Here is a 57,671-nt window from a genome sequence, read left to right as displayed (position 1 = left end):
AGATGAAGAAGCTTTCAAACTGTGGAACGAAAAAGTAGGACTGCCTGCTGAGCGTATCATTAAATTGGATGAAAACTTCTGGGATATCGGCGAAGGCCCATGTGGACCTTGTACCGAGATCTTCTATGACCGCGGCGAAGCTTACGGAAACGACATGAGTGATCCTGAAATGTATCCAGGTGGGGAAAACGAACGTTACCTGGAAGTATGGAACCTGGTATTCTCCCAGTTCAACCATAACAAAGATGGTAGCTACACACCGCTTCCTAACAAAAACATTGATACAGGTGCAGGTTTGGAGCGTTTTGCTTCCATTCTGCAAAATGTGGATTCCAACTTCGACACAGACCTGTTCCAACCGATGATTCAAAGAACAGCCGCTCTTGCGGGTGTGAAATATAACGACAGCGTAGAGATTGATGTTGCACTGAAAGTCATTGCCGATCATATCCGTACGGTTGCTTTTGCAGTAGGTGATGGTGTTCTGCCAAGTAATGAAGGACGTGGATATGTCATCCGTCGCTTGCTTCGCCGTGCAGTTCGTTATGGAAAAGTGCTTGGACTTGACCGTCCATTCCTGTATGAATTGACAACAACCGTTGGTGAAGTGATGGGCATGTACTACCCTGAGGTAGTAGACAAACAGGAGTTCATCGCCAAAGTAATCAAAACCGAGGAAGAGCGTTTCCACGAAACACTAACAGATGGTCTGGCTATTCTGGCTGATATCAGCGGCACAGCCAAATCCGAAGGACGCACCGTTATTAGCGGACCTGAAGCTTTCAAGCTGTATGATACGTACGGTTTCCCGTTTGACCTGACAGAAGATTATGCTGCAGAGCATGGACTGACTGTGGATCGTGAAGGTTTTGATGCTTCCATGCAGAAACAACGTGAGCTTGGACGTGCTGGACGTCAAGAGAACGAGAGCATGAAAGTCCAAGGCGGACCACTTGCTGACCTGGAGGTTAAAAGCGAGTTTGTTGGTTATACTGACCTGTTGACGGAAGCAAAAGTGGTAGCCATCGTAGCTGGTGATGCCCTTGTTGAATCTGTAGGCGAAGGACAAACGTGTCAGGTTGTTCTGGACAAAACTCCGTTCTACGCGGAAAGTGGCGGTCAAGTGAGTGATCAGGGCTTGCTGCGAGGTGCTGGTGTATCAGCGAAAGTACAAGGTTTGTTCAAAGCTCCACTTGGACAACATGTACATCTGGTAACTGTGGAGTCTGGTGAACTGCGTGTAGGCGATGTGATCAATGCCGAAGTAGACTCAGCTAAACGTGGCGACATTATCAAAAACCATACAGCTACCCACTTGCTGCACAAAGCGCTCAAAGATGTGCTCGGCACACACGTAAATCAGGCAGGATCGCTCGTAGAGCCACAGCGTCTGCGTTTTGACTTCTCTCACTTCGGCAGCATTACGCCGGAAGAGTTGACAGAGATTGAGCGTCAAGTGAACGAACAGATCTGGAATCGTCTGAACGTGAACATCGAGCTCAAAGCTATTGATGAAGCCAAAGAAATGGGCGCGATGGCCCTGTTTGGCGAAAAATATGGAGATATTGTACGTGTTGTTCAAGTCGGAGACTACAGTTTGGAACTTTGTGGCGGCTGTCACGTAAATAATACTTCAGAGATTGGAATCTTCAAACTGGTGAGCGAGAGTGGAATTGGCTCCGGCGTACGCCGGATCGAAGCTGTAACTGGCCGCGGCGCATATCTGTATGTGGAAAGCCAGTTGGAATTGCTTAAACAATCAGCAGCACTGCTCAAAGCAAATGTGGCTGATGTACCTAAACGGATTGAAGGTCTGAACCAACAACTGAAAGAAGCAGCCAGAGAGACTGAATCCCTGCAAAGCAAGCTGAGTGCCATGGAAGCGGGTCAATTGACCGATCAAGTGGTACAAGCAGGAAATACACAATTGCTGGCAGCACGCGTAGATGCTCCGAACATGGATGCGCTGCGTACAGTGGCAGATGAGTTGAAAGTAAAATTGCCTAACGCAGTACTCGTATTGGGTGCTCCAGCGGACGGCAAAGTGAATTTTGTTGTAGCAGTACCTGCTGAACAAGTAAAACAAGGATTACACGCAGGCAAAATCGTCAAAGAAGTCGCAGCAGTATGCGGCGGTGGCGGTGGTGGACGTCCAGATATGGCGCAAGCCGGAGGTAAGGATGCGACCAAGCTGGATGAAGCGCTGAAACTGGCGGTTTCGCTGGTTAGCGGGCATAATGCATAAATCCATTGAGCGGCTTTCAATCGTCAAAAAATAAATCGAAATGGTTCTGTTCGTTTATTTTTTGTACCCGGGAGCGTGTGGAATCGAATGATGCATTATGCTGAAGCCAGTAAAGGACAAGCAAAAAACACAATTGCCTTATCCTTTGTTTACTTGTGGCAGTCAGAATATGTTATTATATAAACAGAAATCAATTCGGCAGGACATGGTCCCCATGTTCATGCAGGAGCGAGGTGTCATCAATGGACTCCATGGATAAAACGGTTAAATTTAATGTGAAAGGTGACGAACAGGAAGCATCATCCAAAGAGATTCTTCTCACGGTATATGATGCATTGGTCGATAAGGAGTATAATCCGATCAACCAGATTGTTGGGTATCTGATTTCTGGAGACCCGGCATACATTCCTCGTCACAACAACGCACGTAGTCTGGTCCGTAAAAAGGAGCGCGATGAGCTGATTGAAGAGCTTGTACGTTCCTATCTGGCCAATCACCGGTAATGTACGCCGCTTCCGCTGTGTTGCAGCCTTGCAGGCAGCGGGAAATGAACCGACAGAAGACAGCCTGAAGCTTGAGAAGGCGATTATTTGTAATCGACCTGAGCAGGCCCCAGGATGGGAGAGCATGGATGAAAATATTAGGTTTGGACTATGGGGACCGAAGAATCGGAGTTGCCGCGAGTGACGCCTTCGGTTGGACTGCCCAGGGATTGGAAGTGCTAGAACGCCGCCGTGATGAAGGCGAGTTCGCTCGGATTGCCGAACTTGTGCGTGAGCATGAGATTAGTGAGATCGTAGTCGGACTTCCCAAAAACATGAACGGCACCGTAGGACCGCGCGGTGAGATATGCATTGCTTTTGCCGATCGCCTGCGGGATGAACTGAATTTACCTGTTCACCTTTGGGATGAACGGCTGACAACCATGGCAGCAGAACGTACGCTGATTGAAGCGGATGTCAGTCGGAAAAAACGCAAACAGGTTGTGGACAAAATGGCCGCAAGCTTGATTTTGCAAAATTATTTGGATGCCAATAGTAGAAGGTGAGGGGGATCAACAATGGCTGAAGATCAACTGGGTATGGAAGAAGAAGCGGAAATTATTTACATTGCGGATGACGAGGGTAATGAAGAGGAATTTGAAGTCATCATGAAGTTTGAAGTGGATGGTTCGGAGGCCAAGTACATGATGGTTGCTCCGGTTGAACCTGAAGATGGCGAAACGGATGTATATGCATTCCGTTATGAAGAAGAGGGCGACGATATTAAACTTTTCGTCATCCAAGATGATGCCGAATGGGATATCGTCGAGGAGACGTTTAATACATTTCTTGCTGAAGATGAAGAGGAAGCGAACTAAATGACGGAATATAGCCGCAAAGACCTGAAATGGACAGATTCACTGCGTCTGGCATTCGGTGCTCATGTTGAGCTCGAGGAAGAGAACGGTAAATCACAACCGTATGACTTGTTGGCTGAGTTCGAAGTGAACGGTCAGCAGTACGCGGTGCTCCGCAGTTCGTTGCGACCTTATGACGAGGTTGAACTTTTGCGGGTATCACCTGGAAGTGAAGACCAGATCATGCCAGAGTTAGTTACGATCGACGATGATGATGAGTGGGAGAATATCTCGGAACTGTATGATGAGTGTACACTCCCCATTGACGAAGATTAAATCAGCTTCAAATTGAAGAAACCGGGAGGGCGGAGAAGTCCGCTCTTTTTGGTTGTGTAAAGGAGTTGTTTCTTTTTTGAAAGGGAAAGCAATTGTAGTCATACTGCTTATCATTGTAGTTCTTGCCGGAGGCGCAGGCGGTTACGTATGGAGTATGATGCGTCCTGTGGAAGCTTCTACAGAACCGGTCATATTCGAGATTAAGAGCGGATCGGGAACTTCGAAAATCGCGGATCAGCTTCAAGAAGAAGGCCTCATTCGAAGCGGGTTAACCTTTAAAGGGTATTTAAAGTGGAAGAAACTAGGTTCTAATTTCATGGCGGGTACATATTCAATGAATCCTGGCGTGACATATGATGAGATTGTTAGCAAGCTGAGTAGGGGTGAAGTTGTACCGGAAGAAATGGTGAAATTTACGATTCCGGAGGGTTATAACGTTCTGCAAATGGCGGGTAAGCTTTCTTATGAGCATGTTGTAGATCGGGATGAATTCATCAAGCTGGCCAATGATCCTTCGGCCTTTGATGTAGATATCATCAAAGATATTCCAGTGGATGAAGAACTTCGCTACGTATTGGAAGGGTATCTATTCCCGGAGACGTATGAGCTGAAAAAGGGAAGTTCCACGCATGATGTGATGCAACGGATGCTGGAAGAATTCCAGACCAAGATTAATTCCATTCCTGATTTGGAAGCCAAGCTCCAAGAAAAGAACCTTTCCCTTCATGAGCTGCTGACGATTGCGTCACTCGTGGAGAAAGAAGTTGTAGTGGACGAGGAACGTGCTCTGGTTGCAGGTGTAATCTACAATCGGATCAATCAGGATATGAAGCTGGAGATTGATGCTACCGTGCAATATCTGCTCGACAGACCGAAGGAACGATTGTTTTTCAAGGATCTAAAGGTGAAAAGTCCCTATAATACGTACCTGAACAAAGGCTTGCCACCAGGTCCAATTGCCAGTCCGAGTCTTCCGTCCATTGAGGCAGCGCTAAATCCGGAAGCTTCGGAGTATCTGTTCTATGTGACAAAAAAGGATGGCTCGTCTGGACATCTATTTGCCAAAACGTATAAGGAACACCAGCAAAATATAGCCAAAAGTAAGGCTGCGCAATAAGCGGAGGGGATTATATGAGTAAGAAACATGAACTGCTCGTTACAGCAGCGAATGTGAAAGAGGCAGAAGTGCTGCTCCAGGCCGGAGCAGATGCTCTGGTCATTGGAGATGATCGATTCGGCATGCGTCTTCCAGGTAGCTTTAGCGTGGAAGAGACAGCAGAGGTGGTTGCCATTGCAGCCAAACATCAGGCGCGTGTGTATGTATCCATGACTAATCTGATGTCCAACGAACTGTTGAAAGAATTGCCTGAATATGTTCAAGCACTTGGCAGAATCGGTATTGATGGTGTGGAGTTTAATGATCCATCCGTGCTGGCTACCATGAAGGAATACGCTCCACATGTGAAGCTGCACTGGAATGCGGAGATGACTTCAACGAACTATGCGACGGCCAACTATTGGGGAACCAAAGGAGCGAGTCGTGTTGTACTTGCCCGAGAGCTGAATATGGACGAGTTGACGGAAATGGTTCCTTTTCTGAAGGTGGAGGCTCAGGTTCAGGTGCATGGTATGACGAATATTTATCATTCCAAGCGCAGTCTGGTGCAAAGTTATATGGCTCATCAAGGGCGGCCGGTTGAGGGACATCTGGGCAAAGAACGTGGATTGTTCCTGATCGAGGCTGAACGCCGGGATGAGAAATTCCCGATCTACGAGGATATTAACGGTACACACATTATGAGCTCTGAGGATATATGTATCCTCGAAGACCTTCATCTGTTGATGGAGGCGGGTGTGCACAGTTTCAAAATTGAAGGTATGTTAAAATCACTTACCTACAATGAAGCTGTTGTACGTGCATATCGGACAGCGATTGACAGTTATATAGCAGATTCTGATGCATATGAGTTCTCTGAAGAGTGGCTCGCTGAGGTACGGAAGTTACAGGACCCTGAACGTGAATTGTCGTTTGGATTTTTCTATAAAGAACAAGTGTATTAATAGACGAGGTGAACAGAATGGAAACAGTGGCGGTACAGCGGAAGTTCTCGGGTAAACGTAACCGTCTGGACAAACCGGAGCTGCTAGCTCCGGCGGGTAATCTGGAAAAACTGAAATTTGCGATCCATTACGGTGCAGATGCCGTATATATCGGTGGACAGGCCTATGGACTGCGTTCCAACGCGGATAACTTCAGCTTTGAAGAGATGCGTGAAGGTGTGGAGTTTGCCAAAAAGTATGGAGCCAAGGTGTTCGTAGCGACAAACATCTATGCACATAATGAGGATATTGAGGGTATCGAAACGTACCTGCAAAACCTCTATAATGCGGGGATCTCTGCGATCATCGTAGCTGATCCAGCTATTATTGAAGTAGCCCTTCGTGCTGTGCCGGGCCTTGAGGTACATCTGAGTACCCAACAATCCACACTCAACTGGCAAGCTGTGAAGTTCTGGAAAGATGAAGGACTCCCGCGAGTTGTTCTCGGACGTGAGACCAGCTTTGAAGAGATTGAAGAGATCAAGGCCAATGTGGATATTGAAATTGAAGCCTTTATTCACGGGGCGATGTGTTCCTCGTATTCCGGACGTTGCGTGCTCTCCAATCACTTTACGGATCGGGACTCCAACCGGGGCGGCTGTTGCCAATCTTGTCGCTGGAAGTATGATCTGTTCGAGGATGCGAGAGAAGATACGGTGTGGGTCAGCGAAGAGGACATGCAGATGAAGGCACCTGCACCATTCAAACTGGGTGAGAACCAGCTTCCCCTGTTCGAGGAACAGGATAATTCATTCTCCATGGGATCTAAGGATCTGTGCATGATTGGCCATATTCCCGAGTTGATTGATGTGGGCGTGGACAGTTTCAAGATTGAAGGACGTATGAAATCGATCCACTACGTGGCAACTGTGGTTAACGTATACCGTCAAGCTATTGACGCCTATATGGCAGACCCGGAAAACTATGTTCTGAAACCTGAATGGGTTGAAGAAATGAACAAAGCGGCGAATCGTCCGCTCAATACCGGATTTTTCTATGATACACCAGACCATGAAGATCATATCTATGAACCGGAAGAAAAGGCCGTACCTTTTGACTTTGCTGGATTGGTCATGGGGTATGATGCCGAAACAGGAATGGCAACCATTCAACAGCGCAATCACTTCAAACCAGGACAGGAAATCGAATTTTTCGGTCCGGGAGGTCACTTTTTCAAACAGGTCGTCGGTGAAATACAGGATGAAGAAGGCAATGTTCTAGATGCTGCTCGTCACCCGTTGCAACTGATTAAGATGAAGGTAGACCAACCGGTTGCGTACTTCGATATGATGAGAAAAAAGAAGTAGGCTCAAATACCTACATTGTGTCAATATTGTATTATGATTTAACAAAATAGTGTTATGAAATTTACATGGGGACCTCCGTTTATCGGCAGATGGGGGTCTTTTTTTTATAGAAAAATAGGAATAAAGTTGTAAAATATTTCTGGGAAGTGAAAGGGGAACGAAGAAAGCTGTCGAATACTACATATTTATAGGGGAGAGAAAGAAAAATCCAACAAGTAAATTACTGGCAGGTGAATGGGATTGGTTCAAAAGAAGCAGAAAGACAGTGGGGAGCAAGTGACAAAAGCCGAGCAGGTTAATCCTGAGAAGGTTCAGAAAGTGAAGAAAGAAAAAGTAGTCAAAAGTAAAACAACAGGTAATGGTAAAAGATTGTTTAAGATTGACCGCAGCAAGCTCAAACTGGGCTGGATCAAGACCGATTGGTTGAAGAAACAATTTAAAAACCGAGATTGGAAAAACCTTGGAGGCTCTTCTTTCCAACAGATTAAGAAGGCAAATCCGGTTAAATCCGTAGGGGTTAAACTGTTCTTGATCTTTTTTGCGGGAATTATGATTTTTGTAGTGAGTTTAGGTCTATTATCCTATTCAAAAGCCAAGGGTACGATAGAGAAAAATGCCTCACGTGCCAATCAGGAGACCATTGATCAGACCAAACAAAAAATGGACATTATTTTGGAGAGATTTGTGGATACATCCACACAGATTTTCTTTGATCCTGAAATGCAGTCCTTGCTACAAAAAATGTCAGATCAAAATCTGACTGCGTATGATACATTCATAAACTCAAGTTCCATCAACAAGCAACTGTCTAATGTTGCATTTACAAATAAATCTATGGAAGCGATTTATTTGGTGCCTACGGACGATACAAAGTCCATTATGGGTACAGGTAGCAACAGTTCATCCATGGGCAACATTCGCCAGGAAGCATGGTATGGTGAGTTGATTGAGGCGGGTGGTTATCGCTGGCTTCCAACAGAGGTCAAGGAAGATGGCTCAACGCCAACGTTTAAAATTGCACGTTCCATGAAAAACTTGCAGGGGACTACTCAGTCGTATGTTCTGGTTATTGAACTAAAACTGGAAGTTTTGGAGGAACAATTAAAATCGCTTGATCTGGGGCCAGGAGCTGTTCTTCAACTGATTGCTCCGGATAATAAAGTGGTTGCATCCTCCATCTCGGATCGTACGGGACAAGATACAGAGCTTGCATTTGTCAAAGAGTTGACCGAACCAGCAGGTAGTACGAATACGGAGTATGTGGTAGATGGAAAATCTACGGAAATGTTGGCTGTATACAGTACGATGGATACATCCAATTGGAAACTGGTTGGTATGATACCTACCTCTGTTTTGGTCCAGGATGCAAAGGGCATTCTAACCCTGACCTTGTGGATGGCGCTGATTGATGCGGGGATTGCAGTATTGATCGGGATCTGGATGGTGCGTATGATCGCTCGTCCACTCGGCAAATTGAAAGACCTGATGCAGGAAGGTGCGAAAGGTAATCTTAAAGTTCGTACCCCATATAGCTCCAAGGATGAAATTGGTCAGCTCTCGACCGCCTTCAATCTGATGATGGAGCAGATTACTAAGCTGGTTGAACAAACCAATCGTTCTGCGCAGGAAGTATTGGATACAGCCTCTGAGCTGAGCAGTGCATCCAAGAAAACGGCTGTATCTGCTTCGGAGATCGCCGTAGCTACAGAGGAGATCGCAGGCGGTGCAGGCAGTTTGGCAACCGAAACGGAACGTGGTAATGAATTAACTGACAATATCTCTCGTCAGATGCAGAGTGTAATCGCTGCTAATGAACAGATGGGTGATTCTGCTCGTCATGTAGAGAAGTCCAGTCAGACAGGAACACAACATCTGAATCAGTTGATGACCAAAACCCAGAAGACAGAAGAAATGATTGGTGCACTGGTGTATAAGGTTGATTCGCTGAAAGAGAGCACGTCCTCTGTTCTGAAAGTGCTTGAAGTACTGCAAAACATAACGAAGCAGACCAATATCCTTTCCCTGAATGCAACCATTGAAGCAGCACGTGCCGGTGCAGCCGGACGCGGATTTATGGTGGTGGCTGATGAGGTTCGTCAGCTCGCGGCTCAATCCAGACAATCCATTGAGATGGTTGGAGAGATCACAGACAAAATCATGACTGAAATGAATGAGACCGTGGATGCTTTGTCGGCAGCCTATCCGTTATTCAAGGAACAGATGGATGCGGTTAAAGACACCAACGTCATCTTTGCTTCCGTACAGGAACAGATGGGTGCATTTGTGGAACGTCTGGGCATGGTGACAGGTTCTATTGGAGATTTAAACAAATCTCAAGGTACCTTGTCTGAAGCCATGAGTAATGTCAGCGCTGTAGCTGAAGAATCTTCTGCAACGTCCCAAGAAGTAGCTTCCTTGAGCAGTGAACAGCAAAATATCAGTAACCAGCTGGTCAATCTGTCTGGCAAACTGGAGAATGTGTCTACTGAACTGAAAGAAACCTTGTCACGCTTTACGGTGTAACAAGCCAAGGTTGAAATGTGGAGAACCTGTCCCGCACATGGGACAGGTTTTCTTTTTGTTTACCGGATAATTCCAAGTTATATCAGCAATAATATGGTCAAAACGACAAAAGGTGAGATTGGGATGCATCTTCTTGCGAAACGGCGAATCTATATAACTTGTATTCTTCTAACTCTTGTCTTTGGATTGCTTATACTACGATTGGGGTGGGTCCAGATTGTTCAGGTGAATCAGACGATGCCTGGATTTCACCGAACGGTACGTGAAATGTCTGTATTGCAGCGTGAACGGGGGGTGATGCTTGACCCAGGGCGGGGACAATTTACGGATTACAAGGGTGAAGCGTTAACCGGTAAGCTGCAATGGGGATTGGTTCTTTTTCCACAGGCAGGACCATTAGAGACATTACGCAAGCATGGGGCATTAGAAGGCTCCGAGATGATACAGTTGGCAGCTATATTACATACCGATCTGGATCAATTGAAGAAGGAATGGAATCAGGAAAATATACCTCATTTCTGGACAGCAGGTACACATCAGCCTGTTCATTTGACGTCTGCTCAGGTGGAGCGCCTACGTAGTTTGCAGCTGCAAGGAGCTGGCATCTATCCGATGATGACAAGGTATCTTCAGGGGCATACAGGAATGCAGTGGATGGGTTATCTGGCTGAACAGCCTGAGTCCTCCAAGGTTATAACTGGGCATCAGGATGAAGTAAAACAGCCATTTGCTATGAAATCAGGGGCAGCTGGACTCGAGAGGACACTTGAACCCCTGTTAAGGGGAATTGGCCCTACGCTTGTATCACGCATGGTCTCGGGTGGTGGAGAGATTATCCCTGATATTCAGCCGCACGTCATTGCACCGACCAATAGCCATTATCCTTTACGTGTAGAAACTACAGTGGATGCTGAGTTACAGCGTGGGTTGGAAGAGTTGACGCAAGAATCTGGATTACAAGAAGGGGCCATTGTTGTGTTAGATGCTGCTAACGCAGATGTTCGTGCCATGATCTCCCGCCCTTTCTATCAGCCACAACATGTGAACCCCAAGCAATCGGCCTGGGGAAATCGTGCAGTACAGGGAGCCGTACCGGGTTCCATTTTCAAAATTGTCACTGCCGCTGCTGCTATGGAGTATCATGCGGTTTCTACGGGAGAAGAATTCCATTGCGGTGGTGAGTACGGAAAATATGGGCTGTCTTGCTGGAAGGAGCATGGGCATGGAGACCTGAATCTGGAGCAAGGATTCGCTGAGTCTTGCAACATCGTATTCGCGGAAACGGCGCGCAGGCTTAGTATTGAGCAACTGGAGAACACGGCTGATCGTCTGGGACTCGCACGTCCGATTGGCTGGGAGGGGAAGCAGATGGCAGGAATGCCCGTGTTACGACACTTTGATCATGAGGATCACGGGCGTGTGAGAACAGAGGCTGTTTCTTCTGCTGATGAAGGTGCGAAAATACAGACAGCAATCGGCCAGCGCGATGTCTTGGTCACACCGCTGCAAGCTGCCAATCTGATCGTTACACTGTTACATGATGGAAAGGTTAGTGCACCACGTCTCGTTAAGCGCATCCGATATGCGGATGGTGGCACCATGCTGGAGATGCCCTTGCATGATTCACCTTCAGCATCAGGACAGATTGCTCCTGCAACAGCGCATAAACTGTTATCCTGGATGAATAAAGTAGTCCGTGAGGGAACAGGAAAATCCCTGCAGCGTGCACGGTGGCATGTTGCAGGGAAATCAGGTACAGCTCAGGTACAGAAACATGGAGAGAAGCGCAACAATCAATGGTTCATTGGTTATGGGCCGGTAGAACAACCCCAATATGCTGTAGCTGTTCTTGTTCAAGATGTCTCTCCTGACAGCCAACATCAGGCGACGGCTCTTTTCAGGAAGGTGATGGACTATTTGGCTGAGTCCTCATGATCCTTCGCAGAAACGGGACGTTGTACAGTAGACTCGGCAGAATTCGCTGAGGCCTTGTGAACGGGTGGGTCCATGACCAATGGAGAGGACTCAAATTCATCTTTTGGCAGGTGAATCCACTTTTGCAGGTACCCTTGTTGTAACAGTTCTTTCAGAAGGATCAGAAGCACTGGAGATAACACGACACCAGCCAGGCCAAAGATCGAAAGGGAGATCAGCATAAACGAAAGCATCAAGTACGCCGAAGATACACCAATCGAGTTACCCGATATTTTCGGTTCCAGCAATTGTCTTGTCAGCATCGTCACTGCCAGAATCACAATCAGGCCAATCGCCAGGCTACTATTGCCAATAATGAATAAGTAGACGATCCATGGAATAAACACAACAGGAACGCCAAGCAATGGTACCAGATCAAAAACCGCACAGACTGCTGCAATGGTAAAGGCATTAGAGGTTCCCAAAATCAACAAACCTGCATAAATCAATACAAACGTAATGAGCATCATGATCATCTGTGCCTTCAGATACGAGCGGATTGTCTTGAACACGTGATTACGCATGAATTCAATAGCTAACTTTAATGTTTTGGGCGTTTTCGCACGGGCGAACTTGCGCCAGGATTCAATCTCGATACTGAGGAAAAATGCCAAAATAATCGCAATTCCGAAGTTCGTAATAAACGAAGAGAATGAACTGAGGAAACCTACGACGAATTGCGCGCCGCTAGTTACCCATTTGGACAGGAACCCGGTCAGTGTTGCAAAATAATCATTCGCTTTTTCCATAACTCCATCAGGGAGAGCATCTGACTTGTCCTGAATGAATAACACCAGATTGGTGAATTCACGTTGTATCATCTCAATGTAGACGGGGAAATTATCTTGAAGATTGGAAATTTGTGAAATGATAATTAAGCCCACACCAAAAAAGGCAGCGACAATTAATGCAAGAAACAACAAGACGGAGATGGCGGCTCCAAGCGTCTTGGGCAACCCTTTGCGATGTAAAAATTTGGCCAGTGGTTCAATCATCCAATACACAATGAATGATAGAAAGACGGGTGCAGCCACTTGGTATAATTGACTGAAACTGTACATGATCACATACACGGTTAATATGAGCAATGCGATGTCAAAGACAGTTCGCCCGTATTTTTTGTAAAGCGGTAGCATGGACATGGCTCCTTTGATGCAATATTTAGATTGTATTTATTGTACACGATAGCTATCTTTTTGGGAAAACAGGATTCAAGAAAAGTCTGAATTATGATAAAATTAAAGGAGGTTTATTTTAGATAGTGCCTATAGTGCACCGTAATTCAGCAGGAGAAGTGGGGAGCTTGCAACATGACAATGATACTTCAGAGTATTCTACTGTGGTTATTGTATCTTTCATCTTTTTACGCCTTTATTCCGAGTTTGATTAGCAGGCTTTTTGGTTTTCGTGTATTTCGACGGGGAAGAAGTGATACACAATTTGCATTAACGTTTGACGATGGGCCAGATCCACATTATACGCCGAGACTGCTTGATCTGCTTCGTCAGCATCAAGCAAAAGCCACATTTTTTGTCGTTGGAGAACATGCTGCGAGTCATCGAGAACTTATTCAGCGCATACATGACGAAGGTCATCTTATTGGCATTCATAATTATATTCACAAGACGAACTGGCTCATGCGGCCGCGTACTGTTCGTGATCAGATTCAGCGAACAGGTCAAATTATCCATGAAGTAACCGGTGTGAAGACTTGTTATTATCGTCCACCGTGGGGAATTATGAATCTGTTTGATTTTTTCAGCAAGAGAGAACGAAAGATTGTACTGTGGTCCTCCATGTTTGAAGACTGGAGAAGCCGAGTAGGTGCCCAGAGATTGACCGAACGGATGCTGAAGGAACTGAGAGGCGGGGAGGTCATGCTGCTGCATGATCGAGGAACGACCCTTGGTGCAGATGCACACGCGCCGGAGCAGATGCTTCAGGCGCTGGAAGTCGTCTTGCAGGAAGCTGAACGGCGTGGGCTGCAAAGTGTACGCGTTGATACGTTGATGGGAGGTATCACAGTGAGCGAATCTCAGAACAAAACGCAATTACAGACACCACTGAAGTTATGGAAGCGACTCGTTGTGACCTTGTGGCTGGGTTGGGAGAAGTTGTTTCACTGGGTATATCATCTGCGGACGGCTTCGCCAGAGGACCCCATGCTGCACTTCAGATCACGTGTATATCACGGAGCGCGGGTGGAGATGAATGACGGCCATGTTATTCAAAATGGAGATCCGGTGATCGAACTGCATTTTGACAATCAGAAGTTGTTTGAACTTGGAGTGACATCACGTTCCAGTATGCATTTGGCTATTCGCATGATCCGGACCATGGAACAGCAATTGCCGGATCTGGCACGCATGGTGGCACTCGAACCTGAGTTACGCTCTGCCAAGGCGATATACGGTGTAAGCATGATTAATAGAGGCCCAGAAAAATTCGGATTTACCATACAAGAATTGCCCCCTGGACCGTTCAGTGCTGCATCCAAAGTATACCTGAAACTGCTGTTAAGTGTAATCCACCCGGCAGGAACCAAACGTCTGAAACAGCGTACAGACAAATTGGTGCCCAAGATGATTGCCATGCCGCTGGATCTGCTGTTGGATCGTTACGGTCAACATACGATGCAGGTGGCAGCAACGGTAGAAGAATCCAGAGATGAATCGTTGTTAATTGAACAAGAGATAATACCAGAGCGGAACTAAACGGACTGATCACACCAACGAGCAAAAGAAAAGGGTTGCCCTTCGCCAGATTTGGCAGAAGAGCAACCCTTTATTTATTAATGAATTAGATACTCAGTACGCCACCGTTGCTTGCATTGGTAACCAGTTTGGAATAACGAGCCAGATAACCGGTTTTTACTTTCGGTTCAAAGCCTTTCCAACCTGCGCGACGACGTTCAAACTCTTCGTCACTGATGTGCAATTCGATGATACGGTTGTTCAGATCCAGTTCGATGATGTCTCCTTCTTCAACAAAGGCGATTGGACCACCCTCAGCTGCTTCCGGAGAGATATGTCCGATACTGATTCCGCGGGATGCGCCAGAGAAGCGTCCATCGGTGATCAGACCGACTTTAGCACCCAACCCCATACCTACGATCTGGGAAGTAGGAGCCAGCATCTCAGGCATACCTGGTCCGCCTTTTGGTCCTTCATAACGGATAACAACAACATGTCCTTCTTTTACTTTGCCGTTAGCAATACCTTCGAGCGCTTGCTCTTGGGAGTCAAAGCAGATGGCAGGACCTTTGTGGTATCCGCCAACCGAAGCATCAACTGCACCAACTTTGATGATAGCGCCTTGTGGTGCAAGGTTACCAAACAATACAGCCAGGCCGCCTTTTTCGGAATGCGGGTTATCCAGGTGGTGAATGACATTTGTATCCTGAATTTCTTTTCCTTCAACGTTCTCACGGATCGTTTTACCCGTTACAGTAATGCAGTCACCGTGAATCGCGCCTGGTTTCTTGAGCAATTCGTTCAGCACTGCGCTTACGCCGCCTGCATTGTGAACGTCTTCGATGTGAAGATCGGAAGCAGGTGCAAGTTTCGCCAGATGCGGAACGCGGTTAGCTACTTCATTGATGCGCTCGATTGGATACTCGATGCCAGCTTCATGAGCCAGTGCCAGCGTGTGCAGTACTGTATTTGTAGATCCACCCATCGCCATATCCAGTGCAAACGCGTTATCGATCGCTTCTACAGTAACGATATCACGTGGTTTCAGATCCATTTTAATAAGTTCCATTAGTTGTTTAGCAGATTGTTTAACAAACTCACGACGCTCAGGAGCAACAGCCAGGATGGTTCCGTTACCTGGCATAGCCAGTCCCATCGCTTCAGCCAGACAGTTCATGGAGTTTGCAGTAAACATACCGGAACATGATCCACATGTTGGACAGCCGAACTGTTCAAGTTCAAGCAAGCTCTTATCATCGATTTTACCTGCTTGATAAGCGCCTACGCCTTCAAATACAGAGGTCAAGGATAGAGCTTTACCAGTGCTGTCACGACCGGCTTTCATCGGTCCACCGCTGACAAACACGGTAGGGATATTACAGCGGAGTGCACCCATCATCATGCCAGGTGTAATTTTATCGCAGTTCGGGATACATACCATGCCGTCGAACCAGTGTGCAGATACAACGGTTTCCACGGAATCCGCGATAATGTCACGGCTTGGCAGCGAGTAACGCATACCAATGTGTCCCATGGCAATTCCATCATCTACTCCGATGGTGTTGAATTCGAATGGAACGCCACCGGCTTCACGAATAGCATCCTTTACAATTTTACCGAATTCCTGAAGGTGGACGTGGCCGGGCACGATATCGATGTATGAGTTACATACGGCAATAAACGGCTTGCCGAAATCCTCTTCTTTTACGCCCGCTGCGCGGAGCAAACTCCGGTGTGGTGCACGGTCAAAACCTTTTTTGATCATATCGGAACGCATCTTCTTGGCTGACATGGTGTATTCCCCCCAAATATATAATATTGAGCAACATGAATGGAAAAGTAAATGGCAGTGCATCTGTCGTTTAATTTCATCCGTACTCTAAAAAAAAGGACCGGCATGCCGGTGTCGAGCTCCCCGTAGTTTGTGAAATTCTTTGCTGCTTTAAACCCGTGAACACCCGGTTTTTCTATTGAGTCTATCACAACCGTCGTCATATTTCTACAATCAATAGAAAGAAGCCTCAAACCATTTTCATGGAATTAGACTTCTTGATTTGCGGGAAAGCTATGATCATGTTTCGATGTGGCGAGCGGAATTCGTTAGTTGCTTCCACCTTTGCGTCCAATCTCACGATAGAATTCCTTATTATGAGTTTCGGAGGTTGCTTCGCCGCCCTTGCGACCAATCTGCTTGTAAAAGTCAGTGTCATGGGCATCTGAAGTCGCTTCTCCACCCTTTTTACCAATCATCTGGTAGAAGCTTCGATCATGGTTCTTGGAAGTGGCTTTACCACCTAGTCTGCCGGCTTCCTCACGGCTCATCTTGCGTTCTGACGTCGGTTGACGTGCCATTACAAATCACTCCTTACAACGATAAGTTGTTTTTTGTAGCGCGTATCCCTAATTTACCACCTTATTTCCAGCCTGAAACAACACAGCAGGATAGAATCGATGGTGAAGAGATCCGTCAGAGCATTAGACCGACCGTTTAAACACCTCATGTCGATGGAAAGAAAATCGGGATATATCCGGTTCAATTAAAGGTTTGAAGGTGTGACGTACAGCCGGCAGAGCCAGGGTGACTGCGAAGAGTACGGCAATGATAAGTATGACTGGAATATACGCCGAGCTTCCCATATAACTGTAGACTCCGGACCAGATCGCGAGACGAACGAGAAACCCATGCAGCAGGAATACATAAAGTGTGCGTCGTCCAAGGTCCGTCAGTCTGGAAGTCAAGGAAGGTACCCAGGCCAAGAACAGTGCTGCCGATGCGATCTCCAATAGGTAGACTCCAAGTCGGAAGATGCCGGCATACCATTCGTGGTGACCCAGTTCGGCGTACGTCATGCTGCCGAGTAACCATCCGGAAGAAATGTTCAAACCACCATACCCGATCCATACCAACAGTGCAACAGAGAGGATGGCTGCGGTTTTCCGCCCCCAACCGGATAATAAATGTGAACGGATGATTGCTCCATAGTCATAACCGATGACAAAAAACGGCAAAAATACAAATGTACGGCTGAAGCTGAGCCAGAACCCATCGATGGGCAAATACCCGGCAATTATACCGAGCGCAATCGATCCAATCAGCCGATATATCGGTTTCCAGGAAATCGTCAGACGAAGCAGCAGTCGCCAACAGAAATGACTCGCGAGAAACCATAACAGCAAGTAAGGTGCAAAGAAGGATAGCCGCATATGGGGTGTATGGAATACGGTAAAGTCCATCAATGCGTATAAGGACTGAAACAGTACGTACTGCAGTGCAATCTGCTTCAGGACGTTTCGCCCAGGCGCACCTTGGAGTGAGTGTGTCGCAAAATACCCGGTTACCCATACAAAGAGTGGCATGTGAAACGTATATATCCACAGGAACAGAGCTTCCGCTCCTGCAAAACGTGTAATGAGTGGTTCAAGTGCATTACCAGCAAGGACACAGACGATAAGCATAAAGCGCAGATTGTAAAAGAAAGATTCCTGATCATCCCGGATCAGTGTCTGATTTTTCATGGTGTAGCCCCCTTATAGACCTGGTTACAAGGTCATTTGCATCTGTAATAAGGGTAATATGGATGTACATTTTCTATTGTGATTTAATTCACATTGGTAAGCGTTATCTTTTCTCAAAGCTGTGACAACAAAATGAACACAACGGGATTGACAACGGTTGCATAGAGGATGACAATAGAAAAAGAAGATGAGGGAATGTAAATATAAGGAGGGAAGAAATCATGTCAACGAGTCCCTATCCAAGCCCGGAAATTATTACGTTTGGGGAGAGTATGGGTTTGCTGACTGCCAAGGATACAAGAGGGCTGGAATATGCAGCCACACTGGACAAGTCTTTCGGGGGTGCTGAGAGCAATCTGGCTATTGGCGTATCCCGCCTGGGGCATACCAGTGGTTGGTTTGGACGCTTGGGCAATGATCCGATCGGCAGTATGATTCTGAAAGCCATTCGCGGTGAAGGCGTAGATGTATCCCGGGTAAGGTTGAGTGATCACGAGCCAACTGGTTTGATGATTCGTGAGAACGCTTCCGGGAAAGCCTCGGTGCATTATTATAGGAAGCTATCTGCTGCAAGTGCGATCACACCTGATGATCTGGATCCTGATTATATTGCCGGGGCGAAGATATTGCACGTTACGGGTATAACGGCAGCGATAAGCCCGTCCGGACTTGCTACGGTAGAGGCTGCCATACATATTGCCAAACAGGCAGGTGTGAAAGTAAGCTTTGATCCAAATCTGCGTCTCAAACTATGGTCTGCGGATGAGGCCCGTCCGGTTATACTGCGTTTAGCTGAACTGGCGGACTACTTTTTACCGGGTCTGGACGAGATGAAACTTCTATACAACGAAGAAAATGATCAAAAAGTACTTGAGCGTTTATCTTCCATGAATGCTGTGTGCATCGTGAAGGGTGGTCCTGATTTGACCTACGTATTGGCGAATGGTACCCTAACGGAAGTTCCGTACTTTAAGGCGGATTATGTTCTGGATACGGTAGGAGCAGGAGATGGTTTCTGCGCGGGATTTTTATCGGGGTTATTAAAAGGATACTCCCCGCAGGAAGCAACCCGTCTCGGCAATTTGACCGGTTCCATGGTTATACAGGCTGTTGGCGATTGGGAGGCGCTCCCGACGTGGGGGCAGGTCGAGGCCAAGCTGAACAACGTTGCCCATGTTGAGCGCTAGTCGCTCTGAAATCATATATGGCTCATCTTCGTTCTTAAATGTAAGGCTTGTATACACAACCACCACATTGACAAGGGAGAGAATGAAATGAAGAAGCTTCAGCTGTTGCAAAAGATTACGGACAATGGGGTTGTGGCGGTTCTGCGTGCAGATTCTGCGGATCAAGTCATTGCCATGGCCGAGCAAGCGATTGCGGGTGGCATTAAAGTTATCGAGATTACGATGACAGTACCCAGTGCGCTCAAAGCCATTGAAAAATTAAGCCGTGTATACCATTGGAACACACAAGATCCAGAGAAATTCGCAATTATTGGTGCGGGAACGGTGCTTGAACCGCAAACGGCAAGAGCGGCCATCATGTCGGGTGCCGAGTTTGTAGTTGGACCTTCCCTGAACCCGGATACGGTTCAGATCTGCAACCTGTATCGAATTCCGATTCTGCCTGGTGTGATGACGATTGCTGATGTTCAACGCGCACTGGAACTCGGTGTGGACATTGTGAAGTTGTTCCCGGGTAATCTGTATGATCCTTCGATTATCAAAACGATGAAGGGCCCTATGCCGCAGGCGAATTTTATGCCAACTGGCGGGGTATCCTTGTCTAATCTGGGGGATTGGATCAAGGGTGGAGCAGTGGCTGTAGGGATCGGTTCCGACTTGACATCGGAAGCTGTGAAGACGGGTGACCTGAGTCATGTCCGTCGCAAAGCGGAACAATATATGGATGCTTACCGCAAGGCCAAGGCTGAATAATATTTGTTCAATTCGGAGAAAGGGAGCCTGAATTAACGAAGGCTCCCAATTCTGTGAGCCGCGGCACCTGCGGAAGTGAAGAAAGGTGATTAACGTTGAGAAATCGGTATAATACAGGGCGCAAGAAGAGGGGCATCGGGAAATTCCTGCTCGTACTTCTGGCGCTCATTGTCATTGGATGTGGATTTGTTGCGTGGCAATTATTCACACCATACGGTCCACAGGAAACAGCTCAAACGGCCATGGAAACAGCCAATAAGGTGACCGTGAGCGAACAAGAGAACTGGATTGATTTTGTGCCAGATAAACCGACTGGGAAAAGTGTACTTTTCTACCCTGGTGGACTGGTAAAACCTGAAAGTTACGCACCACTTGCGCATGAGTTGGCCGCTGCGGGTCATCACACGATTATTGCCAAGATGCCAGTTAACCTGGCAGTGCTCAAGCCAAACTTGGCAGATGAGATACTGGCCGCATATCCAGATGAACAATTCGTTATGGGTGGACATTCTCTCGGTGGGTCCATGGCTGCACGTTATGTAGCATCGCATCCTGATGCACTTCACGGGATCTTCTTCTTGGCATCTTACCCGGATGAAAAAGGGAGTGTAATGACACTTGGAATACCTGCTTTATCCATTTTGGGTACTAAAGATGAGGTTGTGAATATGACCAAGTATCAGAGTGGACGTATGTATTTGCCCGTGGAGACGGTATACTACACCATTGAAGGTGGAAACCACGCCCAGTTCGGTGATTATGGTCATCAAAAAGGAGATGGTAAGCCGGAAGTGAGTGGAGAAGAACAGCTGAATCAGACGGTCAAGACAGTACTGGCTTGGTTAAGTACGATCAAATAGATTTTGATTATTTTGCATTAAGGGCTGTATGTATTTATAGCATAACTTGATGGAGGTGATACGGATGACCATGCTTCAAGTGTATGGAGTGCAGATCCCATGTAAAGCTATCCTGTTCGATAAAGATGGAACATTACTGGAATTCCTCCAGCTATGGGGGCCGTGGGCAGAGACGTTGCTAAGTCAGTTACAATCACGTATGAGTGAGCTTGAAGCTTCATTTACGGTTGAACTGGAGCATGTTCTGGGCACCATTCATAATGCAGATGGTCATATTGTAGGTTATGATCCGCAAGGCCCACTGGCCATTGCGACTGTGGATGAATGTACGGGATTGCTTGCCGGCCAGCTGTATGCAGCTGGCATGCCATGGAATGAAGCGATCACAACGATACGCCAATTTTCAAGTGTGGCCATGAAATCGGTAAGGGAACGCAAATCGGCTGAACCGATGCCAGGATTACTGGCTTTCTTACAAAGTTGCAGGGCAGCAGACATACCTCTGGCAGTCGTCACTTCAGACAGTACAGCGGCAGCAGAAACACATCTGGGTTGGATGGGGATACGTTCCTTTTTCACCTCCATTGTGGGCTGTGATCGGGTGACCCAGGGCAAACCGGATGGAGAAGCAGCACTCCTGGCTTGCTGTGAATTACTTATCGATCCTGCGGAGGCCGTTGTAATTGGAGACAGCAATGGAGATATGCAGATGGGGCGGCACGCAGGCGTATGCTATACGCTCGGTTACTATCAACAGTTAGATCAAGGATCTCATCTGGTTGATGCCCATGCCATTATTCGTCATTATAATGAGATAAGCGTTATTATATAAGTCACCCTGGTCTAATTGAACGATATAAAAGGAGGAGAGAGGATGAACGCAACAGAACAACTGGCTGCCTGGATTGAGGAGAGCTCCCGGATTGTTTTTTTCGGAGGGGCCGGAACTTCAACGGAAAGCGGGATTCCCGACTTCCGCTCGGCTGCGGGTCTGTATCAGACGGAGCAGCATTCGCCTTATCCACCGGAAGAGTTATTAAGTCGACATTTTTTTGATCAACATGCCGATATTTTTTATGATTTTTATCGTGGCAAAATGCTTCATCCAGATGCGGAACCGAATGGGTGCCATCGACTATTGGCCCGTCTGGAGCAGGAAGGAAAACTTCAGGCAGTGATCACGCAAAATATCGACGGACTACATCAGAAGGCAGGCAGCAGCAATGTTTTTGAACTTCACGGCTCAATTCATCGTAATGCCTGCATGGATTGCAAGCAGTTTTATACGCTGAATGATATTATACAGTCCCAAGATACCGTACCTCGCTGTTCCACATGCGGTGGTGTGATCAAGCCGGATGTGGTGCTGTACGAAGAGGAGTTGGATCAGACGACATTGTATCGATCCATTGATGCACTGTCTTCTGCAGATCTGTTACTCGTGGGAGGCACGTCACTAACGGTATATCCAGCTGCCCAGTTAATTACGTATTTTCAGGGAAAACATACCGTTCTGCTTAACGCTACACCTACCGCTTACGACCAGAGGGCTGATTTGCTGATTACAGAGCCGATTGGTGAGGTAATGAATAATGTGGACCAGCTTCTTGGTTGAACGTATGGACTGAATAACCGCATTCTCCGGTATAGACCGGATACAAGAGGCGGAACCTGGGGAAAGAAGGGATTCATAATGGTCTACGTAGCAAGCGATACTCGCTATGAAACGATGAAATATAACCGCGTTGGACGTTCAGGTTTGAAACTGCCAGCGATTTCACTGGGACTGTGGCATAATTTTGGCGGTATCAATAACGCTGAGAATGGCCGTAATATGATTACCCGATCATTTGATCTGGGCATTACACATTTTGACCTTGCCAACAATTATGGCCCACCGGCAGGTTCGGCAGAACAGTTATTTGGACAGGTACTGGCCCAGGATCTGAAACCTTATCGTGATGAACTGGTGATCTCCACCAAAGCGGGATATTATATGTGGCCTGGGCCGTATGGCGAGTGGGGTTCACGCAAAAATCTGGTATCCAGTCTGAATCAGAGCTTGAAGCGTATGGGCCTGGATTATGTGGATATTTTCTATTCACATCGTTATGATCCCGACACGCCTTTGGAAGAAACGATGATGGCACTGGATCATATTGTTCGCTCGGGCAAAGCCCTGTATGTAGGGATCTCCAACTATCCCGCAGAGCAGACAAGACAGGCTGCCGAAATTCTGAAAAGTCTGGGTACACCCCTGTTAATCCATCAACCGAAATACTCGCTGCTGGACCGCTGGATTGAAGATGGTTTGCAGGATGTACTGGATGAGTATGGAACAGGAAGTATTGCGTTCTGTCCATTGGCACAAGGTGTGCTCACGAACAAATACTTGAATGGTATCCCCGAAGACTCACGTGCCAAAGGACCATCGGTATTCCTGAATGAAAACAACATCTCTCCAGAGACGCTCCGCAAAGTGCGTGCGCTGAACCAGATTGCAGCAGCCCGTGGTCAGAGTTTGGCCCAATTTTCACTCTCATGGGTGTTGCGTAATGGCAGGGTAACTTCTGCACTGATTGGCGCAAGTCGTCCTTCCCAGATTGAAGAGAATGTGGCTGCGCTCAGTCAACTGGATTTCTCTACAGAGGAATTGGAACGGATTGAGTCCATTCTGTCTCCGGAGCCTGATGACAAATAAATAAAGTGCAAAAGGTGCATCTTAGCCATAATGGCGGAATGCACCTTTTTTGTCGTACGTGGTTCCGTCCGTTATGTTGCTTACCGTCTGTTTTGTTGACCATTCTGCTGTAACCCTTGTTGTAGTGGGCGGGACAGTATTTTCTCTCGATACAAGCTGGGCGCTTCACCGTGAAATCGTTTGAACTGTTTGGAGAAATACAGCGCGTCTGGCAGTCCCACTGATGCAGATACCTGTTCAATGGACAGATCCGGTCGTTCTCTCAGGAGTTGGCGCGACTTGTCGATCCGCAGTTTTAGCAGATAAGTGACTGGTGACAGTCCAGTTTCCTGTTTGAAAATACGGGATAGATACGCACGGTTGTAACCAAGACTCGCTGACATTTGTTCAATGGAGACAGGATAAGCATATTGGGTAGACATATATTGAATCATCTGTTTCACCGTACGTCGGATGGAGGATTCACCTGGAATTAAGGTTTGGCCCTGCGAAAGGTGATTTTGTGCTTCGGCTAGAATCATATATAACGTACCCAATGATGTGAAATGAGAGCTTTCTTTGCGCTCGGCAAAAGCATCCTGCATCACGGATAACCAATCGGATATTCCACAGGATGGTCCAGCATGAAAAACGGACTTCTCCGGGCGGAATCCGGCTTCTTCGGCATGTTGGCCAGCCTGGCTGCCTGTGAAGGCAATCCAGCGATATTGCCATGGGTTGCGGGCATGTGACTGGTAGCTTATCAGTTGCCCGGGATGAATGAGGAAACAATCACCTGCGGATAACTCGTAGGTGTGCAGTTCGGTACGGAACGTACCCGCCCCTTTTTCTACATAATGCAGCAGATAATAATCAAACAATTTAGGTCCGATGGCGTGACCCGGAAGGGTCTGGCTTGCCCCTGCAAACAGGACATGCAGTGCGCCTTGTTCATAATAGACCGGATTGGAGGCAACCGAATAACTGAGTGCTCCACTTTTACCGGAAGGTGATTCCTGTATTTTTTCGTTAGATGATGCAAGGGATTCTTTCTTGGGGCTGTATTGGTCTGACATGGTCGTTTCCTTCTTTCCGGGATGCTCTGATCATTATACGCCTTAAGGTCACATTTATCCATATGAAACACACATGGTTGCATTACAAGAGGGATCGCTTTCTTATATAATAACATTAAGAAAACCACAACAACGAGGCGAGGTGCACCAGCAGTGAACGTAACTGAATTGAAACAAAAGTTTATTGAGAAGTACGGAGAGAGTGGAGCGGACATCCGTGTATTTCATGCCCCTGGGCGTGTGAATCTGATCGGTGAGCACATTGACTATAACGGTGGATACGTGCTTCCGGCAGCACTTGAATTCGGAACAACCTTGATCATTCGTGAGCGTCAAGACAACAAGTTGCAACTGGCTTCCACGAACATGTCTTACGAAGGGGTACTGGACACTTCCTCCATCGGTAAGGAGAAAACCGGAGAATGGACCGACTATCCTGTTGGTGTCATGGTTGAATTGCAAGGCAAAGGCGTAAATGTAACAAAAGGCTACGACTTCCTGTACCATGGGGAGATTCCGAACGGGGCAGGACTTTCATCATCTGCATCTCTGGAGGTACTCACCGGATTCGCGATTCAGTCTCTGGAGGGTGTATCGGATATTGATACAGTTCAACTGGCGCTTCTGTCCCAGAAAGCGGAAAATGAGTTCGTAGGCGTCAATTGTGGAATCATGGATCAGTTCGCTGTCGCAAACGGTGCACAGGATCACGCGATCCTGCTGATGTGTGACACACTGGAGTACCAAAAGGTTCCTTTCCGTACAGGCTCCTACAAATTGGTCATCGGTAACACAAACAAACGCCGCGGTCTGGTGGATTCGGCTTACAATGAACGTCGCTCCCAATGCGAGCAGGCACTTGCCATATTGAAGGAACAGCTGCCTGCACTGAATTATCTGGCTCAATTGACGCCAGAGCAGTTCGTAACACTACAGGATCAGATCAAGGATGAGAAAGTAAGACAGCGTGCGCAGCATGTCGTGGAAGAGAACGCACGTGTTCTCGCATCGGTGGAGGCATTGCGGATCAATGATCTGGAATCCTTCGGCAAGCTGATGAACGCTTCTCATGAATCGCTTCGCGATTTGTACGAAGTAAGCTGTGATGAGTTGGATGTTATGGTTGAGGAAGCTCAGCGGATTCCAGGTACGCTTGGTGCTCGAATGACTGGCGCAGGATTTGGCGGTTGTACCGTATCACTTGTGCATGAAGATGATGTCGAGCGTTTTGTAAGTGAAGTGGGCGCTTCATATGAAGCACGTACCCATCTCAAAGGTGATTTTTATGTATGCGGCGTAGGCGACGGTGTTAAAGAATTGAAGGAGGCGAAGTAAAATGGCAATTTTGGTGACAGGTGGAGCAGGGTATATTGGGTCTCATACGGTAGCAGCATTGTTGGAACGTGGAGAAGAGGTTGTTGTACTGGATAACTTGCAGACAGGGCATCGTGAAGCGTTGCTCGGCGGTAAGTTGTATGAAGGGGATCTGCGTGACAAAGAAATTCTGGCGAAGCTGTTCGCTGAGAATTCAATCGATGCAGTCATTCACTTTGCAGCCAACTCACTCGTAGGCGAAAGTATGAAAGACCCGGTTAAATATTATGACAACAACGTGTTTGGTACACTCTGTCTGTTGGAAGCGATGAATGCAGCGAACGTACGCCGCATCGTCTTCTCCTCTACAGCAGCTACCTACGGTGAGCCTGAGAAAGTGCCAATCGAAGAGAGCGATCGTACAGAACCAACCAACGTATACGGTGAAACAAAGCTGATGATGGAACGCATGATGTCATGGTTCGATAAAGTTCAGGATATCAAATACGTTTCCCTGCGTTACTTCAATGCAGCCGGTGCACATGACAGCGGCAAAATTGGTGAAGATCACCAGCCAGAGAGTCACCTGATTCCACTCGTACTGCAAACAGCATTGAAACAACGCCCGCACATCGCCGTGTTTGGTGACGACTATGCAACAGAAGATGGCACATGTATCCGTGACTATATCCACGTGAGCGACTTGGCTGATGCACATCTGCGTGCAGTAGATTATCTTCGTAAAGGTGAGAACAGTAATGTGTTCAACCTGGGTAACGGCACAGGATTCTCTGTAAAACAAGTGATCGAAACAGCCAGAAAAGTGACTGGCCTCGATATCCCGGTTGTACAGGAACCACGTCGTGCAGGTGACCCGGCTGTGCTGGTAGCTTCATCTGCAAAAGCGAGATCTGTCCTGGGCTGGAATCCAAAATGGACCAATCTGGAAGATGTCATTCAAAGCGCTTGGAGCTGGCACCAATCACGTCCTGACGGCTACGGAAAAAACTAGGAGGCGAATACCTTATGTCACAGACTCATATTGCAGCAGGTGCCACAGAACGGACACCGGAGCAGCAGGAAGCACTGCATGCCATTGAACGTCTGGTTGCATTTGCCTTGCAGAAACAATTAATCGAGGAAGCGGATTGGGATTATAGCCGCAACCTCTTGCTGGAACAATTCGGATTCTCAGAGCCTTATGCCGGTGAGTTGGACACGAATGTGCCCGATGGTCCACAGGCTATGCTGGATACGTTGATTGATTATGGATTTTCCATTGGACTCATTCCTGAAAATAGTGATACATTCCGTGATTTGCTGGATGCCAAAATCATGGGTCATTTGATGGCACGCCCATCCGAAGTGGTACGCGCATTCCGCCACACGGAGCAGACGGAAGGCATTGAGGCGGCCACATCTCAATTCTATGACTTGTCGATTAACTCCAACTATATCCGGATGGATCGGATCTCGAAGAACGTCTACTGGACACAGGACACGGCCTATGGAGATATGGAGATTACCATTAACTTGTCAAAACCGGAGAAAAGTCCAAAGGAAATTGCCATGGCGAAATTGCTTCCGCCACCGGTATATCCTAAATGCCAGCTGTGTCGTGAAAATGTAGGTTACGCTGGTCGGGTGAATCACCCGGCCCGCCAGAATCTGAGAGTCATTCCGCTGGAACTTAACAGCGAACCTTGGTTGTTCCAATACTCGCCGTATGTGTACTACAACGAGCACTGCATCATTTTCCATCATGATCATGTGCCGATGAAGCTGACGAAGGATACGCTTCGCAGACTGCTTGCCTTTGTCGGGGAGTACCCGCATTATTTTATCGGATCTAATGCAGATTTGCCGATCGTAGGTGGATCAATTCTGACACATGACCATTTCCAGGGTGGACGTCATACATTCGCCATTCAAAATGCACAGCCAGAAGCGGTCTTCCGTCATGCGGATGCACCTGGACTTACACTGAGTCTCGTAAAATGGCCGATGTCTGTAATGCGTCTGGCTTCACACGATCCTGCAGAGCTGCTTGAAGCGGGTAACGCCGTATATGAAGCGTGGAAGGTCTACAGTGATTCTGCTGTGGATATCGAAGCATTCAGTGAAGTGGACGGGGAACAAGTGCCACACAATACGGTAACACCAATCGTTCGTCGCAGTGCAGATGGTGGGTATGAGATGGATCTTGTATTGCGTAATAATCGTACGAATGATGTGCATCCTGAAGGGATTTTCCATCCACACCGTGAGATGCACCATTTGAAAAAGGAGAACATTGGTCTGATCGAAGTGATGGGACTTGCCATTCTGCCAGGTCGTTTGAAAGAAGAACTGGACAGTATCGCGGATATCCTCGCTGGAGATGCCAAGCTTGCTGAAGCGGCCAAAGCTTCTGATCATGTGTTGAACAAACATCTGGGCTGGGCGGAAGAATTGATTGAACGGTTTGGTCCTAAGCTGGACAAAGAACAAGCCGTTGCCATTGTACAACAGGAAGTCGGCTTGAAATTTGCCGAGATTCTGGAGCATGCAGGTGTCTACAAATATGATGAAGCAGGACGCCAGGCTTTCCGTCGTTTTGTAAGCAGCATGGGATACACTGAATAATCAATATAATCAACAAATCAAGAACACCCGCTCAATCAGGAGCGGGTGTTCTTGACATTTGTGTGCATTGGAATGAGCTTCCGGGCCAGTTATAATGGAGTGAAGTCCTAGAGTACCATGATGAATTGAGGAAATGGGGTTAATGATTTGGAAAAGAAGGCGCTGAATATTCCGTTGATTACAGATGCTGAGGAACTGCAAGGCATGGTGGGTGAACCGCATGAACATGTGCGTAACAAGGCAATTTCATTTGTGGATTCACATGTTCAGAACTTTATATCCATGTCACCATTGTTTTTCCTCTCAACCTCCGATCGTGATGGAAATAGCGATGTATCACCACGGGGCGATGGAGCGGGATTTGTGAAAGTCTATGATACATACCGGCTCGTCTATCCCGAACGCCCAGGCAATCGGCGTATAGACTCGTTGTTGAACATGTTATCGAACCCTGGTATTGGTATGCTCTTTTTGATTCCGGGTATGAATGAAGTGCTGCGTATAAATGGTACAGCATCCATTACCAAGGATGAGGAATTCATCGCCAGTATGGGCTGGAGTGGTAAAACCATAGGTGCGGCTGTCATTGTAGATGTGGAAGAGTGTTTTATCCATTGTCCGCGGGCATTCAAACAGGCTGGATTATGGGCCTCAGAAACATGGGTGGATGCTGAAGATTTGCCTTCAACGAGCGAGATGTTTCGAGCCCATTTGGAGATTAACGGGTTGTTATAAAGTGAGTGACTATCGATTTGTTTTTCTATAAACAGGGTACTATAATTGGAGTTGCACTAAAAATTCTAAACTCCATTGGAGGCGACAATAGATATGAGATCTTTCCAATTCTATAATCCAACCCGGCTGATTTTTGGCAAAGGACAACTGGAAGCATTGAAAACAGAAGTGCCGAAATACGGTAAACGGGTTCTGCTTGTATATGGTGGCGGCAGTATCAAACGCAGTGGGCTGTACGATCAAGTGATCGGTTTGCTTAAGGAAGCTGGAGCAGAAGTGACTGAACTGGCTGGTGTGGAACCCAACCCGCGTCTTTCTACGGTGCATAAAGGGGTAGACCTCTGCAAAACAAATAACATCGACCTGATCCTCGCTGTAGGTGGCGGAAGTGTACTGGACTGCTCCAAGGCCATTGCTGTAGGTGCCAAATATGATGGCGATATGTGGGATTTTGCTCAGCGCAAAGCCGTTGCACAGGATGCACTTCCACTCGGTACGGTATTGACGATGGCAGCAACTGGTTCGGAGATGAACTCCGGTTCGGTTATTACGAATCAGGATACTCAAGAAAAATTGGGCTGGGGCAGCGCATACTCATTCCCTGCATTCTCTATCCTGGATCCAGTGAATACATACACTGTTCCACTGGACCAAACGGTATACGGGATGGTGGATATGATGTCTCACGTATTGGAGCATTACTTCCATCTGGACGCCAACACACCGGTTCAACTCGGCTTCTGTGAGACGATTCTGCGTACCGTCATGGAAGCAGCGCCTCGTCTGGTTGAAGATCTGGAGAACTATGAACTGCGCGAAACCATTCTGTATTGCGGAACAATGGCACTGAATGGCGTGCTGAATATGGGTCTCGCAGGCGACTGGGCAACACATAATATTGAACATGCGGTATCCGCAGTGTATGATATCCCACACGGTGGTGGACTTGCGATCTTGTTCCCACACTGGATGAAACATAACCTGGATGTGAATGAGGATCGATTCAAACGTCTGGCAATTAATGTATTCGAAGTGAACCCTGAAGGCAAGTCGGACAGACAGATTGCTGAAGAAGGTATCGATGCACTCAGCAAATTCTGGACATCCATTGGTGCACCTAACCGTTTGGCAGATTACGACATCGATGACAGCCAGATCGACGTAATGGCTGACAAAGCGATGCTGTTTGGTCCATTCGGTAACTTCAAGAAACTGCAACGGGAAGATGTTGTATCCATCTACAAGGCTTCTCTGTAATTCTATAATCACTGCAAAGTGAAAGGACACATTCTGTTGTCCAATAACCGCAAGTCTCCTTCATGGGGGCTTGCGGTTTTTTCGTGTATTCGGCTCTGCACGAGAATAATGGAGGAACATGAAGCAAGGAGAACAGAATGTTGTGATAATACCCATTATCGGCTCCAGAATACATTTGAGGAAAGATTTTGAAACATTTTGATGGTAGCTACGTATTTATTTACATGTGGAATGCTCAGTTAGGATGAATTTGCGGCAGAGAGAGGAGGAACAGGGGATGGAAACAATGTATTGGGGGTGTCTAATCGGAGGGGCGATATTTGCGGTTGTCAGCCTTGTGCTGGGTGACTTGATTGATGGCTTGCTGGACGGAGCTTTTGAAATGCCAGGCCTTGATTTTTTCAAACCCGTTGTGTTAGCTGGTTCCATTACAACCTTTGGTGGAGCAGGTATTTTGCTGACACGTTATAGTTCATTAAGTGCCATGTCCGGTCTAATACTATCCCTGCTTATAGGTATTGCTGCAGCCATGCTGGTATTCTTCGCATATATCAAACCGATGCGTAACAGCGATGTCTCGATTGCATTTTCAATGAAAGAGTTATCTGGGAAAATTGGGGAAATCACCATTCCGGTGCCGGAAAAAGGTTTTGGCGAAGTCATGATCCGCTTTGCATCCGGTAGTACGATTCAAACGGCATCCAGTTTTGAACACCTCCCCATTGCGGCGGGAGCACGTGTTGTTGTGGTGGATGTTGTAGATGGCGTACTGCGTGTGTCGGAATGGGATGAAAATGTACTTAAAGATTTATAAAGTATTCTTAACACCTAATTAGTTTAAGCACTCATCATGAATGAATAAGGGGAGAGATGTGGAATGGAAAATTTGAATTGGGATGTTTTATTGATTCCTATAGTTGTAGTCGGAGTCATTCTAATTTTGGGTCTGGCTTTCTGGGCGAGATACAAAACGGTTGGACCGGATGAGGCGATGATCGTTACGGGTTCATTCCTGGGTAGCAAAAATATCTCCGATGATGATTCTGGCCGAAAAATTAAGATTGTTCGTGGTGGCGGTGCATTTATCCTGCCGGTATTCCAGCAGTCCGAGTTTATCTCCTTGTTGTCCCACAAGCTGGATGTCTCCACACCTGAAGTGTACACGGAGCAAGGGGTTCCGGTTATTGCTGACGGTGTAGCTATTATCAAGGTTGGGGGCGCTGTAGAGGACGTTGCTACGGCAGCTGAGCAATTCATCGGTAAACCTGTAGAAGCGCTGAGAAGCGAAGCACAGGAGGTACTGGAGGGGCATTTGCGGGCCATCCTCGGTACAATGACGGTGGAAGAAGTATATCGGAACCGGGATCGTTTTGCCCAAGAGGTTCAAGGTGTAGCAGCTAGAGATTTGAAAAAAATGGGTCTGCAAATTGTTTCATTTACCATCAAGGATGTTCGTGACAAACAGGGTTACCTGGATGCTCTCGGTAAACCGAGAATTGCTGCTGTGAAGCGGGATGCCGAGATTGCTGAAGCGGAAGCGATGCGTGATGCACGTATTCAGAAGGCTAATGCGGAAGAACAGGGGCAAAAAGCAGAGTTGCTGCGTGATACGAATATCGCTGAGGCAGCCAAAGAAAAGGAACTGAAAGTAGCCACGTTTAAACGGGATCAGGATACAGCCAAAGCGGAAGCCGATCAGGCGTACCATATCCATGAAGCACGTGCGAGACAGACCGTGGTGGAAGAAGAAATGAAGGTTGAACTCGTTCGTAAAGAACGTGAGATTGACCTCCAGGAAAAAGAAATCGTTGTACGTGAGAAGCAATACGATGCTGAAGTGAAGAAAAAGGCAGAAGCGGATCGTTATGCGGTAGAGCAGGCTGCCGAAGCGGATAAAGCCAAAAGAATGCGTGAAGCTGATGCAGTACAGTATTCCATTGAAACACACGCCAAAGCAACAGCTGAACAGAAGCGACTTGAAGGTCAGGCCATGGCGGATGCGGAACTTGCCAAAGGTACAGCTGATGCAGAAGTTATTCGTTTGCGTGGTCTTGCAGAAGCAGAAGCAAAGGAAAAACTGGCAGAAGCATTCCAGAAGTTTGGCGAAGCGGCTGTACTCGATATCATTGTCAAAATGCTGCCTGAACTGGCTGGCAAAATTGCAGAACCAATTGCATCCATTGATAAATTGACGGTGGTAGATACAGGTAAAGGTGAAGGTGCAGCGCGAGTGAGCAACTATGTTACCGAACTTATGGCGACGGCTCCAGAGATGCTCAAAAGTGTATCCGGCATCGATGTAGAGCAGCTGATTAAAGGCCTTACGAAGTCCAAAACACCTGCGCCAGTTGCCATTCAACAGAGCGAGGCTGTTACAACTCCTTCTATAATCGACAAGATTGTGGAAAGAGCTGGCGTTGACGAGTAAGAAGCACTTCGAGTCTTGCATGGTTGCTCTATTGACCTTAAGACGAATTTTTGTTACTTTTTAAGCGAGACGTCCGGCGCGGTTTGCCCGCTCCGGGTGTCTTTTCGTTCGTAACAGGGTGTGACTTAATCACACCTAAGATGGTGTGAAAAAGAGGTGCAAACAATGAGCAGCCTGCATGTAGATAAAGCGCTAAATAATAATGTAATCATTGCACAGCATCCAGAACACGGGGAAGTCGTTGTTATTGGTAAAGGCATTGGCTTTAACCGAAAACCGAGTGATCACATTCCATTGATGGCTGTGGAGAAAATGTTTATTTTGAAAAACCAGCAGGAGCAAGAGCAGTACAAACAGCTTCTTCCACAGGTGGATGAAGCACTGATCGAGATTATTAACGAAGTTATTACGTATATTGCAGAGCGTACGGACGTTCCTCTGAATGAACATATCCATATTGCATTAACCGATCACATTTCTTTCGCGTTAAAACGCAAGGAGCAGGGCATTATCATACAAAATCCATTTTTATATGAAACCCGCGAGATTTATCCTGAGGAATATCGAATGGGAGAATACGCTGTTCGTTTGATCAAAGAGAGAATGGGCGTAGATTTGGGGATGGACGAGATTGGTTTTGTTGCCCTCCATATCTATAGTGCAATGACCAATCAAAATATATCCCAGGTACGTGAACATTCACAATTGATCACTGATCTGGTGAACCTGGTGTCCGATCAACTCGATTATTCGTTTGAAACGGAATCACTCGATTACTCTCGTTTGCTGACTCATCTTCGTTTCGCTCTTGAGCGTGTTCGCCGTGGAGACAAAGTGGAAGAGCTTCATAAGTTGGATTCCCTGCTTAAGTTGGAGTATCCCGAAATGTACTCGCTTGCATGGAAACTGACCAAAGTAATGGAGAAAAGACTGAAACTGCCGGTTTATCCTGCGGAGGTAGGTTATCTGACCATTCATCTGCAAAGGCTGAATCAGCGGAAGGAAGAAGAGAATAAGTGAGATCATTCCAGTGATGGAATGCGGAATTTATTTTTTTGGTGTAAAGGCTTGCAATGGATTAGAACTGGTGCTACAATGATTTCCGTAATCAAGCAACTGAATAAACATAAGCGACGTGTTACTGACTCGATCAGGCATGAGTTAATTAAAGTGTGATTGTTCTTTCCTTGTACAGGGTATGCTATACCCCAAGGTTGGCACATTTCACTTTGTTAATTCATGCCTTTTTTGTGTTCCCTTGCTTGTATCACAACATATAACTTAGACGAAAGGGAGAAACGACGCGATGTTCAAAAAGCTTTTTGGTGTATTGCAAAGAGTAGGTAAAGCACTCATGCTGCCTGTAGCCATTCTACCTGCGGCAGGTTTGCTGCTCGGGATTGGTAACATGCTGGTTAATCCAGATTTCTTGCAATATGTAACGGCGCTCGACACCCCTTGGGTGAACTCGATCGCAACAATTATGATGAATGCAGGTCAGATCGTATTCGATAATCTGGCATTGCTGTTCGCCGTCGGTGTAGCCGTCGGATTGGCCGGTGGCGAAGGGGTTGCAGGTCTCGCAGCGATCATCGGTTATCTGGTCATGAATGTCACACTGGGTACCGCAGTAGGGGTTACTCCAGCAATGATCGGTGAAGTACCGGGTTATGCCAGCATCTTGGGTATCCCAACATTAAGTACGGGCGTGTTCGGAGGTATTATCATAGGTATTGCCGCCGCGCTGTGTTACAATCGATTTTTCAAAATCGAACTGCCGTCCTACCTCGGTTTCTTTGCAGGTAAACGTTTCGTTCCGATTATCACTTCGGTTGTATCCCTCTTAATCGGGTTGCTTCTGGTGATTATCTGGCCACCGATTCAAAATGGATTGAATGCTGTATCTCATTTCATGGTAGATACAAGCCCGACATTGTCGGCATTCATCTTCGGAGTTGTGGAACGGTCATTAATTCCGTTTGGTCTTCACCACATTTTCTACTCCCCATTCTGGTTTGAGTTCGGTGAGTACGTAAACAAAGCTGGAGATGTCATTCGTGGTGACCAGCAAATCTTCTTCAATCAATTGCGTGATGGTGTGAACCTCACAGCGGGAACATTCCAAGTTGGTAAATTCCCCTTCATGATGTTTGGTTTGCCAGCGGCCGCACTTGCGATGTACCATGAAGCAAGACCGGAACACAAAAAGTATGTAGCAGGTATCATGGGCTCTGCAGCATTGACTTCGTTCCTGACAGGGATCACGGAACCACTAGAATTCTCGTTCCTGTTTGTAGCACCAGTCCTGTTTGCAGTACACTGTATCTTTGCAGGTTTGTCTTTCATGACCATGCAAATTCTGGGTGTCAAGATCGGTATGACCTTCTCCGGTGGGTTCATTGACTTCCTGATCTTCGGGATTATTCCGAACCGTACACCTTGGTGGGACGTTATTATTGTCGGATTGATTCTTGCGGTGATCTATTACTTCGGTTTCCGGTTTATCATTCGCAAATTTAATCTCAAAACACCTGGACGAGAGGATGCAACGCCTGAAACCGAATCTGGCGGAGGCTCTGGTTCAACGGATGATCTGCCCCATAACATTCTTGAAGCTTTCGGTGGCAAAGAGAATATCAAACATCTGGACGCTTGTATTACTCGTTTGCGGATTGAAGTTAATGAGAAATCCAATGTGAAAAAAGATCGTTTGAAACAATTGGGTGCATCTGGTGTACTTGAAGTGGGTAATAATGTTCAAGCCATCTTTGGTACACGTTCCGACACGATCAAATCTCAAATGCAGGATATTATTGCAGGACGAACACCAGCACCAACGCCAGCAGCTGCCAAACCAACTCCTGAAGAGGAGAAGGCACAAGGTGAGCAAGGCGAGCGCATCGTTGCTGAGGATATCGTCATGCCAGTCAACGGTGAATTGCTGGACATTACAAACGTACCTGATCCGGTCTTTGCTGAGAAAATGACAGGTGATGGATTCGCAATTTTGCCACATGATGGTACGATAACTTCTCCTGTGTATGGTAAAGTGTTTAATGTATTTCCAAGCAAACATGCCGTGGGCATCATGTCCGATGGAGGCAAGGAAGTGCTTGTTCATATAGGTGTTAATACGGTGAAGCTGAAAGGTCAAGGCTTTAACGTACTGGTACAGGAGGGTGATCTGGTATCGGCAGGTCAGCCGATTATGGAAGTGGATCTGGAGTATGTCAAAGCAAACGCTCCTTCGATCATTTCACCAGTTATTTTCACCAACCTGCCAGAGGGCTCCACGGTAACTCTGAAGAAGAGCGGAGTGCTGAAAGTTGGCGAACAGCCAATCATTGAGATAAAATAAGAAGTGTTACGACAATGGCAAGCAAGTGTAAATATATGCAATGCCTAAACCAAACTACTGAAAGTGAGATGATTGTAATGCAACAAACATTCAGAATTACAGACGAAGATGGTATCCACGCACGTCCGGCGACAGCCCTGGTAAATACAGCAAACAAATTCAAAGGTGCAGAATCCTTTGCAGAAGCTAACGGTAAAAAAGTAACTTTGAAATCCATTCTGGGTGTTCTTTCCCTCGGATTGGAACAAGGCGACACCATCAGCATCATCGTTGAAGGCGAAGGCGAAGCTGAAGCTCTTCAAGCTTTGACTGACGTTATGGTTAACGAAGGGTTGGGCGAAATTAATGCTTAATGTCTCCGGGATCGCGGCTTCGGCGGGTATTGCTATCGCCAAGGCGTTTATCTTGGAGCATCCTGACTACTCTGTAGAAAAACGCCAAATTAACGACGTTGACGCAGAGATCGCGAAACTCGACTCAGCTCTGGGTAAATCCCAGGCTGAGCTTGAGGCGATCAAAGAGCGCACTTTACAAGAGCTTGGCGAGAAAAAAGCAGAGATTTTTGCTTCGCATTTGCTCATTCTGAATGACCCGGAACTAATTGATCCGGTTAAAGCTAGAATTGCGGATGACATGATCAATGCAGAATTTGCTTTGAACGAAACAGCATCGCAATTTATCTCCATGTTTGAGAACATGAAGAGTGCATACCTGCAGGAACGTGCAGCAGATATGCGTGACGTTACCAAACGTGTGCTAAATCACTTGCTTGGTATCGACTTCATGAGTCCGGCTGAGATCAATGAAGAAGTGATTGTGCTTGCGGAGGATCTAACACCTTCCGACACGGCTCAATTGAACCGCCAATTTGTTAAAGGTTTTGCAACCAACATTGGTGGACGTACTTCTCACTCGGCGATCATGGCGCGCTCACTTGAAATTCCAGCTGTTGTTGGAACCAAGGACATCTTGGCTCAAGCGAAACAAGGCGATATGATCATTGTTGACGGTCTGGATGGTCACGTACTGGTTAACCCTACTGATGAAGTTATTGCTGAATACCGTGCCAAACAGGAACAGTATGATGCACAACGTGCAGAGTGGAGAAAACTTCGTGATGAGCCAACGGTAACGGTAGATAACGTTCATGTTGAACTTGCAGCCAACATCGGTACACCAAATGATGTAACTGGTGTTCTGGAGAACGGTGGCGAGGCTGTAGGCCTGTACCGTACCGAGTTCTTGTACATGGGCAGAGACAAGCTCCCTTCCGAAGACATTCAGTATAATGCTTACAAAGCGGTACTGGAAAAAATGGAAGGTAAACCTGTTGTTGTTCGTACACTCGACATCGGTGGAGACAAAGAGCTTCCATACCTGGATCTGCCAAAAGAAATGAATCCATTCCTCGGCTTCCGCGCAGTTCGTCTGTGTCTGGACCGTCTGGATATCTTCCGTACACAATTGCGTGCATTGCTGCGTGCAAGCGTACATGGAAACCTGCGTGTCATGTTCCCGATGATCGCAACACTCGGTGAATTCCGTGAAGCAAAAGCTGTCTTGCTCGAAGAGAAAGAGAAGCTGGTTGCTGAAGGTATTGCTGTTTCTGACAGCATTCAACTCGGAATCATGGTCGAAATTCCTTCGACTGCAGTTCTGGCGGATCAGTTTGCCAAAGAAGTGGATTTCTTCAGTATCGGAACAAACGATCTGATTCAATACACAATGGCTGCTGACCGTATGAACGAACGAGTGGCTTATCTGTACCAACCTTACAACCCGGCCATTTTGCGTTTGGTTAAAATGGTTATCGATGCAGCGCATCGTGAAGGCAAATGGGTTGGCATGTGTGGTGAGATGGCAGGAGACGAAACAGCAATTCCATTGTTGCTCGGTCTTGGATTGGATGAGTTCAGCATGAGCGCAACATCCATTCTGCCAGCTCGTAGTCAGATCACCAAGTTGTCCCGTGCGGACATGCAGGAACTGGCTGCCAAAGCTCTGGATATGCAAACGGCTGAACAAGTTGTTGAATTGGTTCAAAGCATTCAAGCGTAATTTTGCCGGGGTTTCCTCCGGATTTGAGGTTTTTTCTTTTTCCGATAATAAGCTGCATTGATGTAGCGATTTTGCCGATATCCGCGATTCATTGTGGGTATCGGCTTTTTTTGTTACGTAGATGTATAGGGAATAAAGGAGAGTACGAGGGAAACGTCCTGTAATGTCTAGCCAAAAAAATGCTCTTACTGGTGTAGTTAACATCAGCAAGAGCATGGATAAGAAACTCACTTAGTTTTAACTGCAAGCGCAGTTCAGTACAGGTTTGCGGGCTGCGGTAGTCTCATCGAGTCGAGTAACCGGTGTGCCATAAGGTGCGTTCAGGACTAATTCAGGTGTCTCTTCCGCTTCTTTGGCAATCCGTATCATCGTATCAATGAACCCATCCAGCGTTTCTTTACTTTCGGTTTCTGTCGGCTCGATCATGATGCATTCTTCGACGTTGAGCGGGAAGTACACGGTTGGTGGATGATATCCAAAATCAAGCAATCGTTTGGCAACGTCAAGTGTGCGTACACCATATTGCTTCAACCCCCGTCCAGACATGACGAATTCATGTTTGCATACGCCCGGATACGGAATCTCGTAGTAAGGTGCGAGACGGGCCATCATATAGTTAGCATTGAGTACCGCACATTCAGATACACGGCGCAATCCTTCCGGTCCATAGGTACGAATGTAGGCATAGGCACGTATCAATATACCGAAGTTACCGTAGTAGGCTTTCACTCGGCCAATGGATTGATCGCCTTCACGATCGAATGCATACATACCGTCATCATTTTTAATTACCATTGGCTTAGGCAGGAACGGAACCAGACGGTTCTTCACGCCAACTGGTCCGGCGCCAGGTCCACCACCGCCATGAGGTGTACTCATCGTTTTGTGCAAGTTCAGATGCACCACATCAAAGCCCATATCACCCGGACGGGTAATGCCCATAATGGCATTGGAGTTCGCGCCATCGTAATACAACAAGCCACCAGCCTGATGTACGATGGATGCAATCTCCTGAATGTCTTTCTCGAACAAACCAAGTGTATTCGGGTTGGTCAGCATCAATGCTGCCGTATCCGAACCGACTGCTGCACGGAGTGCGTCCAGATCAACCAGTCCGTCTGCGCGGGATGGAATCGTCACCGTTTCAAATCCTGCAACAGTAGCACTTGCCGGGTTGGTCCCGTGAGAAGAATCGGGCACGATGACTTTGGTACGTTGTTCACCACGACCTTCGTGGTAGGCACGAATCATCATAAGTCCAGTCCATTCGCCATGGGCACCAGCGGCTGGTTGCAGGGTTACAGCGTCCATGCCTGTCAGACCTGCAAGGTCGTTTTGCAACGTATACAATAGTTCAAGAGCACCTTGAATGCTGGATTCATGCTGGTATGGATGGATTTTGGCGAAACCGTTATAACGTGCAACATCCTCATTAATCTTTGGATTGTATTTCATCGTACAAGAGCCCAATGGATAGAATCCGTTATCTACACCGAAGTTGCGGCGGGACAACGCAGTATAGTGTCGAATAACATCTACCTCGAACACTTCCGGCAGTGCCGCTGCTTCCGAACGGAGCATTTCCCGGGGAATCAACGTATCGGAAGCCTGACGAGGAACATCACATTCTGGCAGGGAATAAGCGACACGCCCAGGGCTGCTGAGTTCAAAAATCAATGATTGTTCCGGAGCAGGAGATAAGGGCTGTGCACTAAATGTTGTATCCGTCTCAGGTTGAACCGAAGTGGAGACAGAGGTACCTGTTTCCGATTGTCCTTGTACCGATGTTGTCGTTGTCGTCGTTTCCTGAGTCACAGCGATCCCTCCAATGCTCGTGCGAATTCGTCAATTTCTTCCTTACTACGCCGTTCCGTAACAGCAATCAGCATATGTCCGGCAAGTTCCGGATAATCACGTCCGAGTTCGTAACCAGCAATAAAGCCTGCATCCAGCAATTTCAACTGAAGAGCATCCACGTCTGTTCCTTCAGGAAGTTTAATCACGAATTCATTAAATGTTGGTGCATTAAAAGTAAGGCTAACTCCAGGAATCGTAGTTAATGTATTCAGGGTGTAATGACTCTTTTGCAGATTCAGATCCGCGACATCGATCATACCCTGTTTACCCATAATGGACATATATACAGATGCGCTGAGCGCAAGCAAAGCCTGGTTGGAACAGATGTTGGACGTCGCCTTTTCGCGACGGATGTGCTGTTCACGCGCCTGCAGTGTGAGTACAAAACCACGCTTGCCGTTGCGATCGGTTGTTTGGCCTACAATTCGGCCAGGAATTCGGCGCATATGAGGCTGGGATACGGCAAAATATCCGCATGTCGGGCCGCCGAGTGAAGCGGCGATGCCAAGGGGCTGCGCATCGCCAACAACGATGTCGGCACCCAGCTTGCCTGGGGCTTCCAGCAGACCCAGCGATAGCGGGTTGGCACTTACAACGAGCAGGCCCTTGTGCGCATGCACGAGGTCGGCAGCCTGCTTCACATTTTCCACGGCACCAAAGAAGTTCGGACTCTGGATCATGACAGCAGCGGTATCGTCCGATATAGCGGCTTGCAAGGCTTCCCAATCAGTGACGCCATTCTTATAACCAATCTCGACAATCTCCAGACTTAATCCGTGCGCATACGCCTGCAATACCTGACGGGCTTCCGGATGAACGGTACGGGATACGATAAGTTGTTTGCGACGTGTTGCTGCTGCGGCGAGATTACCGGCTTCCGCAAAAGCTGTTGCGCCGTCATACATGCTGGCATTGGCTACAGCCATACCGGTTAATTCACAGATGTAGGACTGAAACTCGAAAATGGCCTGTAGTTCACCTTGGCTGATCTCAGGCTGATAAGGTGTGTAGGCAGTGTAGAACTCGGAACGGGAAATGACATGATTGATGACGGAAGGAACATGATGATCGTATATACCTGCGCCGAGGAAACTGGCGTGTGTTTCGAAATTGGCATTGGCGCCAGCTTGTTTGGACATATGACGTGTCAGCGCATATTCATCGAGTTTGGAGGATACGGGCAGCTCGCCCTGATAACGAATCTCCTGCGGAATGTCCTGAAACAGATCCTCCAGCGTACCCACACCGATGGTTGCGAGCATGGCGCTCTGATCTTGCTCAGTCATGGGAATGTAACGGTGCTTGCTCATGCTTGATCAGCTCCTTGAGTAGGTGTCTTCGACGTACGTGTCCGTTTATGAAAAGGGGTCTTCACGACCTCGGCTTTTAGTTTCTTGCCGCGGATCTCAATCTCAAGCGGGGTTCCCAGCGCAGCGTATTTGCTGTCGATGAGGGCAAGCCCCAGATTACGCTTCAATGTAGGTGATTGTGTGCCTGTTGTCACTTCACCAATCTGTACGCCTTTAGCGTAAATCGGATAGTGGGGGCGGGGAATACCGCGCTCCAACACTTCGATGCCGACCAGTTTGCGGGCGGGCCCGTCAGTTTTTTGCTGTAACAAGGCTTCGTGTCCGATAAAAGGTCCGGCGTGCAGCTTCACAAACATGCCAACGCCAGCTTCGAGTGGAGAGATAGTTGCCGACAATTCCTGTCCATACAGAGGGAGCTTTGCTTCAAAGCGCAGTGTATCCCGAGCACCGAGGCCTGTGGGTACAAGTCCGTGACCTTCACCGGCTTGCATTAACCCATTCCAGACCACAGCGGCCTGATCTGCAGGAACATATAGCTCAAAGCCATCTTCACCGGTATAACCGGTACGGGACAACAGTAATTTTACTCCACATACTTCAGCATCCTGCACAAAACGAAACGGTTCAATCGAGCTTACATCCGCATCTGTAACTTTCCCGATAATGTCTACAGCCAGTGGACCTTGCAAGGCGAGCAGCGCTGTCTGCTCCGAATCATTGGTCATGCTCACGCCGGGGATCAAGTGCTCTTGCAGCCACGCCCAATCCTTGTCGATGTTGGAGGCGTTAACCACGAGCATATAATGCTGATCTTCCAGCTTATACACGAGCAGATCATCCACCACACCGCCATCTGGATAACACATCAGGGTGTATTGGGCTTGACCGGGAACCAGCGTGGTCACATCATTGGTCGTCATTTGTTGCAAAAAAACTTCGGCCTGCTCACCCTGTACTGTGAATTCGCCCATATGGGATACATCAAACAGTCCAGCACGCTCGCGTACCGCTTCATGTTCTTTCTGGATTCCGCTAAATTGTACCGGAAGCTCCCAGCCTCCAAAATCAATGCACCGTACGCCTTCGTATTGCTGATACAGTGGGAAGAGTGGTGTTCTAAGCAAATCGGACATCAAATCACCTCGTCATAGGCCGTCAGCCGGCCGGATATACAATCGTGGATCAATGAACCAGAGTATTTTTAAATTTTCAGCTAGATATTTTCATCACATAAGTATGGTAAGCAGCTATGGCAGCACCGTTCTACATCCTGTTTTTCGTTTTTTGGGAAAAAGGAAAAGGACAGGCCAAAGAATCGGCATGCCAAGTAGCACGCTGTATTCTAAGGCTCTGTCCCTTGTACCTGAGAGTTACCCCGCTGCGTTATGCAGCAGGTTTCCCCTTGGGTGATCATAACGCCCGCATCGGGCGAATAGATGCTCTCCAGAGTTGCGTCCCGTAAAAGTCCTTTTGCCTGAGAGATTCACCTCCGCTTATCGGTGGTTTACTCCTTCGGCGTTACCTCATGTACATCCCGAATCGGGTGTCACGGGTAATCTCTCCCTTTACATTCATCCGCGGGTATAACATAGTCCAATAAACACATTTACTCCTCTCATTAAAACGTGAATCCACTACTGATGTCAAGAACGATATCATAGATAATGATTTAAAACCGAATGTTTATTTCTGTTTTGATATTATTGTTCGTATATTTATAAAGACTGCGCTTACTATTCTAATATTCACCAGTATATGAAGAAAGAGTGTAATCCGGTTACAGGATTTAGAGGTGTTCAGCAAATAAATTGTGAGGTATCTTGACATTTGATTCAAAAATATCATACGCTATGTTCTGGGAAAAAGGTTAAGGTCAAAGAACGCATGTACTCATTAATGAAAAGCGAGGCGGATATCGATGAGCGAATTGAAAAGTGATTTCCTGTACAGTGAAGAGCACGAATGGGTGCAAACCGTAGGGGAGGATACTGTACGTATTGGCATTACCGAGTTCGCGCAGCATCAGCTGGGTGACATTGTGTTTGTGGAATTGCCTGACCTTGAAACCAATGTAAAAGCAGAGGACAGCATTGGAACGATCGAATCGGTCAAAACGGTGTCGGACTTGTTTTCTCCAGTCACTGGTTCAATCATTGCGGTGAATGATTCGTTGCAGGACTCTCCTGAACTTGTGAACAGCTCTCCTTACGAGGAAGGCTGGATGATTGAGATCCGTGTTGAGGGAGATCTGACAGCAGCATTGTCTACATTGATGAATGCAGACGCGTATCGGAAACATACGGAAGAATAGTTTTAACAAACTTGTACTTATTAACATATATTTTATAACCAAATGAAATGAGCTTCATATTTTTTCGACCTGTGTGAGCCTGATAGCTTGCACAGGTTTTTTGTGCTTTCCAACAATGGTTTTGAATGTGGATTGAAGCAGATTGTGGATGTAAATCAACTGATTGGACCAAGCTATAGGTTAGAAAATGATTCTAGAAATGATAAAAGTCATAGGCAAAAAAAGCCTTGTGTATCAATGGGTTCAGCCATTATGCATCGATTAAAACGATTACATAACCTAATGTTGTCATCATTGTTCATGACGAAAGTACGCTTTCATTTCATTGAACAGGAGAGCATTCTCGCTTAGGATTACAGCAGGGGAGAAATGATACCCCTTTCATAAATCATAATCACTTGATCCAAGGAGGATAATACAATGAGTAATTTGGACCAATCGTCCAATTCCAAAGGTGGGCTACGGGTAGGTGTGCAGCGTTTTGGCCGATTCCTGAGTGGTATGGTCATGCCGAATATGGGAGCGTTCATCGCCTGGGGATTAATTACAGCCATGTTCATTCCAACAGGCTGGTTCCCTAACGAGACACTAGCACAGCTAGTCGATCCGATGATCAAATATTTGCTGCCACTGTTAATCGGTTACACCGGGGGTACGATGGTGCATGGTCAGCGTGGTGGTGTCGTGGGTGCCATTATGACCATCGGGGTCATCGTGGGTAGTGATATTCCGATGTTCCTCGGTGCCATGATTGCCGGACCACTGGCAGCATGGATCATCAAAAAGTTCGATAAATCGATTGAAGGTAAAGTTAGAGCCGGATTTGAAATGCTGGTTAACAACTTCTCAGCCGGTATTATTGGCGGGATCTTGGGGATTTTTGCGCTACTGGGCATCGGGCCTGCTGTAGAAGCGATTAGCAAAGTATTGTCTGCCGGGGTACAAGGCTTAATGAATCTGGGCTTGTTACCGCTGGTCAACCTAATCATTGAACCAGGTAAAGTATTGTTCCTGAACAATGCAATCAACCACGGGATTCTGACACCAATTGCAACAGATCAAGCGAGAGAATTAGGGCAATCCGTATTATACATGCTTGAATCGAACCCGGGTCCGGGACTTGGTATCTTGCTTGCTTACTGTTTCTTCGGACGCGGAATGGCCAAATCTTCTGCACCAGGTGCCGTTATCATTCATTTCTTCGGGGGAATTCATGAGATCTACTTCCCTTACATTTTGATGAGACCGATTCTGATTCTTGCCGCAATTGCGGGTGGCGTCGCAGGTACATTAACATTCATGCTCACCGGAGCAGGACTTGTTTCGGCACCATCACCGGGTAGTATTATCGCGTATTTCCTCTTAACACCAAAAGGTGGATACCTGCCGATGCTCGCAGGGGTTCTTGTAGCAGCAGTCGTATCCTTCCTGGTTGCAGCAGTGTTGCTGAAAACGGGTAAACAAAAAGACGAAGATCTGGAGTCCGCATCCAGTCGGATGAAAGACATGAAGAGTCAAGGAACCGTGCCAAACGCTGGTATTACGGCTAATCAACGTGAAGCAGCCGCAGATATGGCTTCTTCTACAGTGAAAACAGACGTGAAGAAAATTGTCTTCTCCTGTGATGCAGGCATGGGGTCAAGTGCCATGGGTGCTTCCATTCTACGCAAGAAGATGAAGGCAGAGGGGATTGACGTTACGGTGACCAATACGGCTATCAGTGATATCCCGTCGGATGCAGACGTGGTGATCACACAACAAGTATTGACCGATCGTGCCCGCTCCGTTGCACCGAATGCAGAACATATATCCATCGACAACTTCCTAAAAAGCCCGGAATACGATGCGCTCGTTGAACGTCTGAAGTAATTGCACGCATTTGTTTTCCCTGAGCCGGAGGCTGAGATATGAGTATTACCAAAAGACAACGTGAAATCGTGGAGTTCCTGCTGGAGCATCCACATGAAGTTACTGCCGGCGAAATCGCCGTTGAAGTAAAGGTCAGTACCCGAACGGTTCACCGGGAGCTGCAAATGATTGAACAATGGCTTGAACCTTTGGGCATGAGGCTGGAAAAAAAATCAGGAACCGGTATCCGAATCGATGCCGGTTCCGATGATCTGGCTGTATTACGCCAGCAACTAGAGGGTAAAGAATATGTAGAGTTTACGCCAGAAGAGCGTAAGCTCTTCATGCTTTGCATCCTGCTGGATGAACCGGAGCCTGTAAAGTTACTCGCCTTGGCTTCGGATCTGAAAGTGACCGTATCCACCGTAACCACGGATCTGGACGATCTGGAGTCACGGATTCGTCAGGCGGGACTAAAGCTGGTTCGCAGACGTGGATATGGCGTCAAGATTAACGGAAGTGAGACGATTCATCGCACAGCCATAGCTGCACTTGCTCTCGAATTTTTGGATGAGTCCGACCTATTCGGAAGACAGCCAGAACAAGGGGGCTCCGTCGTAAACCAAAAACTGTTGGATATGATTGGACACGGTGATGTGCTTACGGTCGAAAATGCGTTATGGCAACCAGACATCGAATGGCTGGAGAACATCCCGGAACGCCAATACATGAAGTTGCTGATTCAATTAGCCGTAGCGGTTGTACGTATTCGTAAAGGCTTTGGCATTGGCCGTATGTCTCCACAAGAGAACACGGGAGATGAAGTTGCAGAGCAAGATGAGATGAAGGTTCCACCTTATATGGCTTCCCGCTTGTGTGGTGTGTTATCCACCCAGCTGGGGCTGACATTCTCCCAAGATGAGCAAGCTTATTTTCACAGACTATTAGTTGAGACAGAGCAGCGAATTCACTCTTCGAGGCTGTTGCCAATAGACGACTTGATTTTACTGGACAGGGTACATTCACTGATTGATCAGATGCAGGCGAGAACGCATTACGCCTTTCATGAGGATCGTTTGCTTCGTGAAGGTCTGCTTGGTCATATGCAACCTGTCATGGAGCGAATTGAAGGGCAACAGATGATTCGTAATCCGCTACTGCAGCAGATTCGCAAGGATTATGATTCACTCTTCGAAGAGGTCAAACAATCCGTGCATCAAGCTTGGCCAGGTACTGACGTTCCGGATGAGGAGATTGGTTTCCTGGTCATGCACTTTGGCGCTTCCATCGAGAGGTTACGTGCATTGAAACGGGAGATCAGGGCCATCATCGTGTGTACAAGCGGAATCGGATCATCACGCATGCTTTCCAGCCGATTATCCAAGGAGATTCCCGAAATTCGGATCATGGACAGTGTGTCGTGGTATGAAGCTGCCCGGATACCTACAGATCAATATGATCTGGTCTTATCCACTGTTGATCTGCCGATGGATGAGCATCAGTATTACAAAGTGAGTCCACTGCTTACGGCGGAAGAGAGCGAACGTCTGCGTCATTTTATCCGAACAACAACATTACAACAACAGCATAAAAAGCCCCGTGAAATAGAGGTTCAGACGACAAGTCGTTACGCTGACCCTGATGGAATGGAAGCTATTTTAGTTGAAATCGTCCGAATTATTGGCAAGTTTCAGGTGTATCCGCTGGATAACCAAGATATCGGATTCTATAAAACGGTGTATGCGATGTGCAACGTACTCCATGGATCTGGTGTGTTGAAGGAACCGGGGGAGATCGCAAAACGGTTGGAGGCACGTGAAGCAGTGGGGAGTCAGAAAATTCCTGGTACAAGACTTGCGCTGTTTCATACACGCAGTGAGGGGATCTACAGGCCGTCCATTAGCTTGTTTCAGCTCACTGAGCCACTCCTTCGTACGCCGGATGATCCGGCAGGAGTTACCCATGTCCTCTTGATGCTCGGTCCCCGAGAATTATCCAAGGAAAGCCTGGAGGTTCTCAGTGAGATCAGCGCCCTGTTATTACAGGAAGAAATGATTACATTGCTGGAAAAGGGAATCAGGGATGAACTCATTCATTACCTGTCCCAGGAACTTGTTGGATTTTATCGCAGTAAAACCGAAATTGGAGGTCAACCATTATGAGTATGTTAACAACAGATAAAGTCATCATGAATGCGACGGCTCAGGATAAATACGAAGCGATTCGCATGGCAGGACAGATTCTGAAGGATGCGGGACATATTACCGCTGATTACATTGAGAAGATGATTGAACGTGAAGAGATTGTCTCAACCTATGTAGGGAACGGCCTGGCTATTCCACACGGTACGAAGGAATCAAAAGCTTTTATTTTATCCACAGGTATCTCTGTCATTCAGTATCCACAAGGTGTTGATTTTGGCGAAGAAAAGGCTTATATGGTCATAGGTATCGCGGCTCAAGGCGGGGAACATATGGAGATCTTGACTAGCATCGCGGTGATCTGTGCTGAGGATGAGAACATGGAGGCCCTGCGTCTAGCCAAAACAGCCGAAGAAGTTATCGCAATTCTGGAAAGTGAAATGGAGCTATGAAGGCCCTACACTTTGGCGCAGGTAACATTGGACGCGGGTTTATCGGCTTGATTCTGTCCCGTGCGGGTTATGAGGTGGTTTTCTCCGACGTAAATCAGACCTTGGTAACCGCTCTTCAGCAACGGGGGCAATATACGGTGGAACTGGCTAACGAGAGCAAGGATCAGGAGACCGTCACAGGTGTAAATGCAATCGATGGAACCCAGCTGGAGACGGTTGCCCAAACCGTGGTGGAAGCTGATCTGATTACAACCGCGGTGGGCGTAGGCGTGCTGAAACATATTGCACCAGGGATTGCGAAGGGACTTGAGAAAAGACTGAATTCCGGTCCTGCTCAAAACCCTCTTCACATTATTGCTTGCGAGAACGCCATTGGAGCCAGTACACAATTGAAAGAGCATGTATATGCTCTGCTTGATGAAAAAGTACGTTCCCTTGCAGATCAGTACGTTTATTTTCCAGATTCAGCCGTAGACCGGATTGTACCTATTCAGCATCATGAAGATCCTCTGCATGTACAGGTAGAGCCTTTTTACGAGTGGGTAGTGGATCGTTCCCAGATGGCTCCTGCATTCAAACCGGTTGAGGGCATTCTATATGTCGATGATCTGGAGCCGTATATCGAACGGAAGCTGTTCACTGTTAATACAGGGCACTGCGTTGCAGCATATATCGGTAATGTGCACGGGTATGACACGATTCAGAAGGCTATTGCCGATGAAAAGGTGAAATCGATTGTCTACGGTGCTTTGCAGGAAACTGGAAAAGTTCTGGTGAAGCGTTTTGCATTCAACCCGGAAGAACATGAGCAGTATATTGTCAAAATATTGGGACGGTTTGTCAACCCGTATCTCACCGATGAGGTTACTCGTGTTGGTCGTTCCCCACTGCGTAAGTTGTCTCCGAATGATCGTCTGGTTCGCCCGGCCCTTCAGGCATATGCGGATGGAACTGATACGACTTATCTGGCTATGGGTATGGCAGCAGCCTGCAAGTTCGATGTCTCCGATGATCCGGAAGCAGTTGAACTGCAGAACATGATCCGCGAGAAGGGAATTACAGCAACCCTCCACCATTATACGTCCATGGATGAGCATCATCCGGTGCTTGAACAGGCTGTTGCCCAGTATAACCAAATGTAAGAACAGTGGTAGCAAGCTAACAGTATTGATCAGGCATAATGAAGAAGAGCCATACAGTTATTAACTGTGTGGCTCTTCTTTTGGTTGGCGTTTATCGGCATAGTCGTCCAAACAGCGTTGACATATGCAGGATTTTCGGCGCTGCTCTGGCGGAATGCGGTCAAACACACCCTCGGGGAAAGTAGCCCGGTTACACCAGCATTCCGAATGAGGATGTCCTGCGGCATAGGAACAGCGATTAGCTTCCCCGCATAATGGGCAGACAAGAACATCGATATGGATGTGCTCTTGATCGTCTTGTTCTGCAGACATACAGTTCTTCCCTCCCTGTGGAATAGCTACGAGCTGAAGTTAAACATACTGGTCCCAGTATAACAGAAATGTGCTTGTGATTATGGATTTCACTGTGTATATATGACTTCCAGTTCACTACATCTGTTTCTCCCATCGGCTATTCTTCAGGCGGTAATTCGATCTGTAGGCCTTCCACATGTTTGCGTCCCATCAATTTACGTTTCTTTCGATTTTCCTTTGTTTCTAGCACAATGTCCAAGTCATAATCGTCACCTGGATAAAGCTCATCGGCAGATATATGCAGGGTCAGGCGTTTCTTATGGATTTTTACTTTGCGTCCCCGCAGCATGACCCCGATATTTCCACGGCTATCCTCCACATCACAGACGATGCCCGACTGATTAAGATAGGCCGCATATACCCGATCTCCTTTGCGAAAAGTTTTGGCAGGAGCAGGAGAATCCGACTCTCTGGTTGTTGTCTTTTTGTGGAGAGCGATTGAATCCTTTGAATGCTTCGACTGGTTCTTCCTGGATAACTCTGTTGGGCCGTCTGCTTCTGCAACGGAACGATCAGGCGTCAGGGCCGGATTTTCCAAAGGAGGTGACGTGAACACGAATGTACGATTTCTCGAAATACTTTGATCTGACAGGGACTTGGATCGCTCGATAATTCGCTGTGGCATGCCCAGCTTTAATGCGATGGAATAAGCATAGCTCTCACCAGCTTCTCCGATACGCAATCGATACAGCGGCTGGAGAGAAATGGTGTCAAATTCCATACGGGCATTTTCGAATCCTGGCGTGGCAGCAGCAAAATGTTTGATTTCACCAAAATGTGTTGTCGCTACAACGGTTGCTCCGCGGCTGTGAAGTTCCTCCAGCATGGCGATAGAAAGTCCGACGCCTTCACCGGGATCTGTGCCGGAAGCCATCTCATCAATGAGCACCAGAGTTGATGTATTGGCCTGTTCCAGTATGCCAATCATATTGCGAATATGTGCGGAAAATGTACTTAGCGCTTGTTCCATACTCTGTCCGTCACCAATATCAACCGCTACCTCGTTATAAACAGCCATCTCGCCACCTTCCTCTACCGGAATAAGCAAACCGGATTGCATCATCAGGGTTAACAAACCAAGTGTTTTGAGTGCGACCGTTTTACCCCCGGTATTCGGGCCCGTAATAATGAGCGACGAGTATGTTCTGCCGATGGCAAAATCAAGGGGAACCATGGAAGAACCCATGAACGGATGACGTGCACGTTGAAGGCTGATTTGGCCTTGTGTATTGACTCGAACGGTACGCCCGTCCATGGTGGCCGCATATTTGGCTTTGGCAAACAGGAAGTCCAACACACCTACCGTTTCGGTGTTCAGGGCGATTTCACGGTTATACGATTCGGCCAGGGAGGTTAAATCACCGAGAATCCTCATCTCCTCTCGGGACTCCTCCGCTTGTAGAGCGGCCAATTCCATCTGTAAACTTACTAATTCAACAGGTTCGATATATACGGTTTGCCCGCTCCCGGATTCATCCAGTACACTGCCTTTCACCTGTTTACGGAACTCTTTCTTAATGGGCAGAACCGTTCTTCCTCCCCGTTGGCTGATGACATGTTCCTGCATAATGGAGCGATGTTTACTCACCAGAGAATCAAGTTTTCGTTTCATGCGTTCCGCATTAACCGTTATTTTTTTACGAATTCGAATCAGTTCCTTACTCGCCTGATCCTGAATGCTTCCACTATGGATGCAGCGCTCAATCTCACTCAGCAAAGGTTCGATTAGAATCATGGATGCTGCATAACGACTGACGGTGGGAGCGGCCCCGGATTTGCCCTCCATGTATTTCATAAGTTGTGCACAGCTTCGCAGGAACTGAGCGAGATGACTGAAGTCGCGTTCACTGAATAGATAACCGGTGCCAAGCAGATCCATAATGGTCTCCATTCCGTCGAGTGACGGGAGGGGGATGCTGGCTCCGAAGCGATTCAACGCAGCCGCTTCTGCTGTTTCTTCCAGGCGAATCTGAATCAGGTGAGCATCTGCCATCGGTTTTAGTTCTCTGGCATAACGTTTGCCCAGATAAGACAGGGCGCAGTCTGCAACATTTTTTTGAATTTGTGGATAGCCCAAACTGTTTAATGTGTTCTCATTCATGCGTAATCTCTCCTTGAATTTGAATTGGGATTTCAGTTGACGCGCTGAAACATATTCCTGGAAAACGCAAAAAGGGCGGAGAATGAACAAACGTCATTCTCCGCCCTAAACGTATGGGAAAGCAAAGTCCACTACAGGTCTATATTAAAAAATCCGCGCTGAACACAGCGCGGAAATAGACCCGGACAATTACAATCCCGGAGGCGATTTATGATATCCGCTGTTCTTAACTAAGCACAGGGATCTGGCGCATCATGAAATACACGTATGCCATATGGGCACAAGCGCAATGAAAGGCCAAACTCCTGAATATGAAACTTGGTTAGTTAAGAACATTCACCGACATTAAAAATCTCTCCTTTGATTGAGGAATATGCAACCAATATAAACTGGAAATTGGTTTGAAGTCAACCTTTAGAATAAATGAGTGGACTTGAATAAGAATGGGTTTTAAAATAACAATAGTAAATTAATCCAATGAAAGCGATTTATTTTAATAAACATACGTATAAAGGAGGATGCTCTTCTTGCCTAAGTATTTACTGCGTTTGCTCTGTTTTACCCTGATCCTCGGAGCCCTTCCGGTCATTGTTATTGGTTCGGTCTCGTATACGATTGCATCACGTGACATTGAACAGAAAGTGCGTGAGAGCAATCTTCAGATATTACATCAGACCCAAATGAGGGTAGAACAAGTTCTGCGCAGCCTGCAATTATCATCTATCCAGTATGTTAATTCGCCCTTGGTACTACAGGCGATGAAGAAACCACTAGACAGCAGCGAGTTTCAGGAGATTCGTGATCTGACATCCGGTTTTAACAACTTGCAAGCGGTTACGAACATTGACCAAGCCTATCTGGTTAATCTGGATGAAGATTGGGTCGTTTCGATGCGTTCTTTTGGCAAATTGGATGATTTTAGCATTCGAGACCGAATTGGCTCCTACCTAAGTTATACCAACAGCCTGTTCTGGGTCACTCAGAATGCCAGTTCAGCCAAAGAAAGTGTACCTGTGTCAGCAGGTATGGGTGAACTAACACCCGAACAGGCACCTGCGCTTATATCATCGGATAATGTGGTCAGTATGGTATTCAAAATCCCGATGATACCAACCAATGTGAAACCAAAGGGATTTCTTGTGATTGATATCGCCGATACGGAACTGAGTACCTACTTGAGCCGAAATACGAATTCTGGAGATATGTACGTTCTGGATCGGGAGCAGAAGTATTTTCTGAACGATATGCAGCAAGGCGGGAAATATGACGCGCTGAATAAGGAAATTCAGGAAATGGTGCAAACGACGGGCCAGCCAGAGGGTTTCTTCAGTGCGGAGGTGGAAGGTAATCAAGTGGCGGTTAGTTATAGGCAATCTCCTCTCAATGGCTGGTTATACGTGTCCGTTGTATCTCTTGGACAGATTACAGCCCAGTCACAAAAAATTGCATTGGTTACCGGTATCGCTACACTGGTCATGTTATGTGTAACGGGATTGTTCGCCATATACGGCAGTCGGCGGATGTACTCACCGATCTCCAGACTGCTGCAATTTACGAAGGGGCTGGATGCTCCAGTTGCTCCATCAGGGCGACGTCAAGATGAATTTATCTATATCGAGGAGCAGCTGTCAACGTTGTTCAGTTCGGAGAAAACGATGCGTGAGCAGATGAAGGGGCAGCATGTGCACCTCCAGGAGTTTTTTATGACCAAATTGCTGACAGGCAAAATCTCGGAAGAGGATTTCAGATATCAGGGAGAATTGTACGATTTCCCGACAGGGTGGGCGAGTCTTGGCGTACTCATGCTCCAGATCGATACCTTGGAAGGGACACGATATGAGGAACAGGATCGCGATCTGCTGCTGTTTGCTGTCAACAATATGGTAGGTGAGCTCCTTCCTTCGGCAGTTCGGTTCACCCCGGTCATGCTGGATGATGCTCAGGTCACCGTACTTGCCTCCGAACTGACGGATGAGGTGAAACTGAAGGAATGGATGCATACTCAGGCAGACTGGATTCGCGAACGTGTCGTGACCTACCTGAATCTGCCCGTAAGTATTGGCATCAGTCGTTCTTACGCTTGTATCGGAGATACGCCAAGAGCGGTTCAAGAGAGCCGAGAAGCTCTGCAGGGCAGGGTAAGTCTGGGCAGCCGTATTATTTTGCATTACGAGGATATTCAGCCACGTGGTCAGATGGAGGCCGCGTTGTATACCCAGTTACGTATGATCGAGGATCAGCTCGCTTCTGCGCTCAAGCAAGGAGATGAAGAGAAAACGGACGCCTACTTTAAGCAATATTTGGGACTGCTTGCAGACAAAAAGCTTCATTTCAGTGAATACCCCGTCATTATGGTTCAGTTATTGTCTCGTGTATATCAGCTTGTACAGGAGCAAGGCGGGGATGTAGCCGAAGTACTGGGTGAAAAAGCATCCATGTCACATTTGCTGAAGTTGTCCACATTGGACGAAATGACCAATTGGTTCCGCAAGCGGCTGTTCCTGCCCGTCATCCGTTTCTGGCGAGAACAGGAAGAATCCCAATACATGAATATTGCGAGACGCATGATTCGCTTGATCGAGGAACGTTATGATCGTGAATTGTCGCTGGAAGCCTGTGCCGCTGAGCTTAATTTTCACCCTGTCTACCTAAGTCGGGTATTCAAGAAAGAAGCAGGAGTCAATTTTACGGAATATCTTGCAGAGTATCGTATGGAAAAAGCGAAGACCTGGTTGCAAACAACAAATCTTAAAATATCGGAGATTGCCGAGAAATTAAACTATACCAACCCAACCGCATTTATCCGTACGTTTCGCAAAATCACAGGAACAACCCCCGGCAAGTACCGGGAGCAGCAGCGATAAAACAAACCTGCTCTGCCCGCCATGGCAGGCAGGCTTTTTCATGTTCGGCTGAAGGAAGCAGACCGCTTTTCTCCATGAAGTTAAGACAGGAATATAGAGGTTGAAAGCAGTTCATTGTGCCTTTGAATTCTGTGAGAGAAATGAGCTAAACCGTTGCTACATAAGGAAAAACAAAAGGCTAAAACGAGACGATAGCCAGTCATTCGTTTATCCTCCACAATGAAGACATGAATTCAGGAAGTGATATTTTGTAATCGTTTCCAATGTGGGGAGGAAGACAATATGAAAGCCGAAACGGCGGCTCGAACACGGCCCGCTACCCGCAGTGACAAAAACCTGCTGTGGAGGGACATTATCAAAAACCGGTGGCTGTATATCATGTTAATACCGGGTGTGCTTTACTTTGTTATTTTCAAATACATACCCATGTATGGCATCACGATGGCTTTTCAGGATTACACGCCTTACAAGGGCATCTTGGGAAGTGACTGGGTAGGATTCAAACATTTCCAGCGTTTCTTCGGAGAACCGCAGTTCTGGACATTATTTCGGAATACGTTTTTGCTAGCCATTTATAACATTGTGTTCTTTTTCCCACTGCCGATTGTACTGGCACTCATGATGAATGAAGTTCGCCGTGAACGCTTCAAACGATTTGTACAAACTCTCGTTTATGTTCCACACTTTGTATCCTGGGTTGTTGTTGTTGGTGTGTTCTACATGCTGTTCACAACTGAGGGTGGTGCGATTAATGAATTGCTCTATAACCTGACAGGACAAAAAGTGGCGTTCCTGCTTGAACCTGGTTGGTTCCGAACGATGATTGTCGGACAATCCATCTGGAAAGAAGTTGGTTGGGGCACAATTATCTTCCTGGCGGCGCTCTCCGGTGTGGATACACAGCTCTATGAAGCTGCACGGATTGATGGTGCCAATCGCTGGCGCCAAACATGGCACATTACGCTGCCGGCCATTCGCAGTACAATCGTCATTTTGCTCATTCTGCGTCTGGGCAATTTCCTGGATACAGGGTTTGAACAGATCTTCCTGATGCTGACTCCGACAAACCGGGATGTGGGCGAGGTATTCGATACCTACGTGTACACGAAGGGGCTTACACAGGCACAGTACAGTTATAGTGCTGCTGTCGGGTTGTTCAAATCGGTTGTCGGGCTGGCGCTTGTCCTTGGTGCCAATACGATGGCCAAAAAATTCGGGGAGGAAGGCGTCTACTAACCTCGGGTGCAGACGTTCTTCACCAGACAGGAGTGAACATTGATGCAACAGGATAAAACGTGGGGCAACCGGATCTTTGATATTCTCAATCATGGCTTGCTGCTGTTGATTGGAATCGTGACGGTCATCCCGTTCATTTATATTTTGGCCGTCTCGTTTACAAGTCCGCATGAAGTGGCTAAGGGAGGATTTATTCTTTTTCCAAAAGAGTTCTCTCTGGCTGCGTACCGTTACATTTTCTCTACAGATACCTTGATTCGCAGTCTGGGCGTATCGATCTATATTACGGTGATTGGTACCTTCATTAACCTGCTGTTTACATCACTTATGGCGTATCCGCTCTCCAGAAGATATTTGCGTGGACGCCAGCCCATATTGCTGGGTGTATTGTTCACGATGCTCTTCAGTGGCGGGATGATTCCAACCTACTTTGTCGTGAAATCCTTGCACCTGACGGATACGTTGTGGTCACTGATGTTACCTACCGCTATTAGTGCATTTAACTTGATTGTACTCAAAAACTTCTTCCAGGCCATTCCCGACGAATTGGAGGATGCAGCCAAAATTGATGGATGTAACGATGTCAGTGTATTGTTCCGGATTGTACTACCGTTGTCCATGCCAGCGATGGCGACATTTTCACTCTTTTACGCGGTGGCTCACTGGAACAGTTTCTTCAGCGCTGTTATCTATATCAACGATAGTGAAAAGTGGCCTGTCCAGGTCTGGCTGCGTGAGATTGTCATTCTGGCACAGAGCCGAATCGGAGACACAAGTATCGAAGAGACCGAGATCCAGCCGCTTACCATTCGTATGGCCGTTATCGTGTTCTCCACGATTCCGATTATGCTGGTATACCCATTCCTGCAAAAGCACTTTGCCAAAGGAGTGATGCTGGGTTCGGTGAAAGGTTGAGTCGGCAGATGGTTCAAAGTCAGTTCAATATGACTGCATAAAAAAAGGGAGGTTTTCATGTTATGAAAGCAACAAAAAAGAAAGCCGTAGCTGTCTTGAGCACACTGGCACTGGTGACAGGTTTGCTGGCAGGATGCGGATCAGACGAGGGTCAGGCTGCCGAGGGCGGCGTACAAAATGTGTCCATAGCCATTGCACAGGTGGGTGATGTGCCAAGCAAGGGCAATGAAGTTCAGCAAAAGATTGAAGCGTATACCAATACCAAACTGGATATCCAGTGGATTCCGGCTTCGGCCTACAATGACAAAATCAATGTGATGATCGCTTCAAGTGATATGCCGAAAATTGTGAAAGTGCAATATAACCCAACGGTGACCAGCGCGATGCGTAATGACGTGTTCTGGGAAGTGGGGCCTTTGCTGAAAGACTACAAAAATCTGTCGGCACAGAACGAGCGTTTTTTTGACAACATCAAGGTAGAGGGCAAAATCTACGGGGTTCCTGTATTCTCGGATATTGCGCGGGCTACAGTGATCTATCGCAAGGACTGGTTCGAAAAGCTGAATCTGAAGGTGCCAACCACACCGGATGAATGGTATGAAACGATCAAAACACTGGCAACCTCCGATCCGGATGGAGATGGTCAGGATAATACGTTTGGACTGATGCTTTTCAAAAAATACAATGAGGACCAATATTCCTTCACGACTCGCCTTGGCGTAAGTTTTGGTGCACCTAACAAATGGAAGGTCGAGGATGATGGCAGCTTCACACCG

At 47.2% G+C, this 57,671-nt stretch carries 46 protein-coding genes, 1 pseudogene and 1 riboswitch (2 of these 48 cut by a window edge); of the genes and pseudogenes, 37 read left to right on the top strand and 10 right to left on the bottom strand.

Features of this window, described 5'->3' with window-relative positions; translation table 11 throughout:
* The 10 genes from alaS to MKY66_RS23160 all read left to right on the top strand — a co-directional run.
* Positions 1-2,245 carry the 3' portion of an alanine--tRNA ligase gene (gene alaS, locus MKY66_RS23205; protein ID WP_074096207.1) on the top strand. 386 nt of this gene lie to the left of the window's left edge, so only the last 2,245 of its 2,631 coding nucleotides appear in the window; the start codon falls outside the window, past its left edge; it ends in the stop codon at positions 2,243-2,245.
* Between the two features lie 242 nt (positions 2,246-2,487).
* Positions 2,488-2,748 carry an IreB family regulatory phosphoprotein gene (locus tag MKY66_RS23200; RefSeq protein ID WP_036616950.1) on the top strand — a complete coding sequence of 87 codons (261 nt, stop codon included), beginning with the start codon at positions 2,488-2,490 and terminating at the stop codon, positions 2,746-2,748.
* A gap of 128 nt (positions 2,749-2,876) precedes the next feature.
* Positions 2,877-3,293 (top strand): Holliday junction resolvase RuvX, encoded by a 417-nt coding sequence (ruvX, locus tag MKY66_RS23195; RefSeq protein WP_036616953.1) that lies wholly within the window; start codon positions 2,877-2,879, stop codon positions 3,291-3,293.
* A 12-nt stretch (positions 3,294-3,305) separates the two neighbouring features.
* Positions 3,306-3,605: a DUF1292 domain-containing protein gene (locus tag MKY66_RS23190; protein WP_017686820.1), complete on the top strand. Its 300-nt coding sequence runs from the start codon at positions 3,306-3,308 to the stop codon at positions 3,603-3,605.
* Positions 3,606-3,920, top strand: a complete 315-nt coding sequence (locus MKY66_RS23185) for a DUF1292 domain-containing protein (RefSeq protein ID WP_047844066.1) — start codon at positions 3,606-3,608, stop codon at positions 3,918-3,920.
* Positions 3,921-3,996: 76 nt separating this feature from the next.
* The gene (mltG, locus tag MKY66_RS23180; protein WP_256704260.1) at positions 3,997-5,037 is read left to right on the top strand and encodes an endolytic transglycosylase MltG; all 1,041 of its coding nucleotides are present in this window, start codon (positions 3,997-3,999) and stop codon (positions 5,035-5,037) included.
* A gap of 14 nt (positions 5,038-5,051) precedes the next feature.
* The gene (locus MKY66_RS23175) at positions 5,052-5,981 is read left to right on the top strand and encodes a peptidase U32 family protein (RefSeq protein ID WP_076212451.1); all 930 of its coding nucleotides are present in this window, start codon (positions 5,052-5,054) and stop codon (positions 5,979-5,981) included.
* 17 nt (positions 5,982-5,998) lie between these two features.
* Complete coding sequence (locus MKY66_RS23170) at positions 5,999-7,327, top strand: U32 family peptidase (protein WP_076212450.1); 1,329 nt, start codon at positions 5,999-6,001, stop codon at positions 7,325-7,327.
* A gap of 234 nt (positions 7,328-7,561) precedes the next feature.
* Positions 7,562-9,850, top strand: coding sequence for a methyl-accepting chemotaxis protein (locus MKY66_RS23165; protein WP_076212447.1), 2,289 nt, complete (start codon positions 7,562-7,564; stop codon positions 9,848-9,850).
* A 93-nt stretch (positions 9,851-9,943) separates the two neighbouring features.
* The gene (locus tag MKY66_RS23160; RefSeq protein ID WP_339806094.1) at positions 9,944-11,785 is read left to right on the top strand and encodes a penicillin-binding protein 2; all 1,842 of its coding nucleotides are present in this window, start codon (positions 9,944-9,946) and stop codon (positions 11,783-11,785) included.
* On the opposite strand, the gene MKY66_RS23155 is transcribed toward MKY66_RS23160, so the two are convergent.
* A complete protein-coding gene (locus MKY66_RS23155; protein WP_076212436.1) occupies positions 11,764-12,960 on the bottom strand; it encodes an AI-2E family transporter in 1,197 nt (398 codons plus the stop codon). The genes MKY66_RS23160 and MKY66_RS23155 overlap by 22 nt on opposite strands.
* A gap of 174 nt (positions 12,961-13,134) precedes the next feature.
* On the opposite strand from MKY66_RS23155, the gene MKY66_RS23150 reads away from it, so the two are divergent.
* Positions 13,135-14,538, top strand: a complete 1,404-nt coding sequence (locus MKY66_RS23150) for a polysaccharide deacetylase family protein (protein WP_076212433.1) — start codon at positions 13,135-13,137, stop codon at positions 14,536-14,538.
* Positions 14,539-14,623: 85 nt separating this feature from the next.
* Here MKY66_RS23150 and ilvD read toward each other — a convergent pair whose 3' ends face one another.
* From ilvD to MKY66_RS23135, 3 genes and pseudogenes are all read right to left on the bottom strand, one after another.
* Positions 14,624-16,309: a dihydroxy-acid dehydratase gene (ilvD, locus tag MKY66_RS23145; protein ID WP_076212431.1), complete on the bottom strand. Its 1,686-nt coding sequence runs from the start codon at positions 16,307-16,309 to the stop codon at positions 14,624-14,626.
* Between the two features lie 317 nt (positions 16,310-16,626).
* Positions 16,627-16,869 (bottom strand): annotated as a pseudogene (locus MKY66_RS23140) (general stress protein); the annotation flags it as partial.
* A 123-nt stretch (positions 16,870-16,992) separates the two neighbouring features.
* On the bottom strand, positions 16,993-18,033 hold the full coding sequence (locus MKY66_RS23135) for a fucose 4-O-acetylase (protein WP_076212429.1): 1,041 nt from the start codon (positions 18,031-18,033) through the stop codon (positions 16,993-16,995).
* Positions 18,034-18,254: 221 nt separating this feature from the next.
* Here MKY66_RS23135 and MKY66_RS23130 point away from each other — a divergent pair, with 221 nt between their 5' ends.
* The 6 genes from MKY66_RS23130 (at position 18,255) to mgrA (ending at position 23,534) form a co-directional block, all read left to right on the top strand.
* Entirely contained in the window at positions 18,255-19,220 is a 966-nt protein-coding gene (locus tag MKY66_RS23130; protein ID WP_076212428.1) for a sugar kinase, read from the top strand.
* Between the two features lie 87 nt (positions 19,221-19,307).
* On the top strand, positions 19,308-19,973 hold the full coding sequence (locus MKY66_RS23125; protein WP_017686833.1) for a bifunctional 2-keto-4-hydroxyglutarate aldolase/2-keto-3-deoxy-6-phosphogluconate aldolase: 666 nt from the start codon (positions 19,308-19,310) through the stop codon (positions 19,971-19,973).
* 95 nt (positions 19,974-20,068) lie between these two features.
* Positions 20,069-20,833 (top strand): alpha/beta fold hydrolase, encoded by a 765-nt coding sequence (locus tag MKY66_RS23120; RefSeq protein WP_076212420.1) that lies wholly within the window; start codon positions 20,069-20,071, stop codon positions 20,831-20,833.
* Between the two features lie 64 nt (positions 20,834-20,897).
* Positions 20,898-21,665 (top strand): HAD family hydrolase, encoded by a 768-nt coding sequence (locus tag MKY66_RS23115; RefSeq protein ID WP_076212418.1) that lies wholly within the window; start codon positions 20,898-20,900, stop codon positions 21,663-21,665.
* Between the two features lie 42 nt (positions 21,666-21,707).
* Complete coding sequence (locus MKY66_RS23110; protein WP_076212416.1) at positions 21,708-22,448, top strand: NAD-dependent protein deacylase; 741 nt, start codon at positions 21,708-21,710, stop codon at positions 22,446-22,448.
* 78 nt (positions 22,449-22,526) lie between these two features.
* A complete protein-coding gene (mgrA, locus tag MKY66_RS23105; protein WP_076212414.1) occupies positions 22,527-23,534 on the top strand; it encodes an L-glyceraldehyde 3-phosphate reductase in 1,008 nt (335 codons plus the stop codon).
* A gap of 80 nt (positions 23,535-23,614) precedes the next feature.
* Here the strand turns inward: mgrA and MKY66_RS23100 are convergent, their stop codons facing one another.
* The gene (locus MKY66_RS23100; protein ID WP_256704259.1) at positions 23,615-24,589 is read right to left on the bottom strand and encodes an AraC family transcriptional regulator; all 975 of its coding nucleotides are present in this window, start codon (positions 24,587-24,589) and stop codon (positions 23,615-23,617) included.
* A 153-nt stretch (positions 24,590-24,742) separates the two neighbouring features.
* Between MKY66_RS23100 and MKY66_RS23095 the strand changes: the two genes are divergently transcribed.
* The 11 genes from MKY66_RS23095 to ptsP all read left to right on the top strand — a co-directional run bounded on the left by MKY66_RS23095 (position 24,743) and on the right by ptsP (position 38,364).
* A complete protein-coding gene (locus MKY66_RS23095; RefSeq protein WP_076212412.1) occupies positions 24,743-25,924 on the top strand; it encodes a galactokinase in 1,182 nt (393 codons plus the stop codon).
* 1 nt (position 25,925) lies between these two features.
* The gene (gene galE, locus MKY66_RS23090; protein ID WP_076212410.1) at positions 25,926-26,915 is read left to right on the top strand and encodes a UDP-glucose 4-epimerase GalE; all 990 of its coding nucleotides are present in this window, start codon (positions 25,926-25,928) and stop codon (positions 26,913-26,915) included.
* A 14-nt stretch (positions 26,916-26,929) separates the two neighbouring features.
* A complete protein-coding gene (locus tag MKY66_RS23085; protein WP_076212407.1) occupies positions 26,930-28,528 on the top strand; it encodes a UDP-glucose--hexose-1-phosphate uridylyltransferase in 1,599 nt (532 codons plus the stop codon).
* Between the two features lie 147 nt (positions 28,529-28,675).
* Complete coding sequence (locus tag MKY66_RS23080) at positions 28,676-29,263, top strand: MSMEG_1061 family FMN-dependent PPOX-type flavoprotein (RefSeq protein WP_256704258.1); 588 nt, start codon at positions 28,676-28,678, stop codon at positions 29,261-29,263.
* Positions 29,264-29,356: 93 nt separating this feature from the next.
* Positions 29,357-30,520, top strand: a complete 1,164-nt coding sequence (locus MKY66_RS23075; protein ID WP_076212405.1) for an iron-containing alcohol dehydrogenase — start codon at positions 29,357-29,359, stop codon at positions 30,518-30,520.
* Between the two features lie 277 nt (positions 30,521-30,797).
* The gene (locus MKY66_RS23070) at positions 30,798-31,334 is read left to right on the top strand and encodes a protease (RefSeq protein ID WP_076212403.1); all 537 of its coding nucleotides are present in this window, start codon (positions 30,798-30,800) and stop codon (positions 31,332-31,334) included.
* A gap of 63 nt (positions 31,335-31,397) precedes the next feature.
* Positions 31,398-32,948, top strand: coding sequence for a flotillin family protein (locus tag MKY66_RS23065; RefSeq protein WP_047844047.1), 1,551 nt, complete (start codon positions 31,398-31,400; stop codon positions 32,946-32,948).
* Between the two features lie 165 nt (positions 32,949-33,113).
* Positions 33,114-33,968 (top strand): PRD domain-containing protein, encoded by an 855-nt coding sequence (locus tag MKY66_RS23060; protein WP_076212401.1) that lies wholly within the window; start codon positions 33,114-33,116, stop codon positions 33,966-33,968.
* Positions 33,969-34,254: 286 nt separating this feature from the next.
* Entirely contained in the window at positions 34,255-36,306 is a 2,052-nt protein-coding gene (gene ptsG / locus MKY66_RS23055; protein ID WP_076212399.1) for a glucose-specific PTS transporter subunit IIBC, read from the top strand.
* 77 nt (positions 36,307-36,383) lie between these two features.
* On the top strand, positions 36,384-36,659 hold the full coding sequence (locus MKY66_RS23050; RefSeq protein WP_036617010.1) for an HPr family phosphocarrier protein: 276 nt from the start codon (positions 36,384-36,386) through the stop codon (positions 36,657-36,659).
* Positions 36,652-38,364 carry a phosphoenolpyruvate--protein phosphotransferase gene (gene ptsP, locus MKY66_RS23045; protein ID WP_047844045.1) on the top strand — a complete coding sequence of 571 codons (1,713 nt, stop codon included), beginning with the start codon at positions 36,652-36,654 and terminating at the stop codon, positions 38,362-38,364. The genes MKY66_RS23050 and ptsP overlap by 8 nt, the downstream gene beginning before the upstream one ends.
* Before the next feature lie 237 nt (positions 38,365-38,601).
* Here ptsP and gcvPB read toward each other — a convergent pair whose 3' ends face one another.
* The 3 genes from gcvPB to gcvT all read right to left on the bottom strand — a co-directional run bounded on the left by gcvPB (position 38,602) and on the right by gcvT (position 42,664).
* The gene (gene gcvPB / locus MKY66_RS23040; protein WP_076212582.1) at positions 38,602-40,041 is read right to left on the bottom strand and encodes an aminomethyl-transferring glycine dehydrogenase subunit GcvPB; all 1,440 of its coding nucleotides are present in this window, start codon (positions 40,039-40,041) and stop codon (positions 38,602-38,604) included.
* Between the two features lie 134 nt (positions 40,042-40,175).
* On the bottom strand, positions 40,176-41,531 hold the full coding sequence (gene gcvPA, locus MKY66_RS23035) for an aminomethyl-transferring glycine dehydrogenase subunit GcvPA (RefSeq protein ID WP_076212397.1): 1,356 nt from the start codon (positions 41,529-41,531) through the stop codon (positions 40,176-40,178).
* Positions 41,528-42,664, bottom strand: coding sequence for a glycine cleavage system aminomethyltransferase GcvT (gene gcvT, locus MKY66_RS23030; RefSeq protein ID WP_076212395.1), 1,137 nt, complete (start codon positions 42,662-42,664; stop codon positions 41,528-41,530). Before gcvT ends, gcvPA begins: the two co-directional genes overlap by 4 nt.
* A gap of 319 nt (positions 42,665-42,983) precedes the next feature.
* A riboswitch (glycine riboswitch) is annotated at positions 42,984-43,106 on the bottom strand.
* Positions 43,107-43,449: 343 nt separating this feature from the next.
* Here gcvT and gcvH point away from each other — a divergent pair.
* The 5 genes from gcvH (at position 43,450) to MKY66_RS23005 (ending at position 49,425) form a co-directional block, all read left to right on the top strand.
* On the top strand, positions 43,450-43,842 hold the full coding sequence (gcvH, locus tag MKY66_RS23025) for a glycine cleavage system protein GcvH (protein ID WP_047844042.1): 393 nt from the start codon (positions 43,450-43,452) through the stop codon (positions 43,840-43,842).
* Between the two features lie 420 nt (positions 43,843-44,262).
* Positions 44,263-45,711, top strand: coding sequence for a PTS mannitol transporter subunit IICB (locus tag MKY66_RS23020; protein WP_076212393.1), 1,449 nt, complete (start codon positions 44,263-44,265; stop codon positions 45,709-45,711).
* Between the two features lie 38 nt (positions 45,712-45,749).
* Complete coding sequence (locus MKY66_RS23015) at positions 45,750-47,852, top strand: BglG family transcription antiterminator (RefSeq protein WP_076212392.1); 2,103 nt, start codon at positions 45,750-45,752, stop codon at positions 47,850-47,852.
* On the top strand, positions 47,849-48,283 hold the full coding sequence (locus MKY66_RS23010) for a PTS sugar transporter subunit IIA (RefSeq protein WP_017686856.1): 435 nt from the start codon (positions 47,849-47,851) through the stop codon (positions 48,281-48,283). The genes MKY66_RS23015 and MKY66_RS23010 overlap by 4 nt, the downstream gene beginning before the upstream one ends.
* Complete coding sequence (locus MKY66_RS23005; protein ID WP_076212390.1) at positions 48,280-49,425, top strand: mannitol-1-phosphate 5-dehydrogenase; 1,146 nt, start codon at positions 48,280-48,282, stop codon at positions 49,423-49,425. Before MKY66_RS23010 ends, MKY66_RS23005 begins: the two co-directional genes overlap by 4 nt.
* A 60-nt stretch (positions 49,426-49,485) precedes the next feature.
* On the opposite strand, the gene MKY66_RS23000 is transcribed toward MKY66_RS23005, so the two are convergent.
* Complete coding sequence (locus tag MKY66_RS23000; RefSeq protein ID WP_076212388.1) at positions 49,486-49,737, bottom strand: cysteine-rich CWC family protein; 252 nt, start codon at positions 49,735-49,737, stop codon at positions 49,486-49,488.
* Between the two features lie 139 nt (positions 49,738-49,876).
* Positions 49,877-51,880, bottom strand: coding sequence for a DNA mismatch repair protein MutS (locus MKY66_RS22995; protein WP_076212386.1), 2,004 nt, complete (start codon positions 51,878-51,880; stop codon positions 49,877-49,879).
* A gap of 527 nt (positions 51,881-52,407) precedes the next feature.
* Here MKY66_RS22995 and MKY66_RS22990 point away from each other — a divergent pair.
* The 4 genes from MKY66_RS22990 to MKY66_RS22975 all read left to right on the top strand — a co-directional run.
* The gene (locus MKY66_RS22990) at positions 52,408-54,744 is read left to right on the top strand and encodes a helix-turn-helix domain-containing protein (protein ID WP_179088541.1); all 2,337 of its coding nucleotides are present in this window, start codon (positions 52,408-52,410) and stop codon (positions 54,742-54,744) included.
* Between the two features lie 282 nt (positions 54,745-55,026).
* Positions 55,027-55,980: a sugar ABC transporter permease gene (locus MKY66_RS22985; protein ID WP_076212382.1), complete on the top strand. Its 954-nt coding sequence runs from the start codon at positions 55,027-55,029 to the stop codon at positions 55,978-55,980.
* A gap of 42 nt (positions 55,981-56,022) precedes the next feature.
* Positions 56,023-56,895 carry a carbohydrate ABC transporter permease gene (locus MKY66_RS22980; protein ID WP_076212380.1) on the top strand — a complete coding sequence of 291 codons (873 nt, stop codon included), beginning with the start codon at positions 56,023-56,025 and terminating at the stop codon, positions 56,893-56,895.
* Positions 56,896-56,957: 62 nt separating this feature from the next.
* On the top strand, positions 56,958-57,671 hold the 5' end (the start) of the coding sequence (locus MKY66_RS22975; protein ID WP_076212378.1) for an extracellular solute-binding protein. 786 nt of this gene lie beyond the right edge of the window; the window shows 714 of its 1,500 coding nt (coding positions 1-714); its start codon is at positions 56,958-56,960; the stop codon falls past the right edge of the window.

Source organism: Paenibacillus sp. FSL R5-0766, assembly GCF_037971845.1.
Classification (GTDB): Bacteria; Bacillota; Bacilli; order Paenibacillales; family Paenibacillaceae; genus Paenibacillus.
Note: the sequence above shows the minus strand (reverse complement) of the source record. Positions and strands in the feature narration are given on the sequence as shown.

What these genes read in the sequence shown, in the direction of transcription:
- ilvD (WP_076212431.1), bottom strand. Translation starts at nt 16,309, where the DNA reads ATGTCAGCCAAGAAGATGCGTTCCGATATGATCAAAAAAGGTTTTGAC.
- MKY66_RS23110 (WP_076212416.1), top strand. Translation starts at nt 21,708, where the DNA reads ATGAACGCAACAGAACAACTGGCTGCCTGGATTGAGGAGAGCTCCCGG.
- MKY66_RS22995 (WP_076212386.1), bottom strand. Translation starts at nt 51,880, where the DNA reads ATGAATGAGAACACATTAAACAGTTTGGGCTATCCACAAATTCAAAAA.
- MKY66_RS23185 (WP_047844066.1), top strand. Translation starts at nt 3,606, where the DNA reads ATGACGGAATATAGCCGCAAAGACCTGAAATGGACAGATTCACTGCGT.
- MKY66_RS23100 (WP_256704259.1), bottom strand. Translation starts at nt 24,589, where the DNA reads ATGTCAGACCAATACAGCCCCAAGAAAGAATCCCTTGCATCATCTAAC.
- gcvPA (WP_076212397.1), bottom strand. Translation starts at nt 41,531, where the DNA reads ATGAGCAAGCACCGTTACATTCCCATGACTGAGCAAGATCAGAGCGCC.
- MKY66_RS23115 (WP_076212418.1), top strand. Translation starts at nt 20,898, where the DNA reads ATGACCATGCTTCAAGTGTATGGAGTGCAGATCCCATGTAAAGCTATC.
- MKY66_RS23020 (WP_076212393.1), top strand. Translation starts at nt 44,263, where the DNA reads ATGAGTAATTTGGACCAATCGTCCAATTCCAAAGGTGGGCTACGGGTA.
- MKY66_RS23135 (WP_076212429.1), bottom strand. Translation starts at nt 18,033, where the DNA reads ATGAAAAATCAGACACTGATCCGGGATGATCAGGAATCTTTCTTTTAC.
- MKY66_RS23010 (WP_017686856.1), top strand. Translation starts at nt 47,849, where the DNA reads ATGAGTATGTTAACAACAGATAAAGTCATCATGAATGCGACGGCTCAG.
- MKY66_RS23075 (WP_076212405.1), top strand. Translation starts at nt 29,357, where the DNA reads ATGAGATCTTTCCAATTCTATAATCCAACCCGGCTGATTTTTGGCAAA.
- MKY66_RS23175 (WP_076212451.1), top strand. Translation starts at nt 5,052, where the DNA reads ATGAGTAAGAAACATGAACTGCTCGTTACAGCAGCGAATGTGAAAGAG.
- MKY66_RS22985 (WP_076212382.1), top strand. Translation starts at nt 55,027, where the DNA reads ATGAAAGCCGAAACGGCGGCTCGAACACGGCCCGCTACCCGCAGTGAC.
- MKY66_RS23050 (WP_036617010.1), top strand. Translation starts at nt 36,384, where the DNA reads ATGCAACAAACATTCAGAATTACAGACGAAGATGGTATCCACGCACGT.
- MKY66_RS23160 (WP_339806094.1), top strand. Translation starts at nt 9,944, where the DNA reads ATGGTCAAAACGACAAAAGGTGAGATTGGGATGCATCTTCTTGCGAAA.
- MKY66_RS23155 (WP_076212436.1), bottom strand. Translation starts at nt 12,960, where the DNA reads ATGCTACCGCTTTACAAAAAATACGGGCGAACTGTCTTTGACATCGCA.
- MKY66_RS23150 (WP_076212433.1), top strand. Translation starts at nt 13,135, where the DNA reads ATGACAATGATACTTCAGAGTATTCTACTGTGGTTATTGTATCTTTCA.
- MKY66_RS23015 (WP_076212392.1), top strand. Translation starts at nt 45,750, where the DNA reads ATGAGTATTACCAAAAGACAACGTGAAATCGTGGAGTTCCTGCTGGAG.
- MKY66_RS23130 (WP_076212428.1), top strand. Translation starts at nt 18,255, where the DNA reads ATGTCAACGAGTCCCTATCCAAGCCCGGAAATTATTACGTTTGGGGAG.
- MKY66_RS23000 (WP_076212388.1), bottom strand. Translation starts at nt 49,737, where the DNA reads ATGTCTGCAGAACAAGACGATCAAGAGCACATCCATATCGATGTTCTT.
- MKY66_RS23170 (WP_076212450.1), top strand. Translation starts at nt 5,999, where the DNA reads ATGGAAACAGTGGCGGTACAGCGGAAGTTCTCGGGTAAACGTAACCGT.
- MKY66_RS22980 (WP_076212380.1), top strand. Translation starts at nt 56,023, where the DNA reads ATGCAACAGGATAAAACGTGGGGCAACCGGATCTTTGATATTCTCAAT.
- gcvH (WP_047844042.1), top strand. Translation starts at nt 43,450, where the DNA reads ATGAGCGAATTGAAAAGTGATTTCCTGTACAGTGAAGAGCACGAATGG.
- ruvX (WP_036616953.1), top strand. Translation starts at nt 2,877, where the DNA reads ATGAAAATATTAGGTTTGGACTATGGGGACCGAAGAATCGGAGTTGCC.
- MKY66_RS23125 (WP_017686833.1), top strand. Translation starts at nt 19,308, where the DNA reads ATGAAGAAGCTTCAGCTGTTGCAAAAGATTACGGACAATGGGGTTGTG.
- MKY66_RS23005 (WP_076212390.1), top strand. Translation starts at nt 48,280, where the DNA reads ATGAAGGCCCTACACTTTGGCGCAGGTAACATTGGACGCGGGTTTATC.
- MKY66_RS23070 (WP_076212403.1), top strand. Translation starts at nt 30,798, where the DNA reads ATGGAAACAATGTATTGGGGGTGTCTAATCGGAGGGGCGATATTTGCG.
- ptsP (WP_047844045.1), top strand. Translation starts at nt 36,652, where the DNA reads ATGCTTAATGTCTCCGGGATCGCGGCTTCGGCGGGTATTGCTATCGCC.
- gcvT (WP_076212395.1), bottom strand. Translation starts at nt 42,664, where the DNA reads ATGTCCGATTTGCTTAGAACACCACTCTTCCCACTGTATCAGCAATAC.
- MKY66_RS23165 (WP_076212447.1), top strand. Translation starts at nt 7,562, where the DNA reads ATGGGATTGGTTCAAAAGAAGCAGAAAGACAGTGGGGAGCAAGTGACA.
- MKY66_RS23190 (WP_017686820.1), top strand. Translation starts at nt 3,306, where the DNA reads ATGGCTGAAGATCAACTGGGTATGGAAGAAGAAGCGGAAATTATTTAC.
- MKY66_RS23065 (WP_047844047.1), top strand. Translation starts at nt 31,398, where the DNA reads ATGGAAAATTTGAATTGGGATGTTTTATTGATTCCTATAGTTGTAGTC.
- MKY66_RS23085 (WP_076212407.1), top strand. Translation starts at nt 26,930, where the DNA reads ATGTCACAGACTCATATTGCAGCAGGTGCCACAGAACGGACACCGGAG.
- ptsG (WP_076212399.1), top strand. Translation starts at nt 34,255, where the DNA reads ATGTTCAAAAAGCTTTTTGGTGTATTGCAAAGAGTAGGTAAAGCACTC.
- galE (WP_076212410.1), top strand. Translation starts at nt 25,926, where the DNA reads ATGGCAATTTTGGTGACAGGTGGAGCAGGGTATATTGGGTCTCATACG.
- mgrA (WP_076212414.1), top strand. Translation starts at nt 22,527, where the DNA reads ATGGTCTACGTAGCAAGCGATACTCGCTATGAAACGATGAAATATAAC.
- MKY66_RS23200 (WP_036616950.1), top strand. Translation starts at nt 2,488, where the DNA reads ATGGACTCCATGGATAAAACGGTTAAATTTAATGTGAAAGGTGACGAA.
- MKY66_RS23060 (WP_076212401.1), top strand. Translation starts at nt 33,114, where the DNA reads ATGAGCAGCCTGCATGTAGATAAAGCGCTAAATAATAATGTAATCATT.